The following is a 55,101-nucleotide window of genomic DNA, read 5'->3' on the forward strand; positions in this document are numbered from 1 at the left end:
GTCAGCAGCCGCGGGAAGATTCCGTCCGCAGCGCCAGCCTGGCTCTGACCTGGAAGGAGATGATTGTTACTGCCATCGACCGTTCTAAGGCCGATTGGCAGCAAGGATGCATCTTGACCGATAATATCGACAAGACTTTCACCCGCAACGTTACGCTCTGCAACCTTAATTTGCTCAAGAATCTTGTTCAGATCGGCGAGGTTGACAACAAAGCTTGAAGCCATAACAGACCCCCAATTGAAGAACGTCGGTGAATATTAGGGGCAAATTAACTCTTCCATCGTATAGGCGGTTAGAGGACAAGGTCACCGCATTTTCGGGACCAGCGCGTGCCTATCAGGTGCCTCTGGTCCGTGGTCCATTGGGGCCGAGACCACCGACCTTGGTCTGGTTGGATCGTACCGGCAGAGTTCCTGGAGGCGCTGACGTGGTCAGGCGGCCGCATCGAGCTCCGGGTTCGAGCCGCCAATGGCGCGCCAGCAGCACCCAGAGCGAGCATGGCGGCGGCGAGCGGGGTTCGCTCAGTAGACCGCCCGGCCCCCAACGCGCCCCTGACAGCAGAAACTAGCGCTTTTCTTGTMGCGTGGAGGCGGCATGATCGAGAGATGAGCAGCGATGGGAATACGACGATCGGGGTTCTCGCCGACGACCTGACCAGTGCAGCGGACGGGGCTGGCCCCTTCGTCATGCGGGGCCATGGCGCGTGGGTCGGACGGGGTCGGTTGCCCCGGCAAGAGAGCGACGTCATCGCCGTGGACAGTGGCTCGCGCTCGGCTCCCGAGGCTGAGGTCGCGGAGCGGGTCTCGCGTCTCACCGCGCAGCTCGCCTCGCGCGACATCCTCTACAAGACGGTCGACTCGACGCTGCGCGGACATGTCAGGGCCGAGCTGGACGCGGCGTTCCGGGCCAGCGGGCGTAGGCAGCTCGTCTTCGCCCCGGCCTTTCCCGCGGCCGGGCGCACCACTGTCGGCGGCGTTCAATGCGTGGACGGTATCCCCGTGTCGGAGACCGCCTATGGCCGCGATCCGGTGCATCCGGCCCGCCATTCGGTGGTCGCCGACCTGGTCCCGCCCTCCATCGGGAGTGTGGTGCTGCTCGACGCCACGACACAGGACGAGCTGGACGCGCAGGTTGCGGCCTTGCCCGAACCGGAAGCCACGCTGTGGGTGGGCTCCCCGGGGATGGCGGCGGCGCTGGCGCGGCGCCTGGCCCCGACTGCGACGGGGGCTCCTGCAGCAGCGGTCGGCGGCGGGCCTGGCGATATTCTCATCGTCATCGGCAGCGCGAACCCGCGCAGTCACGGCCAGGCCGATCGGGTCGAGGGGGTGAGCGGGGTCACCCTGCTGCGCAGCCCCGCAAAGCGCGAAGACGACCCGGCGCCGCTTCTGCGGGAGATTGCAAGGGCTGCGGCGGACAGGCTTCGGGCCGAGGCCTTCGACGCGTTGATCGCCACGGGCGGGGACACCATGGAGGCGATCCTCGACCTTCTGGACGTTCGGGAATTCGAGATCCTCCACGAGCTCGAGCCAGGTTTTCCGCTTGGCCGTGCCCGGCTCGATGACGGGCGCGCGCTGCTTCTCGCCATGAAGGCCGGGGGTTTTGGCGGGGATGACACCTTGCTTCGCGCGGTCACGCGGCTGCGCCACGGGGCGCCTCTCTCTGGCCAGGGCATCGCCGATCCCGCCGGCCTGGAGACCGCGTTCGCCGATGCAAGGCGGCTCGGTTCCGCGCAAACCGGGTCGAACAAAACGCAAAAGGTGTCCTGATGGGACTTCGCTTCATCTTCATGCTGACGCGCAACGACCGCACCGTGGACGACGCGTCGGAGCAGTTGCAAACCGCCCTGCATCTTGGGGTCCGGCATATCGGCTTCAAGGATATCGGCCTGCCGCTCGACCAGTTGAAGGCGCTCAACAGAGCCATCAGGGAGGGCGGCGCGACATCCTATCTCGAGGTCGTCTCGCTCGACCGCGACAGCGAAATCGCCTCGGCCAAGGCTGCGGTCGAAATCGGCATCGACGTCCTGCTCGGCGGGACCAGAGTCGATGACGTGCTGCCTATCATTGCCGGCACCACGATCCAGTACTGTCCGTTCCCGGGGCGGATCATGGGCCATCCAAGCGTCCTGGAAGGCAGCATCGACGAGGTCGTCGCCAGCGCGCGGACGCTGGCGGCGCGCGACGGCGTGCACGGGCTCGATCTGCTGGCCTATCGCTCGCGGGAGAACGTGCCGGCCCTGATCCAGGCCGTCTGCGCCGCGGTCTCCAAACCCGTCTATGTCGCCGGCTCCATCGACACGCCGGAACGGATCGCCGCGCTGAAGCAGGCCGGAGCCGCCGGCTTCACGATCGGCACGGCCGCGCTCGACGGGAAATACCCGGCCGAGGGCAAGGACGTGCCCCACCAGCTCGCCAGGATCATTCGCGACGTCGCAACCCTCAACCGGCACATTTCGCCATTCCACAAGGAGAACCTGAGATTTGCGTTCGGCCGGTTTTCCGACACCTGGCCGCCCCATATCGCCGCGCGCGTCAACAACATGCAGATCAAGCTCGCCAGGTTCGAAGGCGAAGCGGCCTGGCATTTCCAGAGGCATGAGGACGAGGTCTTCTTCGTCCACAGGGGTCGGCTGCTGATGCGGTTCCGTGACCGCGACGAGCTCATCGAGGAGGGTGAGTTCATCGTCGTGCCGCATGGCGTCGAACGCTGCCCCGCAGCCCCCGAGGGCGCCTGCGAGGTGGTGCTGCTCGAGCTGGGCGCGACCGCAGGCGCCGGCATCGCGGAGGACGGCCTGGGCGACGCAGGGGCCTTCCACACCTGATGCGCGCCGTCAGCCCATTCCCGGCCGGGCGCGCGTAAGCACCCGCAGCCGATACAGTCTCCGACCTGGAGCTCCCTGCGATTGGTCAGCGCACCGGCAGCAGGTACTTCAGGCCCTGCGTGAAGCCGCGCGGCGCGACGGTGAGGTGATCCTCGTCGTTCAGGACCGCTGATTTCAGCTTCAAGCTCGGATACTTTCGGCTCAGCAACGCCGTCTCCAGAGCCCGGTTGTCGGCGACCATGTCTACCGTCTGGTTGTAGCGCCGATCGCCTTTCTGCTGGGCCTCGTAGGCGCCTACATAAAGATAGACATTCGCCGCCAGGTCCTGATTCCGCGTGGCGTAGCCCGCTTCGAGCTTCAAGGCATGCCGCTTGTCGTACCAGAGAGACGGGCTGCCGAGGATATAGCCGTTGAATAGGCCGGGCTCGGTGAAAAGGATCTGTGCCCCAAGCAGAGCGCCGTAGGAGTGGCCGAGAAAGATTGCTCTGGCAGGGTCGGCCCGGTAGCGAGCGGTGATGAATGGCTTTGCCTGATCGCGCAGATATCCCTGATAGGCGCGCGCCTGACCATGGATGGCGTTGGCTGGTGCGGTGCTTGGACCGTTCGATGTCGGAGTATAGTCACGCTGGCGGCTGACCATGCCGTCCTCGCCCTTCCCATAAGACAGGCCGACAAGGATGAATTCCTCAATCTTGGGCCCCTCGACGTTCAGGCGGCGCCCTATCTGCCGGATGATCGGGAAAGCGTAGTCGGCGTCGGTAACATAAAGCACGGGGTAGCGCCGCTGCGGCTGCTTCGCGTAGGACGGCGGCAAAGCGACGAAGACTTGGTAGTCGCGGCCGGAGACCGGATCGGGCACGTCCCATACCTCGCTGCCGGCGATCTCGTATGGGCGCCCCTCGCCAGGCTGCACCTTTGGAGTCGATTGGGCCCGGGCGTGCATCGCGCCGCTGGAGACGCCGAAGCCGGCGATAAGGGCAATCAGCAGGGCATTTTGAAAACGTCGTTGCACGTGAAGTCTCCGCCGGCGACCACCGGTCTCAGCTCATGGGGTTATGAGGTTGGCCGACTGTTAGTGGCGCGCTCGCGCAACAATGAGGCTCGGATTCTCGCGATTGGATTCGCATTTAAGAAAACATGAATCGAGTTCCCGCCGCAGGACTGTTTCAGCTACGTCAGGGTCAGATGAGCAGAATCCGCAACGGGTCGACCTTGCCCCTTCGATCTCGTTTCCCAAGCTGACGGTTTATCAGGCGGTCGCCTGCAATAGCCCGTGCCTGGCAGATCAGGACCAAGCCGGACATCGCTGCGGAAGACCAATCTGAAATCGCCACCTAAACGCTTCGCTCCGCCACCTCAGATCGGCAACAAGGCGTCGGGCTTCACATCAGACACCGATGCGTAGGTATGGGTTTCCCTGACACCGGGCAGAGGCAGGATCACCCGTTCCAGAAAGTCCTGGAACAGGGACATGTCGGCAATTCGCGCTTTCACGAGATAGTCGAAGCCGCCGATGACCATGTGGCATTCCAGAACTTCGGATGCCTGCGAGATCGCCTGGGCAAACCGCTCGAAGATATGCGGAGCCGTGTGGTCGAGGCGGACCTGGATGAAGACCACGGTGCCCCGGCCGACCTTCTGCGGATCGAGGATCGCCCTGACGGCCCTGACATAGCCCTCCCGGAACAGGCGCTTGACGCGCTGGCTGGTCCCGGTCGGGGACAGGCCGACCCGGTTCGCCAGCTCGAGCGTGGTGCGGCGGCCGTCCTCCTGCAGCAGCCGCAGCAAGTTGCGGTCGATCGCGTCGAGATCGGCGATTTCATGTTTCACGCTTGATGACCACAGATAGAGTGAATCTCACGCCAAACTCATGGAATGAGCATATTCATCCGCACCTACGCCGGCAATAGGCTGTGATTGCTGCAGTCCGGTGCTGTCGGCGGCCCAGGCCCGCCGGACCGGCCGCGCCGTCACGGAGGCCCGCTTGCGCAATGCGATGTTCGGAGACGGTGCCGGCAGCAAAGGGCTGGCGATCCTGGCCGGTGCGGCCTTCGTTGCGATCACCACCCTCCAGTTCGTCGCCGCCCGCTTCAGCCTGCGCGAGCATCTGACCGCGGCCGATATCGTGGGCCTGCGCTTTCTCGGTGCAGGTCTCGTCTTCCTGCCGGTGCTATGGCGGACCGGCACCAGACGGCTGAAGGCGCTGGGCTGGCGGAAAGCCGGGCTGCTGGCGCTGTTGGCGGGGCTGCCCTACCCGCTGCTCATCAATCAGGGGCTGACCCAGGCGCCGGCCGCCCATGCCGCCGCGCTCTCTCCCGCCTCCATCGTCTTCTTCTCCTTGGTGCTTTCGCGCATCGCGCTCAGGGAGACGGTGTCCGGCGCGCGGCTGATCGGCATCGGCGCGATCATCGCCGGGCTGCTGCTCTTCGTTTTCCATGCAGGGCTCAGTGCCGGCGACACCTGGCGCGGCGATCTGCTCTTTGCCGGATCGGGGATCATGTTCTCGGCCTATGCGGTGCTGGCCCGGCGCTGGTCGGTCGATGCGGTGACGGCGACGATCGCCGTCGTCCTGCTCTCCTGCCTGCCGCTGCCCCTGCTGCACGCCCTGGCGCCGAGCGGGTTAGCGGCCGCCCCGCTTGCCGAAATCGCCACGCAACTCGTGATCCAGGGCTTCCTGGCCGGTGCGGCTGCGATCGTTCTCTACACCTATGTGGTTCGCCAGCTCGGCCCGCAACCGGCTTCGCTGTTCATGCCCTGCATTCCGGTGACGACGGTTCTGGCCGGGATGGTGGTGCTCGGGGAAACCCCGACGCCGCCCCAGCTCGCAGCAATCGCTCTCATCACATGTGGAATGGTCTTCCCGATACTGCGGAGAGCCTAGCCCGGGGTCGGCGCCGGAGCTTGCTGCCTTATGCCGGGACTTCGCCATTCCCGGTTTTCACCGAGACCCGGCGGCAGGCGCTGCGCGTGAAGCGCTCGATCTCGGCCAGCGCCGCATCGAGGCTCGGAAACGGACCATGCTTCATGGCCTTCATCGTCTCCTGCGCCTGGCCCGCGGTGACAAGCCGGAACTCGCCCGCGGGGTTTTCGGTGATTTCGCCCATCGGCCGGCCGAGCAGGTCGCTCAGCAGCCAGACGGTGTCATCGGAGCTCTGGGTGACGGTGATGTCCACGAAGCACTCGCTCTGATCGGGATGCCGACCGTCCGTTCAAGCGGAGGCAGGCCGGCGCTTCTTCGGCTTCGGCGGCTCGGCTGCGAGGAGTTCGCGGTCCAGCGCCTCCTTGGCCAACCGCTCAGCCTTCAGCCTCGCGGTCTTGGCCTCGCGGGCCTGGATGGCGCTCTCCTCCTCGGAGAGGATCCGGTTGCGCACCGATGACTGGGTCTGCGTCCTCAGGAACGCATTATCGGCATTGGCAATGAGCTTTGAACGATCGGTCATTGGTTTCCCCCTCCTAGATCTTGGTGGCGGCGCCGCCATTCGCGACGATCTCGTGATGCCCGATCACGCGCTCGCGGCCATCGGGCCCGCGCACGCGATACTGCTCCTCGGCGTTGTCGCGGGAGGGCATGACGCGCAGAACCTCGAACGGACCTGGCCGCGGCTGGTTGATCATGTCGTTGGTGAGGCTGAGGAGGTCCCCTGCCTTGTAGGCTGTCGTGGTCATGTCTTCATTGTCCTTGGGGCGGGGGCGTCAAAAGCTCTCCGCCGTCAGCCGGTGATAGCCGCCGCGATGCCGGGAATAGGCGGAGCGGGCAGCCTGGTAAATCGTGTCACGGTTCTGGTCGAAGACGGCGAGAACCGCAGCCTCGACATCGCCCGCACTCGGGCTGAGCTTGTGCAAGGCCGCGAAATCGACCTGGAAGGTGACCTCCAGCGCTGCGTCGGAACCCCAGAAGCTGACACAGGAGCGCCCTGCATCGAAGCGTCGGATCGGATTGGGAAAGTTGAGACTCATTGCCAGTGTCCTCCCGGTCGCGTCGGCGCAAAGCGGCCCGCGGCGCCATCCGCAGGGGAACTGGAATGCCCGGATACCGTGCGGCTTCGGAGGTCAGGAATGTGGCCGTTCAGCCGCCCGCGACGCGCAGGGGCGCCGCGACGGGTCTCGCTTTGCAGGGACAAGCCAGCCATTTTCTCACATGCGGCCACGCCGGAACAGATCAACCGCAAAGCGGCTCGTTCTCGGCGACCGTGTTTTGCACATGGGGAACCGCAGCACGTTTTGTAAGGTTGGCGCAAGAATAATCCGGGCCCGGAGCCGCGCATCCCCCTGCCCTCACCGAGCGGGCCGCCTGAATCGGGACGGGATTGAAGGCGGCCCAAGCAAGAGCCGCTTGCCCCGCCTTTTCGCCTCGTGGAGGCCAATACCCCCACGCCTGCTCCTTCACTCGGCGAGTGCGGCGCGCACGAGCACGGCAAGCCGCTCGTAATCGGCCTCCTCGTTATAGGCCTGGGCCGAGAGCCGCAGCCACAGCCCACCGGCGAGAGCGGAGACCGGTGCATCGCAGCCCCTGGCTTCGAAGCGCCGCCGGATCGCCAAGGCCGCTTCCGCACTCGCCTCAAAGCGCACGGGAAGGCGCACCAGCCTCATCGCCCGCGCGAGCTCCGGCCCGGAGCCGGCTTCGGTACCGAGCGCTGTTGCGAGGATCTCACCGCCACGCCCCGCGAGATCGGCATTGCGCGCCCGCAGGGCGGCACCGCCGAGATCCTGATGAAAGGCGAGCGCGGCCGTCACGGCCAGAAAGGCGCTGGGGTCGCGCGTGCCCGTCCAGTCGAACTCGGCGAGATAGCCGCCACCGAAACCATGCGAGATCGTCAGCGGATGGATCGCTGCCTGATGGTCCGGCCTGGTCCACAGGAAGGCGCAGCCTTTCGGGGCCATCAGCCATTTGTGGCAATTGCCGACATACCAGTCGGCATCGAGGCCCTGGAGATCGAGCGCGATCTGGCCGGGCGCATGGGCTCCATCGACAAGCACCGGTACGCCCGCCGCGTGACAGGCCGCAATCAGCTCCGCCATCGGCAGCAGGAGCGCGCTGGACGAGGTGATATGGTCGAGCACCGCGATGCGGGTGCGTGGCGTGATGGCGGCCGCGACAGCCGCGACGATCTGCGCGGCGCTAGGCTGCGGAAACGCAATCGGCGCTTCCACGATGCGGGCTCCGCTGCGCTCGGCGAGGTAGGCGACCGTGTTGCGAACCGCGCCATAGGCGTGGCTCAGGATCAGGATCTCGTCACCCGGCGCGAAATCCAGCGAGCGCAGGACGGCGTTGCAGCCGCTCGTGGCGTTGTCGACGAAGACGAGGTCCTCGCCCTTCGCACCGAGGAAATCCGCCAGCGCGTCCGCGGCCAGCCGCAGGGCCGGAGGCAGGACCGAGCGCATGAAGAGCGAAGGCTGGCTCTCCATCTCCCGGCGCCACGCGTCCTGGGCGGCCAGAACGGTTTTGGGCGTGGCGCCATAGGCACCGTGATTGACCGTCAGCTTGCTCCAGTCGAGCGACCATTCCCCGCGGATCGAGGATCCGAGCTGGACAGGCTTGGGCGGGACGGAGGTGGCGGTCGCTTTCATCGCTTCCTCACCGTTTCAGGCCGGAGGCCGCGATACCCTCGATGATATGGCGCTGGAACATCAGGAAGGCGGCGAAGACCGGGACGAGGCTGAGCACCGACATGGCGAAGAGCGGCCCCCAGGACGAGCGGCTCGTCGCATCGACGAAGCCGCGCAGCGCCAGCGGCACCGTGTAATTGGCGACATCGGTGAGATAGAGCAGCGGCCCGAAGAAATCGTCCCAGGTCCAGATGAAGGAGAAGATCGCGGCTGCCGCCAGGACCGGCTTCGACAAGGGCAGCATGATGCTCCAGTAGATCCGCCAGGGTCCGCAGCCGTCGATGACGGCCGCCTCGTCGAGTTCCCTTGGGATGCCGCGGAAGAACTGCACCATCAGGAAGATGAAGAAGGCGTCGACCGCCATGAATTTCGGCACGACCAGCGGCCAGAACGTGTTCAGCCAGCCGAGCTTCTGGAACAGCACATATTGCGGGATCAGGGTGACGTGATAGGGCAGCATCAGCGTGCCCAGCATCGCCGCGAACCAGAATTTCCGCAGCGGAAACTCAAGCCGCGCGAAGGCGAAAGCGGCGAGCGAACAGGCCGCCAGGTTGCCGATGACGGCCAGCCCCGAGACGATCAGCGAATTCAGGAAGAACCGGCCGAAATTGATGCCGAGACCGTACCAACCCTCGACATAGCTGGCCAAGGTGACCGCCTTCGGCCAGAGCGAGAGATCGCTGAAGATCTCGTCTTCCGGCTTGAAGGAACTGCTCAGCATCCAGAGCAAGGGATAGAGCATCGCCAGCGAGGCGAGCGAGAGCGCAATATGCTTGGGGAGCGCCCGCCACGACCGGTCGATCGCCTCCGGCGCGAGGCGGCCGTCAGCGCTGTTCGTCTTCATAATAGACCCAGAAGCGTTGCGAGAAGAAGGTGAGCGCCGTGAAGGCGGCGATCGTCAGCAACAGGACCCAGGCCAGGGCCGAGGCATAGCCCATGCGGAAATAGGCAAAACCCTGCTGATAGAGATAGAGGGTGTAGAACAGCGTCGAGTCGACCGGGCCACCGGTGCCGCCGCTGATGATGAAGGCCGGCGTGAACGCCTTGAACGCCTCGATCGTCTGCAGGACCAGGTTGAAGAAGATCACCGGCGCGAGCAGCGGCAAGGTGATGCGGGTGAGCTGCTGACGCCGCGTCGCGCCGTCGATGCTGGCTGCCTCGTAGAGATCACGCGGAATCTGGCGCAAGCCTGCGAGGAAGATGATCATCGGCGAGCCGAACTGCCAGACGCTGAGCAGGACCAGCGTATAGAGCGAGGTTGCCGGATTCGAGATCCAGCTCGGCCCGTTGATGCCGAAGGCGAACCAGAGGAATTCGTTGACGAGGCCCTCATAGCCGAAGACCTGCTTCCACAGGATCGCGACCGCGACGCTGCCCCCGAGCAGGGACGGCAGATAGAAGATCGCGCGATAGATGCTGAGGCCCCTGATGCCACGATCGAGGACCATCGCGACGGCCAGCGCGAAGGCGAGCTTCAGCGGCACCGACAGCACGACATAGGTCAATGTCACGCTGACCGACGCCCAGAATTTCGGGTCGGACGAGAACATCCGCTGATAATTCGCCGCTCCAACCCATTGCGGTGCGCGCAGCAGGTCGAAGTCGGTGAAGGACAGATAGAGCGAGACGAGAGTCGAGCCGAGCGTGAACAGCACGAAGCCCGCGAGCCACGGCGTGAGGAAGAGATAGCCGGGCAAGGCATTCCTGACGCCGTCCCAGCGACGCCGGGCGACACGGCCCGGCGTGGAGGCGGCGAGACTGGCACTGTGAGCCATGGATGATCAGGCTTTCGAGAGGATGCGCTCGGCCTCGGAGACCAGTTGCTCGGCGGCCTGTTGCGGCGTGAGCTGCTTGAAGCCGACCTTCTCGGCCGCCTGGCGGATCAGGGAGGTGACTTCGGCCGCGCCCTTCGGCGGCGCCGGAGGGAGCGGTGCCGGTCCGCGCTTGCTTAGCTGCGAGAGATGCTCGACCTGCATCTGACCGCCCTCGTCGAGCTCCGGCGCCAGCAGGGCGCGGATCTTCTCCGAGGGCGAGACGCCGCGCTCGACGCCGAGCAGCTTGGCGCCTTCGGGCTTCAGCACCATGAAGTCGATCAGGGCTGCAGCGGTCTTGGGATCGGCCGCAGTCGCCGAGACGCAGAGCATCATCGAGGGCTTGAGATACTCGCCCGGCTTCTCACCCTTGGGATGGAACGCCATCCCGACCTTGCTCTTGCTGACAGCCTGGTAGCCGACGATCTGGTTGCTGTTGGTGAAGGTGATCGCGGCGCGGCCCGTCGTCAGCAGGTCGCTGTCGATGGTGATCTTGTCGGTCGCGGCGAGATCGGCGGGAACGATGGCGCCCCTGCCCCGCATCTCGGCACAGAGCGCCAGCCATGTCTCGGCATCGTCGCGGGTGAAGCCAAGACGACCGTCCTTGTCATAGAGCGTGCGGCCGCGCGTCAGCACCCAGTATTCGAGCTCGGGCTCCATCACGCTGGGATCGGCCGAACCGAAATAGCCGCGCCGGTTCGCCTTCTTGGTGATGTTCTCGCCGAGCGTCGCGAATTCCGCCCAGCTCATCTCCGGGTTTGGCGCGGCAAGGCCGAGCTTCTCCAGCATTGTCTTGTCATAGAGCAGGACGTCGCTGTTCATGCCCATGGGGATGCCATAGAGCTTGCCGTCGATCTTGCCGGCCTCGAGCACCGAGGGGACATAGTCGCTGGGGTCGATGACCGAAGGGACGAGATCGTCGAGCGCCCGCAGCGCGCCGCGACGCGCATATTCAGGCAGGTAGCGGTAGTCCATCTGAATGATGTCGGGCGCATTGCCGCCGGCGACCTGGGTTGCCAGCTTGGTCCAATAGGCATCCCAACCCACGGTCTCAGGGGCAATCTCGAGCCCGGAACGCCCGAGCTTGAAGGCATCGATCGCGGCCTGCGTCCGGCGCGCCCGGTCGGTTCCGCCCCACCAGGCGATACGCAGGCGGCCCGGCTCCGCGGCAGCGGCCGGCGAGGACAGCGCGCCTGCGCCAGTCAGCTTCAGAATGGCCGGCGACGCGATCAGCGCCCCGAAACGCAACACATCACGCCGTGATGCCTTCATGCCCATTTCGCTCTCCCTTGCTACCCTGCTTCGGCCCTTGATTCTCGTTCGTCCACGAGAGGGCCGCACAGTTGTTGTCGCGATTTGTTGCACGGTTCCAGCATCGGTGCAACGATGCACCAACACCAAAAAGGGGAGAAACCAAGGGGTGGCGACCATTCTCGATGTGGCGCGGATAGCCGGCGTCTCGGCTTCAAGTGTCTCGAATTTCCTGAACGATCGCCATGCGAAGATGACCCCCGCCACGCTTGAGCGCATCCGCAGCGCCGTCGCGGAACTCGGATACAAGCCGAGTTCGGCCGCGCGTCAGCTGAAGACCGGGCACTCGGCCGTGATCGGGCTTCTGGTGCCCTCGGTCGCAAACCCGTTCTTCGGCGAAATCGCCACCGCCATCCAGCATGCCGCCCAGGCGCGGGGGCATCAGGTGATCCTTTGCAACACGTACCGGGACCCGCACCGGGAGACCGAGTTTGCCGAGGAACTGGCGGCTTTCGGCGTTCGCGGCATCATCACCGGTTCGTCCCTGCTGAACCCCCGGCATCTCTCCGGCCTTGCCGCCAAGGGGCTCGCCATCGTCGCTTTCGAGGGCAATGCCGCCTTGTCGGCAGCTCAGGGCATTACCGTCGTGTCGACGGACAACGCGCTGGCCACGACGCTCGCGGTGGATCATCTCGTGGGCCTGGGACATCGGCATATCGCCTATGTCACGGGACCGCTTCAAACGGCAGCGCGTGCGGCGCGTCTGAACGGCTTCAGGACGGCCGCGCAGCGACATGGCCTGGACGGGTCTGTCCATGAGATTTCGCTGCCGCCGAACGAGTATGGCGACGACATGATCGCGGAGCTCGGGATCGATGCCGGCCTCGCCATCGCAAGACTGCAGCAGCGCCCGACCGGCGTGATCGCGATGAACGACCTGCTGGCGATCGGCCTCGCGGCGGGCTTGCGCGAACAGGGCCTGGCGATTCCCGACGACATCTCGCTGGTCGGCATCGACGACCTGTTCCTGGCCCGGCTGATGAACCCGCCGATGACCAGCGTCAGGCAGCCACTCTCGGCAATGGCGCATGCGGCGATCGACTGCCTCCTCGATGCGATGGGACAAGCGCAGCCCGTCCAAAGCCGGATCTTCCCGCCGGAGCTGATCGTCAGGCAGTCGACCGCGCCAGCCATGCCGCGCAAGCCGAACGGACGCGGCTAGCCCGGGGAGCGCAGATCGAGCGCGAGGCGGCTTGTTCCCGGGCGCCGGCCCCACCATCGGATCCAGCGCGGGCATCCTGTGCGACCGTCGCGATGGAGCCCTTCGGGCTTCGCCCGCCTGCCCTGGAGCGCCGGACGATCAATTGGACGCATATCCGGCGGGGCTGAAGAGGTTTCGGCATTCTGCAGGGGTGACGAGTTCGCAGATGTCGCCGACGGCAAGGAAGAGGATTTTCAGCTTTTCGTGGCGCTACGCGACGGGGATCAGTTCGAAGGTCGCATCCGCGATGGCGTCCACTATGCCGACACGGCCGACATGATGCGGCGCCTGACGAAGGAGGAGCTGCTGCCCCTTGACGCCGTTCAATGTGAATTGCTTACTTTTGCTTCCCGTGACTGCTGGCGCACTTTTAGTGCTCAGCCAACCAGAGGCCGCGCCAATCTCCAATAGCGTCAACTGCAGCGAATTTTGCCTCCGCAAAAGGAGCCTGACATGCATTTCCACCTTGCGCTTTCCGTCGCAGTTTTGGCTGTCTTCGCATTGCCGACGCAAGCCAGGCAGAGCGGCGATAGCGCTCGCGAGGCGTGTCGCGAGGAAGCCCGCAAGGCTACCAAGCCAGGACACACGTCTCGGCTCGATCGGGAGCAATTGAAGGAAATGCGCCGCGAATACGCCCGCGATTGCCGCCGGAGATCAAAGGCGATTTGATTACTGGCCACGGCAGGGACGATCGCGCTGAACACCATCACGGGCAAAGCCAACCCTTAGCGGTACTCCCGAATGATCTCGATCTTGCCGACGATGGCGTCGTTGAAGGCGTTCATGTCCGCTGCCGGGATCCACTATTCGAGATGCGCGCGTCTACCAGCGTCCTGCACCCGATACTGGTCGAGCTAGCGGCTCGCGCCCTGGACGACGCTGGCGAACAGGACGCCGATGCAGCCGAAGAGCAGCAACAAGCCGACCGTGATGGAGGCGCCCTGCTGGTAGCGGACAAGCAGCCCGCACGCCCCGACCACGGCCAGGATGGCCAGCGCCAGCTTCTCGTCATCGACGAACAGGGCGACGAGTTCGCGAAATATCAGACGCAGCAGGTTCATCGGGTCATCTCCTGGGGTTCGATTTTCTGGGGCTCGATTGTCCGGGGACGACGGGCGACCGGGACCAGGCTGAGCCCGACCGCCAGGAACACGGCGGCAAGAGCCGGGATCGCCAGATCATGCCCGGGCCAGGCGACGCCGAGCCCCTCCCCGGTCCAGTAGACGCCGAAGGCCGACAGCATCACGCCGACGCCGAATTTGAGGGTGTTCTCGGGCACGCGCGACAGCGGCTTGTGAACGGCGAAACCGATGATCAGGACAAGGAGGCAGGCCGCGACCGCCCCCAGCGCCGCCGGCCAGAGCAGCCCGCGCCCGGCGCCGACGGCGATGACGATGAACACGACCTCGACGCCCTCCAGCACCACCGCCTTGAAGGCGGCGAGACCCGCGATCCAGTTGCGCTGCGTCGCGTCCCGGCGCGCTGCCTCGGTCAGGCTCGCCGTCTCCCTGGCGAAGGCGAGCTCCTCGTCATGCAAGGCGATGATGCCCGCGGCCCGAAGGATCGCCTTGCGCAGCCAGCGCAGGCCGAAGAGCAGCAACAGCACGCCGATGACGAGTTGAAGCCCCTGGAGCGGGATGCGGTCGATCACGGGCCCGAGCGCCAGGACGAGAAGGCCGAGAACCCCGAGCCCTGCCACTGTCCCCGTCAGGGCCGGTCGCCAGCCCTGCACCGTTGCGACCGCAAGCACGATGGTGAAGGCTTCGACCACCTCGACGAGCGAGGCGAGGAACGTCGCGGAAATGGCGGGGGCGGCTGTTGCCCATGAGATCATGGCTGTCGCTTTCGTTTCGCAGGCCGCGCAGCAGGATGAGATCTTCGTGCGCGACCGTGGTATGATAGATACGCGATATTCCGTTCAGTATGATTGTAACGACCGTAACATTCAATAGGTTCCGAGAGGTTCGATGTCTGCATTGGAATGGTTGCTGCTGACCTACAAGGTCCCCGCCGAGCCGGCGCGGAAGCGGGTCTCGATCTGGCGCAAGCTCAAGGGGATGGGCGCGGTCTATCTGCAGGGCGGCGTCTGCGTGCTGCCCAAGACCGATGACCATCTGCGGCGCCTAAAGATGCTGGAGAACGAGATCGCCGAGGCCGAGGGCGAAGCGCTGCTGCTGGCGACGGTCGGCCTCGACCAGAAGCAGCAGGACAAGATCATCGCCCGGTTCAATGCCGACCGCGACGACGAGTACAAGGAGTTCATCGAGAAGTGCATCGCCTTCGAGGAGGAGATTGCAGAAGAGACCCGCGTCAAGCACTTCACCTTCGCGGAGCTCGAGGAGAACGAGCAGGAACTGACCAAGTTCAAGACCTGGATCGCCAAGATCCAGAAGCTCGATTTCTACAAGGCCGATCGCGCCGAAGAGGCGGCAGGCCGCCTGATCAAGTCGGAAGCTATTCTCGACGCTTACGCGCATAATGTCTTTTCGGCGCAGGAGGAGAACATGTCTCCCGAGGCGTCGAAGGAGCAGAGCAATTCCAGCAAAACTGCGTAGCGGTCCGGCGTACGAAATCACGTGAAGACAAGGCGATAAGGCATTGCAGGGGATTCCATTTTCACCAACTCTCTAGCGGAGAAGCATCATGACGGCCGCCCCGCGCCATGCCGGCCCGATCCCAGCTTCAGACTGCCTCTGGAGCGGATGGTATGCGTGGCGGCCCGTCTTCCCGAGCGACGACACCGGGCCGTTCTGGCTGGAGACGCTCTGGCATCGGCGCCACCCCGTTACCGGACGCCATGAATATCGAACATTCCGCTCCGAGGCCGAAAAGCTGCGTGAGATGAGCGAGCGGCTGTTCTAAAGCATCGGCCCGAAAAGTGGATTGCGGTTTTCGGGGCAAAGCCTATGCAAACACAAAGGCTTAGATCATCGAACCGGATACGATATCCGGTCCGATGATCTGGTGGATGGTGTCCGCGGCTCGCGGCCGTTCCAGGAGCGTCGGCCCGGCCCCCGGCAGCCTATGGCGGACCCGCACGGGACAGACCAGACGCTCCCGACCACGTTCGAGCTGGATGGAAAGCCAGGCCCTGTCCTGTTACGGCATGGCTAATCTGCAGGAGCGATCCGATCCTGCCGTCGGACGCAGGCAGACAGCATGGTGGTTTCGGAGTTTCATCGCATGGCGGCGCTCGACAACGCCGCGCTGTGCACCGCCATGTGGCGCGCGCACGGCCTTGGCGTGGAGCGTGTCGACGGTTGCGCCGCGTGCTCGGGAACGCCGCCGCGCTTCTACCCCCATCTCGTCACGGTCGACCCAAAAATCGATCCTCAGGTTCAGCTGCACGCCATCGCAAAACGGACAGCGCGGGCGTCTGAGGCCTTCTTCGTCAAGGACAGTTACCGGGCGCTCGCGCTGGACGGTCTCGGCTTCGAGCCGCTGTTCGATGCTCGCTGGATTCATCGGCCCGCCGGCCTGGCCGCGGGACGAACGCGGCTCAGCTGGCGCCCGATCATGGTCGCCGAGGAGTTGGGCGCATGGGAGGCGGCCTGGAGTGGACGTGCAGGCGAGCCGCCGCTTTTCCTGCCGGCATTCCTGACGTCGCCCGGGATCAGGATGCTGGCCGGGCGGGCGGATGGCGCGATCGTGGCCGGGTGCATCGTCACGGAGACGGGCGCCGTGGCCGGTCTCAGCAACGTCTTCGGCGACACCTCGGAGGTGATCAGCGCCACGACAATGACGGTCCCCGGTCGCGACCTCGTGGGCTACGAGAGCGGCGACGCACTGGCAGCCGCACTGGAGGCCGGGTTCCGGACGGTGGGCGACCTCGCGATCTGGAAACGTCCATAGGGCTTAAAGCTTCGGCCCGAAAAGTGGATTGCGGTTTTCGGGGCAAAGCCGACGCAAACACAAAGGGTTAGATCATGGGAGCGGATATGATTTCCGGTCCGATGATCCAAGGGGGCGATCCTTGCCCTCGCGCACCGGTATCTGCGGACACTTGTCTGATCCGCAGGACCGTGGCGGCGAAACGTGACGACGGCAAGGTCGTGTCTGGCCGTCTTTAGCTTCCCGTTCAGAACACCGTGACGTCACGGGTGAAGACCTCGGCAGGGTTCCGACTTTGCCTTGACGGCCGATCGTCCAATACAGTCCCGCACGCCCCACGAGAGTAAGGTCAGCATGAAAGTCAGACCGGCCACATCCGCTGATGCGCAAGGTATGAGCAGCGCCCTGGACGAGATCTTCACTGCGGGCCTGCGCAAGAGCGCTGGTGATCCCCAATGGGTCCTGGCTCACTATATCGAGCAGGAGCAGCGCATCGAATGCTCGGTTGCGGAGGGCGAACTGGGGCGGATTCTCGGGTTCCAGTCTCTGCGCCATACCTCGGCCGACAATCCCTACGGGGTAGCCGAAGGCTGGGGGATCATCGGAACCCATGTCAGCCCCCACGCCGCTCGCCAAGGCGTCGGCTCGGCGCTGTTTCAAGCCACAGTGCAAGCCGCCAGAGCCTTTGGCCTGCAGAATATCGATGCGACCATCGGCRAGGGCAACGCGATGGGCCTGGCCTATTACGAGGCGATGGGCTTTCGGACCTACCGCACGCAAGAGGGTGTCATCTGCAAGGTCTATCGGCTCGATCCCTAGCGCACCCCCCCGCAATCAGACCGGGCGCCAGGCCGAACCGCCCCGACATCGACGAGGGCCGGCTCGCCCCGAGTTCCGACTTCGACGTGAAACGGCTAAGGAGGCCCCTGAGATCAGCAAATCCAGGGAATGCAGGGAATGACAGAGCCCGCCACGATCCTCTTGAGCCAGGTCAATGGCCACGGCGCCTCCACGAGCGGGCAGACCAGCTGCCTCGATCTGACGGACAGCAATGGACGCCGCTTCATCCTTCACATTCCGCGGCTGCTCGAGGGTGATTTCCTGTCGCGGTTCGAAGCGGCAGCCATGCACGCCGCCGAGATGCGCGGCTCCCCGTCGAATGCCGACGTCGTCAACGCCGTGCTCGCCGAACAGACCAGTTTCGTGATGGCCGATGATGGAACCTTGATCCTGAGGACGAAAACCCGCTCCGGCGTCGATATCGATATCAACTTCGACGAGACCACCGTGCGCGGGCTTCGCGCCTTGCTGGACAAGCGGCCATCGCCTCACTGAGAGGGCTGGGGAAACGCCTCGCAGCGGGTTGAAAACAGGCGCTCCCCGATAAAATCGACGAAGACCCGGACCTTCGGCGAGAGGTTGCGGTTGGAGGGCCAGATCAGGCTGAAATGGCCGGGAGCATCGATCCGGTCATCGAGCAGGGTGAGCAGCTCGCCCTTCCCGAGCGGATCGCGCACCAGGAAATCCGGCATGCAGCCGATACCGAGACCGGCGACCGTGGCGCCGCGCAGCGCCTCCATATTGTTGCAGGTCAGGACCGTGCGCGTGCGCAGTTCCGCCTCGCCGGCCACGAGCGTCAGCGGCCAGGCCTGGATCTTGCCGCTGTTGGGATAGCGGAAGCGGATGCCGAGATGCCCGTCGAGGTCGCGCGGGCATTCCGGCTTGCCGTGGCGTTCCAGATAGGACGGTGCGGCGCAGAGCAGCATCTGGAATGGGCGCAGGGTCCGCGCCATCAGGCGCGAATCCGGGAGTTCGCCGCTGCGGATCGCGACATCGACGCCCTCGTCGATCAGATCGACGAGGCGGTCGTTGAAATCGAGATCGACCTCGATCTCGGGATAGCGCGCCATGAACTCCGGCAGGACCGGCAATAGCAGGTGGTAGCTGACGATCGGCGTGCTGACGCGCAGGCGCCCGCGCGGCACGTCCATCGTGCGGGCGAGCATGGCGCGGGCATCGTCGAGATCGTCGAGGATGCGCCGGCAGCGCTCGTGGAAGGCCCGCCCCTCCTCGGTCAGCCGCAGGCTGCGGGTGGAGCGCTGGAACAGCCGGATGCCGAGCTGCTGTTCGAGCCTGGTCACGGCCTTGCCGACCGCCGACGCAGACAGTCCGAGCACGCGCCCGGCCATGACGAAGCTGCCGAGATCGGCGGTCCGGACAAAGGCCATCAGGCCGCTCAGCGAATCCATTCCTGGCTCTCCCGAGACACGAGCATTCGAGCGTTTAATTCCGCCAAGATCGGAATGTGCGGCGCCTTGGCAGGTATTCCATCGAGATTATCCTGTTTCTCGGGAAAGGCGAGCTTTCCCGGGAAAGGCGAGCCCCGGCTGGGTCGCAGCTCCGCCGCCATCGAACAGGGCATTCAATCCATGACGCAAACCACCACGCGGCCGCGCACGGCCGAGCAGGCGCTCGTGCTCCTCTCCGTCTGCCTCGCCGCGGCCGCGATGCCGCTGACCTTTACCGGGCCGGCCGTGGCGCTTCCTGCCATCGGCAAGGCTTTGGGCGGCAGCCCGATCGCGCTCAACTGGGTCACCAACGCCTTCATGCTGACCTTCGGATCGAGCCTGATGGCAGCGGGCGGACTGGCCGATGCCTATGGCCGCAAGCGCGTCTTCCTCATCGGCGTCGGCGCGTTCGCGGTGCTCTCCATGGCGCTGGCCGTTGCACCCGATATCCTGTGGTTCGATCTGGGCCGCGCGGCCCAGGGCGTCGCGGCGGCAGCCGCCTTTTCCGGCGGCATGGCGGCGCTCGCACAGGAATTCGATGGCGCGTCGCGCATCCGCGCCTTCAGCATCGTCGGCACGAGCTTCGGCGTCGGCCTTGCCTTCGGGCCGATCGCTTCGGGCCTGATGATCGACGCTTTCGGCTGGCGCAGCATTTTTGGGCTCGTGATCGTACTGGCGGTGCTCGCTTTGGCGCTGGGCGCGCGCGTCCTGCAGGAATCGCGCGATCCCGACGCCACCGGGCTCGACTGGCCCGGCGCCGCCAGCTTCACGCTGGCCCTGGCGCTCTTCACCTATGGTGTCCTGCTGGCGCCGGAGCGCGGCTGGTCCGAGCCCACCGTGATGAGCCTGCTGGCGGGCTCCGTCCTGCTCTTCATCGCCTTCGTCGTGATCGAGGGCCGTGTCGCTCGGCCGATGCTCGACCTCACCCTGTTCCGCTACCCGCGGTTCGTCGGGGTGCAGTTGCTGGCCGCCGCGCCGGCCTATGCCTTCGTCGTGCTGCTGATCCTGCTGCCCGTGCGCTTCATCGGTATCGAGGGCCTGAGCGAGATCGCCGCCGGCCGGCTGATGATCGCACTGTCTGCGCCGCTGCTGGTCCTGCCGATCGCGGCTGGCCTGCTGACGCGCTGGTTCGCGCCGGCGACGATCTGCGGCGCAGGCTTGCTGATCTGCGCGGCCGGCCTGTTCTGGCTGAGCCGCGTTCCGCTCGGCGGCGAGACGATGGGCATCGCCTTGCCGATGGCGCTGATCGGCATCGGCATCAGCCTGCCCTGGGGGCTGATGGACGGGCTTGCAGTCAGCGTCGTGCCCAAGGAGCGCGCCGGCATGGCGACCGGCATCTTCAGCACCACGCGCGTGGCCGGCGAAGGCGTGGCGCTCGCCGTGGTCAGCGCCGTATTGTCTGCCCTGACGGCCGGCCATCTTGCGGCTGGCGCGACCGCAGCGCATGCGGGTCCGGCCGCCCAACGGCTCGTCACCGGCGACATCGCGAGCGCCGTGGCCGCCTTGCCGCAGATGAGCCGGACCGCGCTCGTCCAGAGCTATGGCGACGCCTTCGCGACATTGCTCGTGATGCTCTGCGCCATCACGGTCGTCACCGCGATCGTCGTCTTCGCCTTCCTCGGGCGCGGCACGGAGCAAAGGGCCGAGCCGGCGGCGGAGGCAGAAGAGCGTCTGCGCACCTCGGAAGCCTGATCGGGCTCACCCGGTCGAGGTCAGGCATCGGCGGCGGGGCATGGGCGTCAAGGCATGTCGGGATCCAGCCGGCAGCGAGGTCGCTCATCCGGTAGCGGCGCCAGATCATCGGACCGGAAATCGTATCCGGTCCGATGATCTAACCCTATGTGTTTGCATCGGTTTTGCCCCGAAAGCCGCAATCCACTTTTCGGGCCGATGCAATAAACCGGGCAGAGCGCGTGTCCCTGCCGTTCGAGGGCACAGCGTGCGATGCCTGCCTGCATGCCACGAGATCGACAACACGGCCGCCGAACGTGAGCGGATCGCCAAGCCTACCCTCAGCGTCGGAACGGCCAACATGGTCGTGTGCACTATGACGGTGCGCCAGCTCCCGCTACGGCTTCCAAAGGACGGCGAGCCGCTTCTCTGATCGTCGATGGCAGCCTCCCTCCCATCTCAGACGTTGCTGGCGGGCCGCCGCCACTTCCGAAATCGAACCCATTGTCGACGTCCGGGACGTCCGCTTTGCGGCAGATCCGCTCAACGATAGACGGCGGGGCCCGCTGGCTCCCTTTCGTGACGCTGCCAACGGCAGTCGGAAGGCTCAGTTGGACGAACTCAAGTGCGATAGCGCAGCGCTTCGATTAGAGCTGCCATGGCAGGCGGTGTTTGTCGCCGGCTTGGATAGTAGAGGAAGAACCCTGGATAGGGCGCGCACCAATCCTTCAGGACACGCATGAGTCGGCCGGAAGCGACGTGGCCCTCGGCTTGCGTTTCAAAGGTCGTGGCCAGCCCATGTCCGTCGAGCGCTGCCTGTAGAATGAGGTCGGCATCGCTGAACACAAGCGAGCCCGCCACGCGCACGGACAGCTCCTGCCCGTCCTTCTCGAATTCCCAGGCATAAAGGCCACCGGAGCCCGTCTGGCGGTAGTTGATGCAGTTGTGCTGCGTCAGATCGTGCGGCGAGACCGGGACAGGGTGTCTTGCGAAGTAGGCTGGCGATCCAACGATCGCCGAGCGCATCTCGGGTCCAATCCGGACCGCGATCATGTCGTTCTCAAGCCGCTCTCCCAGACGCACGCCAGCATCAAAATTCCCGGCGACGATGTCCATCAAGGCCTCGTCTGCCGATATTTCGATCGCAATATCGGGATGCTCGGCCATGAAAGTGCGGAGCTTCGGCAAAAGAACCGATACGGCCGCATGCTTCACCGTGGTGATGCGCAGCGTTCCGGCGGGCTTGTCGCGCAGTTCGCTCAAGCCCGCGATCTCGGCATAAATGTCCGTCAACGCGGGCTTCAACGTCCGCATCAGGCGCCGCCCGGCTTCCGTCGGCGAGACGCTGCGCGTCGTTCGCGCCAGCAACCGGATGCCCAACCTCTCTTCCAACTGCTGGATGGCGTGGCTCAGGGCCGACTGCGACATGTCGAGCTTGGCCGCCGCTCGCGTGAAGCTTCCCGCCTCCGCCACGGCCAGGAAAGCCGCAAGGTCGTTCAGTTCATCGCGCTTCATTGATGCACATCTTCGATAGACCCAAGCGAAGTGTGCAGCCTAATCGAAAGGCGCCGCCTGGGCTACGTATGGCCATCGACACGGCGGCTGATGCCGCCCCGCAAGCCAGAGGACGACCAATGGCCGAATACACCCCTCTCAGCCGCCGCACCTTCCTCGCCGGAGCCGCTGCCGCACAGATCGCCACCTGGTCGAATGCCAGTGCTCAGACGGTCCAGCCCCCAAGGATGATCACGATGAAGACCCGCAAGCTCGCCAATTTGGAAGTCTCGGAGCTTGGCTTCGGCTGCATGAACCAGAGCGGCAATTACAACGGGCCCGTCCCCAAGGACCAAGGCATCAAGACCATCCGCACAGCGTTCGAGAATGGCGTGACATTTTTCGACACGGCTGAGGTGTACGGCCCCTACATCAATGAGGAGCTCGTCGGCGAGGCGCTCCAGCCGTTCCGGGACAAGGTCAAGATCGCGACCAAATTCGGCTTCGCAATCAATGGGACCGTTGCGCTCGATAGCCGGCCGGAGCGCATCAAGCGCGTTGTCGAGGAGTCCCTGAAGCGTCTTCGGACCGATCACATCGATCTGTACTACCAGCACCGCGTCGATCCCGCGGTGCCGATCGAGGACGTCGCCGGCGCCGTGCAGGACCTCATCAAGCAGGGCAAGGTGTTGGGCTTCGGCCTTTCGGAGCCAAGCGCGAAAACCATCCGCCGCGCGCATGCCGTGCAGCCGGTCACGGCTGTTCAGAACGAATATTCGATGTGGACCCGCAACGTAGAGCTGAACGGCATCCTCGACACCTGCAACGAGCTGGGTATCGGCCTTGTGCCGTGGTCGCCCGTGGCGATGGGCTTCCTGACCGGCAAGTACGATCCGAGCACGACGTACGACGAGAAGACGGACTTCCGTGCGGGCTTCCCACGGTTCTCGAAGGAGTTCATGCCCCTCAACATGCCGATCATCGAGTGGCTGAAGGACTACGCAGCCAAGAAGGGCGCGACGCCGTCACAAATCGCGCTCGCCTGGCTTATGGCGAAGAGCCCGAATATCGTCCCGATCCCGGGCACGCGCAGCAAAACCCATCTGCTGGAAAATCTGGGGGCGGGCCGCGTGCAGCTCAGCACCGCCGACGTTCATGCGATCGACACGTCTCTGACCAAGTTCCCGGTCTATGGCGACCGCATGGGCAAGGACCACATGCTCTCGATCGACTATTCGGTGTAGTCGTTCCTGCCTTGGGGGGCGCCGTCCAGGGGCCGCAAGGGCGAAGCCCAGCAGGCGCTTGGCAGCGTAGGGACGCCGTGAAGAAAGTCGTCGACAAGGGCTGAGCCTCCTCGACTTTATACGGAAACGGGCTGCCGGGGGCGGCCCATTTTTCGTTTGGCTTGAGGTTGTGAAAACGCGCCCTCAGCATCGAGATTGGGAGCGCATCATTGTCTGGAGCCCTATGACCGGTTTCGGACAAGGCGCCAACTTCGGCTCGCCTCCCGTCTCAGACGTTGCTGGCGGGCCGCCACCAGTTCCGGAACGCCCCACCCCCGACCCCGGGCATGTCTGCTAACCCGCTACCAAAGGCGTTTGATTGCGAAGCTGTCGAACAATGCTTCGTTCGAAATCAGCACCATGTCCTCGGATTGAGCCTGGGCAATGAGGAGGCGGTCGAACGGATCCTTGTGCGCAATGTTCATCTCGCCGGCCCGCAGCGCGTGGTGGACGGTGACCGCCAGCTCGGCAAAGCCCTGATCTGCGATGATCGCCTCGAAGTCCTGCGCGAGCAGCGCCGCGCGGGGGCACTTGCCAATGCGGAACTTGGTGGCGACCTCCATGGCCGAGGCGGCGCTGACGGCGATGCTGTTGCCCTCGTCCCCAATAGCCTCTCGGGCACGGGGGCTCAGCGCCTCGTCACCTGCCAGCCACCAGATCAGAGCATGGGTATCGAGCAGCAGCCTCACGTGAGATTCCAGCCGCCGAGTTCATTCTCGGGCAGCGGCTCGTCGAAGCGCGCATCGACGGCGATCTTTCCCTTGAGTACCCCAAAGCGCCGCTTGCCGCGTGGTCTGACCGGCACCAGGCGCACCACAGGCACGTTGCCACGGGCAATGACCACATCTGCACCCTCCAGGGCGTCAGCGATCAGTTTGGACAGGTTGGTCTTGGCCTCGTGAACCGAGAACTGGGCCATGAGCATCTCCTTAGCTAAAAATATAGCTAAGGGCCTGCACTGAGCAAGAGCGCTGCCGTTTTCCGGGCTGCTTCAGCCTCCGGTGCACGCGGCTCTCAGCGTGCACAATGTTCCGAGAGGCAAGGCTGAAAGGCCAGTCCAATGATCCCACCGTCTCGTGCCTTCGTCGCATGGCGACGCACGCGGCGTAATGCGCAAGCCTGCCTCTGGAACTTGCGGGCTCGCTGAAGCATAGTTGGCATGGCGTTGCAGGTCCGCCCGCATCGGGCGGCACCGCCCGCCATGCCTGGAAGTGGCTATGGCTCACCCGGTCAAGCTCGTTTCCGTCGCGACGGCTGTTCCGCCCCATGAGTTTCGCCAGCGCGATGTGGCGGCAGCCGCCCATCGGAGCTTTGCCGGCCGCTATCCCGATTTCGAGCAGCTTGCGCGCGTCTTCGAAAATTCGGGCATCAGCCGCCGCTATGCCGTCCGGCCGATCGAGTGGTATCTGCAGCCATTGGGATGGCCCGAGCGCAGCGCCGCCTATGTCGCCGGCGCTTGCGACCTGTTCGTGGATGCAACGACGCAGGCGCTGGGCGCCGCCAGACTACAGGCGTCCGAGATCGATACGATCGTGACGGTCTCGTCGACGGGCATAGCGACCCCCAGCCTCGATGCCCGTGTCGCCGAGAGACTTGGCTTCAGAAGCGACGTCGAACGTGTCCCGGTGTTCGGCCTGGGATGTGCCGGCGGCGTATCGGGTTTCTCGATCGCGTCCCGCCTGGCCGCGTCGCGCCCAGGTTCGACAATCCTGCTCGTGGCTGTCGAGATCTGCACGCTGGCTTTCCGACTCGATGTCTTGACGAAGGCCAACATCGTTGCGACCGCCTTGTTCGGCGATGGCGCGGCAGCCTGCATCCTGCAGGCAGGGCCGGATGGCATCGCCACGGTCGAGATGACCGGGCAGCACATGTGGCCCGACACGCTGGATATCATGGGCTGGACGGTCGATCCCCAGGGCTTTGGCGTGATCTTCGACCGGGCGATCCCGCCCTTCGCGGAGGAGCGGATCAACCCAGCCATTGCAGGGATCCTGGAGCGTGAAGGGCTGTCGCTGTCCGACATCGATCTCTTTGCCTGTCATCCCGGCGGGAAGAAGGTGATCGAGGCCCTGGAAAGCGCGTTTTCACTCGCGCAAGGCGCGCTCGACCACGAACGTGCCGTCCTGTCCGACTATGGCAACATGTCGGCTCCGACCGCCCTCTTCGTCCTCCAGCGTGCGATCGCGGCAGGCCTGCCCTCGCGCACGCTGCTGATGGCGATGGGGCCGGGCTTCACCGTGAGCTGCGCCTCGCTGCGGCAAGGGACATGACACCGGCCATCGTCTTGCTGGCCCTGGTGACGGCCGAGCGGATCGGCGAACTCTGGCTCGCGCATAGAAACACGTCTGCCTTGCTCGCCAAGGGCGCCGTGGAGAAGGCTGCCGGCCACTATCCGCTGATCGTCCTGCTGCACGCAGCCTGGCTGATCGGACTTTGGCTGCTCGGTTGGGCACAAGCGATCCATCTCGGCTGGCTCGCGGCTTTCCTCCTGTTTCAGGGGCTGCGCCTTTGGGTGCTGGTGACGCTCGGCCGGCGTTGGACGACCCGCATCATCGTCGCACCGGGCGAGAGGCTCGTGGCACGGGGCCCTTATCGGTTCGTGTCGCACCCGAACTACATCGTCGTCATTGGCGAGATCGCCGTCCTGCCGCTGTGCCTTGGCCTGCCATGGTTCGCGCTAGTCTTTTCGATCGCCAACGGCCTCGTCCTGACGATCCGCATCCGCGCCGAGAATACTGCGCTTGAAGAGGCTCGCCATGCCGCCACCGGCTGATGCGATCGGCGAAGGGCGCGTCACCGCTGCGACATGGATCGGCTTTGCCGCCATGTGCATCGGCATGTTCATGGCGATCCTCGACGTGCAGGTCGTCGTCACCTCCCTGCCGACGATCCAGAGCGCACTGGACATTTCGCCCGACCAGATGAGCTGGGTCCAGACCGCCTATCTCATCGCCGAGGTCATCGCGATTCCGCTGACGGGTTTCCTGACGCGCTTTCTCTCGATGCGCTGGCTGTTCGTCGTGGCGCTCGCCGTCTTTACCGCAGCCTCCATCGGCTGTGCGGCGAGCCAGTCGTTCCCGGCCCTGATCGCCTGGCGCGTCCTTCAGGGGTTTTCAGGCGGCACTTTGATTCCCGCGGTCTTTTCGGCTGTCTTTTTGCTCTTCCCGCCGAGCAGGCAGGCCATCGCGACGACGTTGGCCGGCGTCTTTGCCGTGCTCGCGCCAACGGTCGGGCCGATCGTCGGCGGCTGGATCACGCAGACCTATTCCTGGCACTGGCTGTTCCTGATCAACGTCATTCCCGGCGTCGTCTCGGCAGCACTAGCCGCTTTCCTCCTGCCACGTGACAAGCCGAGCCTCACCGAAGCGCGCAAGCTCGATGCCCTGTCTCTGGTGATGATGGCGATCGCGCTGGCAGCGATCGAGATCGCATTGAAGGAGGCACCTCAGCGCGGCTGGATCTCGGGCCTGATCCTGGGGCTGATCGCGCTGAGCCTGGCGAGCGGTCTCGGCTTCATCAGGCGGACTTTGCAAGCCGATGCTCCGATCGTCGATCTGAGAAGCTTTGCGGACCGGAATTTCATGATCGGCAGCATCCTCAGCTTTGTCCTCGGCATCGGGCTGTTTGGATCGGTCTATCTGATGCCGGTCTTCCTGGCCTTCGTGCGCGATCACAATGCGCTCGAGATCGGCGAGATCATGCTGGTGACCGGCGCCGCCCAACTTGCCATCGCGCCGGTCGCCGTTGCCCTGGAGCGTCGTGTCGATGTCCGCCTGTTGACCGGCATCGGCTTTACCCTCTTCGCCCTCGGCCTGGGACTGAGTGCCTTTCAGACCCCGCAGACCGACTATGACGCGATGTTCTGGCCGCAGGTGGTCCGTGGCCTGGCCATCATGTTTTGCCTTCTGCCACCGACGCGCCTCGCATTGGGACAGCTTCCCCCGATGCGCGTTCCCGACGCCAGCGGCCTGTTCAACCTGATGCGAAACCTGGGCGGTGCGATCGGTCTCGCCCTGATCGACACCGTGATCTACAGCCGCTCGCCCGTGCACGGCACGGCGATCATGGAGCGGCTGCAAAGAGGCGATGTCGAGACGGCGAAGTTCATCGGCGTGCCCCTCGAACTCATGGCGATGCGGCCGCCCGGGCCGCTCGACGCCCAGGCCCAGGCGCTGCTTCAGCCACTGGTCGAGAAGGCAGCCCTGGTCCTGTCGATCAACGAGGCCTGGGGACTGGTTGCCGTCCTCACGATCGCAGCCATGGCGTTCGTTCCCTTCGCCAGGAAGGTGCCGATCGGCGATCAGGTTCGCGTCTGAGCGGCCTGGCGCCGCACCATGCGAAAGGCATAGTGCCGCCCCCCGTCACTTCACCGGCTCGGAAGGGCTGCCAAACCGCGGGGCCGCACCACTCATGCCCTGGCCGTGAGCACGTCTCGCGCGGCGGTCGCCTGTCCTTGCGCGACCGTGATGCGATCGCTATCTTTGATCTCAATGAGATCATTGGAGGCACATCGATGGCGGGAAACCTCCATGTCCGCAATCTGGACGACGACCTGATACTAAAACTGAAAATGCGCGCCGCTCGACACGGCCGCTCGGCGGAAGCCGAGCATCGAGAAATCCTGCGTCAGGTTCTGCAAAACGAAACGGAGCCTGATTTCGACAGCTTGGCAGCCAGCCTGAGGAGGCTGACCGCGTCCCGCAAGCAGACACCCTCCGAAGAGCTCATGCGCGAGGGCCGAGACGAACGCTAATGGAGACGGTGATCGTCGATGCCAGCGTCGCGATAAAATGGGTCGTCGAAGAAGAAGGCTCCCAAGCCGCCGTCGATCTGCGCTCGCGCTTCCGTTTCGCGTCTCCGGAGCTTCTCATCCCGGAATGCGCGAACATCCTTTGGAAGAAAACAGCGCGCGGCGAACTTGAACGCGAAGAAGCCATCCTTGCGGCAAGGCTTCTTGAACGCTCCGGGGTCGCGTTTCTCTCGATGGCTGGTTTGCTGGAACGGGCAGCGAGTCTTGCAATCGAGATTTCGCATCCCGCCTACGACTGCACCTACCTGGCAGCAGCAGTCCAGACGGGTGCGGCTTTCGTGACAGCGGATGACAGGTTCCTGCGCATCATTGCCCAGCGCGCATCGCGAGAGCTCGCAAGCTCATGCCATTCGCTGGCGGATATGGCCGCCAGACCTGCCCCCGATCGGAGCAAGCGATAGGTCGGTGCAGTGTTCCGCCGGAGCCAGCCAGCGGAACTCGGCCTGCGCCCGCCCGCCCCGTGGAACGCCGCAGCCACGGCACTCCTGGCGGTGCGACAGCGGGCGAAAGCCCTCAGAGCAGGAGCCTTCAGAGCAGAAGCGTGCCGTTCACGGTGGTGACGCAGGCGCCGCCGACCTGGACCTTGCCGCCCGCATCCACCGAGATGGCGATCGTGCCGTCGCGCCCGACGCAGCGGCCCTGGGCCGCCTCGTAGCGCGTGCCCCCAGCGGGCAAGAGCCCGCGCGCCGCCCGGAAGACCGCAACGCTGCCATTGCCGCTGCCGCAGACCGGGTCCTCGTTCACCCCGCAGGAGGGCGCGAAGGACCGGACCTCGATCTCGGGGCCGCCGCCCTCGCGCCTGGCGAAGACCGTGATGCCGGTCACGCCCAGGCGGCGCTCGAAGGCAGCCGAGCGCGCGAAATCGGGTTTCAGCGCCAGCAGCGCCTCTGCGCCGTCGATCTCGGCGATGAGCCAGACCGCGCCGACATTGACGATGGCCGGGCTCGCCTCGCGCAGGATCTCATGGCCGAGGATGGCCTCCAGTTCGACGAGTTCAGCCGTCGGCAGGGTCGTGACGGTCGCCGGCGGCAGGGCAAGGGTCAGCCGGCGCGCCGCGCCCTCCCCTTCGACCGTGATCGCGACGAGACCGACCCCGCATTCCTGCACCAGCCTGCCGCCGCGCGGGGCAACGAGCCCGGCCTCGATCACCGCATGGGCGCTGCCGAGCGTCGGGTGACCTGCAAAGGGCAACTCGCTGCCGGGCGTAAAAATCCGCAGCCGGTAATCGGCGTCACTGCGTGTCGGCGGCAGCACGAAGGTGGTCTCGGACAGATTGGTCCACTGCGCGATCGCCTGCATCGCAGCGTCGCTCAGCCCCGCACCATCGAGAATGACCGCCACCGGATTGCCGAGCAGCGGCTTGGCGGAAAACGCATCGACGACCTTATAGGCCCGGGCCATGGCATGTCCTCGCATCGAGACGGCAGGATTGGGATAGCCGATCGGCAAGGGACTGGCGAGGTCCGCGACATGCGAGCGACATCCTCCACGGCGTCGAGCAGCCCCCCGTCAAGCTCAAGCGGGGATGAGCGCTCCGACCTCGCGATCCGTGGCGCGGTCGCTCGCCGCGAGACCTGCCGCGACATTGGCGCGGTCGGCCGGGCTGCGGTTCTGGCTGAGCTTGCGCTTGCCCTCCAGCCGGGTGATCGGCAGGCGCAGGCCGATGATGCCGCGCAGCTGCGCCTGCACGAAATCGGGCGGGGCCTCGGACACCGTCCAGGGCTTGGCGCGCTCGCCCTCGTGCAGGTTGGTCAGGCGGGTCACGACGTCGAGAAGGCGCGTCGCGTCGTCGAAGAACTCGATCGGGCCATAGGCATGGACCGCGACATAGTTCCAGGTCGGCACGACCTTCCCGGTCTCCTGTTTGGTCTCGTACCAGGAGGGCGTAACATAGGCGTCCGGGCCCATGAAGATCGCGAGCGCCTCGCCCAGCGCTGTGGTCCGGCCCTGCGGGTTGGCCTTGGCGAGATGGCCGTAGAGCACGCCATGCTCGCCCTCGTTCTCCTCGAGGAAGAGCGGCAAGGGCGTCGCCAGCACGCCATCGACGGTGCCGGTAACCAGAGTGGCGAGCCTGGAGGCGCGGATCGTCGCCCGCAGGCTGTCCCTGTCATCGTCACGGAAGGCTGGCGGGGTATACATTTCTGGAACTCCTTGTGCTGCGAAGAGAGATGCGCCCAACCTGGCTTTCTGGAAACGGCCAGTTTCGAAGGTTTGATGTGGTCCAGTTCACTGACGGCGTCGCGCGCCGGATCATCGCGGCAATCAAGGAGCAGATCCATGCCGGCGCCTATCAGCCTGGCGACCGCCTGCCGTCGACCCGGACCTTTGCTGCCGAATGGGGCGCGTCCCGCACGACGGTGACACTCGCCTATGGCCAGCTGATCGCCGAGGGCTACCTGCTCAGTCGGGCCGGCGCGCGGCCGATCGTGGCCAAGGGGCTTGGCGCGGCAGCGCCGGTGCCGGCGCGGCTCTCCGCACCTCGGCATCTTTCGGATTTCGCACAGCGATTGCTCGCCCTGCCCCGGCCGGCCGCGACGCAGCCGGCCTCGATCGCGGATTTCCGCTATGGCGATCTCTCCGGCGCCGATTTTCCCGTGCTCGCCTGGCGCCGCGCCCTGAACAGGGTCAGCCTGCGACGCAGCCGGCGGCTGCGCTATGGCGATCCGCAAGGAGCGCCTGCGCTTCGCGGTGCGCTGCAGGGCTATCTCTGGCGGGCCCGCGGCATCACCTGCTCGGCCGAGCAGATCATCATCGTCAACGGCTCGCAGCAGGGGCTCGATCTCTGCGCGCGACTGCTGCTCGATCCCGGCGACGCCTTCGTGATCGAGAACCCCGGCTATCTGCTCGCCCGCCACGCCTTCGCGGCCGCCGGCGGCATCGCCCGCCCGGTTCCGGTCGACCGGGATGGGCTCGTGACCGATGCCCTGCCCCCGGCTCGGCTCGCCTATGTCACGCCCTCGCACCAGTTTCCGCTCGGCAGCGTTCTCTCGGCGACGCGCAGGCGCGCGCTGCTGGCCTGGGCTGCAAACAGCGGCGCCACGATCATCGAGGATGATTATGACGGCGAGTATCGGCATGACGTCGCGCCGATCCCGCCCTTGCAGGCGCTCGAGCCCGACGCGGTGATCTATGCCGGGACATTCTCCAAGACGCTCTCGCCGGCGCTGCGCCTCGGCTATCTCGTCGTCCCGCCGTCGCTTACCCCCCCCTTTGTCGAGGCGAAGCGCCTGACCGACCGGCACACGCCTCTCCTGGAGCAGGAGGCGCTGGCCGATCTCCTGAGCGAGGGCGCCTATGAGCGCCATGTCCGGAGCATCCGCCGGAGCAATGCCGAGCGACGGGCCGTGCTGCTCCAGGCCCTGGCCGAGGAGCTTGGGCCGATCGTGACCATCGAAGGCGCCGATACCGGCCTGCATGTCGTCGCCTGGCTCACGGATGTCGCGGCCGAGCGCGAGTCCGGGATCGTCGCGGCCGCACGCGCCGCCGGCGTCGGGCTCTATCCGGTCTCGCCGCTCTATGATCCAGCCGGGCCCCGGCCCCACGAAGCCGGGTTCATTCTCGGCTATGCCGGCCTCGACCTCGACGCCGTGAAGAAGGGCATCACGCTGCTGGCGCCTCTCCTGGCCGGACAGCGCTGAGACGCGGGACCGGCGAGCGCGCCCGGCAAGGCCGCCAGGCCCGCTCCGGACCTCGCCCAGCCGGACCGGATGTCAGGTATCACGCGAATCAGGCCATCCAAGCCATTGCCAGGATGAGACTTTCCAGATCTGATCAGCCTCTGCCTCATCGCCCTTGCCGGCCAGGCGACACGATCGGCCTCAGTGGTCGTTCCAGTACTGCGTCATGCACCAATAGGTGAAGGCCGAGGTCCAGCCGATCACCACCAGCCCCGCCAGCCCCTCGACGCCGATGAAAATCCGCAAGGGGCCGAAGGGCAGCGCGTTGCTGCTGCCGAGCGAGGCGTAGGATTCAAAGGAGACATAGAGCGATTGCTGGAACGACACGGGAATGCCGATCCCGAACACCTCTTCATTCACGGCAACGGAGAGCAGCCAAAGCAACAGCGCAAAAATCAGGATCTGAATGAGATGACTGACCATGCTTCCGGCAACAACGAAGACAATTCTCTGCCTTGGCGCGACGGAAAGATGCGCCGCGCTGCCCGATATCAAACGCAGGAACTCGTAATGGACAAGTATACACCCGATGGCGCAGACGGCCGCTGCTAACGAGAACAAGTACATAGCGATGTCCTGACCTGGCACGTACGCTTGCGCATCGGGTTGTGTTGACCAAATGCGGCTCCAGCGTGACCTCCCGGCGGCGGTGTTCAAGCATCGGCAGGCGCGATGGATTGCAGCTCTTGGGAAAGCCGATGCAATCACAGCCGCTTAGATCATCGCAGCGGATACCGAATTGGGTCCGATGAGTGAAGCCTTGAGCCGTTATGTCGCTTCAACTTAGCGAGAGCAGCTGCGCGCTTGGGACTGCTCTACGTCCCGGCTCCCGAGCCGGGACTGGCGCGCCGCTGCCGGTAGAGCCGGACGCTCGCCAGCCATGCCAGGCCGGCGGCGATGGCGAAACAGGCCGGAACCCAGAAGGCCGCATTCCCGATCTCGGCTTCGGAGACGGCCGAGGCAAAGCCGCTGGCATTCGCGACCACGCCCGCCAACGCCGCGCCAAGGGCCAGCCCGGTCTGCTGCATAGTCGGGACGGCGGAGGCGGCCGCCGCCTCGTCTCCCGGCTTCGCGCCGTTCATGATCGTCGGGCCGACAAAGGGCCAAGCCTGCCCGATCCCGATGCCGAGCACGACGACGGCGAGGATCAGGGCGTAGCTCGGCGCCGGGCTCTGCAGGAGCAGGCCCAGCGCGATCAGGCCGCCGGCCATGAGAACCGGGCCCGAGAGCAGCAGGCGCCTCGGCCAGGGACCGGTCAAGCCGGAGACCAGCACGGACGCGATCGTCCAGGCCAGCGACCCGCTAGCAACCATGAACCCGGCCTCGAGCGGATCGAGGCCGCGGAGCCTTTGCAGGAAAATGGGCAGATAGATGTGCAGCGGGCTGAAGGCGATGCAGAGCAACAGGATGAGCCAGAGGCCGATGCCGGTCTCGGTCCTGAACGAGAACGCATCGCTCGGCAGCAGGCGCACCGGTGCTTCGCGGTCGAACCGCAGCATCAGGGCGAGCGCCGCGACCGCCACAAGGATGAGGCCTGCCTTGGCGCTGCCCGCCTGGACGAGCGATGCCGACGACATCGCCGTGATGGCCAGGCAGATCAGTCCGATCCGACCGGCAGGAAGGCGCGACGCGTCGGAGCGCTCTGCCGATCGGTTCCCAGGCAGCACGAGCGCGGCAGCCACCGCCAGGATGATCGAGAGGATCACCGTCACGATGAGGGCGCCGCGCCAATGTCCGGCGCGTGCGAACAGGCCGCCAATGAGCGGCCCGGCAAAGACGGAAATCGTCCAGCTCGTCGCCATCAGCGCGATGACCCGCGGCCAGAGCCTTGGCGGGAAGATCGCCCGGACCGCGGTATAGGCCGCCCCGACTTCGAGACCGCCGCCGAAACCCTGGACAAGGCGCGCGGCGATGACCCATTTCATGCTCGCCGCGAACGAACAGACCAGCGCGCCCAGGCCGAAGATCACCACCCCGACGCATAAGGTGTCCCGGACGCCGTATCGGGTCGTCAGCAGGCCAGCCCCGCTGGCCGCCACGATCGAGGCGCCGACATAGGCGGTCGCGGGCAGGCTCAGCATGCCGGCGCCGCCGAGTTCGGCGGCGATCGAAGGCAGCACCGTGGTCAGCAGCAGGGAGTTCATCGACTGCAGCAGCACGCCGCTCATCAGGATCGCGAGCGTCGGCAGCCATGCCCAGTCCAGAAGATCCCGCCATTGCGTGGCAGACGCGTCCCGATCCATGTCCGTCTGTCCCCGCCTGCGGCGCGCCACGCCTTGCATCGACTCGCAAGGTGATTTAATTTAGAAACCAATTGCTATCTAAATTGAGAGCCATGAGTCAAGACAACGACAGCCAAGGCCAGGGCGACGAGCGCAGCCGGGAGCGGATGCTGTTCCATCTGAAGACGCGCGGCGCGCAGATGGCTGCGGCGATCGCGGCGCGGCTCGACATGACCCCGGCGGGCGCAAGGCAGCATCTGCTCAAGCTCGAAGCCGACGGCCTGGTGACGAGCCATGACCGGCAGGAAGGGCGTGGCCGGCCGAAGAAATACTGGGAGCTCTCGCGGCAGGGACATGACCGGTTCCCCGACCGTCACTCCGACCTGACGCTCGACCTGCTGCAGTCCGTCCGGACTGTCTTTGGCGAGCCCGGGCTGCAGCAGCTGATCGCTCACCGCGAACAGGCCTGCCTGTCCGCCTATCGCGCGCATGTCGGTGACGGCGGCCCACTTCGGCGCAAACTGGCCGCGCTCGCCGAAATCCGCAGCCGCGAAGGCTATATGGCCGGGATTGCCGAGGAGGAGCCCGGCCGCTTCCTGTTCATCGAGAACCATTGCCCGATCTGCGCGGCGGCGACCGCCTGCCAGGGCCTGTGCCGTTCGGAGCTGGCGATCTTCCGCGCCGTTCTCGGGCCAGATGTCGAGGTCGAGCGCATCGAGCATATCCCGGCGGGTGCGCGCCGCTGCGCCTATCGGGTCCGTTCGCTCCCGGCCTGAATCCGCTGGGGCGCCCAATCGAGACAAGCCGGCACTCCTCTTGCGGCGGCCATTGCCCCAAATGACTGAGGCATCCGATTGCGTCCGGTCGAACGGCCGCGCTCACGCCCGTAGCAGCGCTGGCATTCGCCCTCTGCAGGACGAGCAAAGGCTCCCCTTCTTGCGCATGAAGTAGTCAGCGGGCACAGTACCTCTGCTTGGACCCCGCTATCTCCTTCCGCTGTTTCTGCTGCATATGAAGGGATTTTGCTATGAATCCGAAGGCTACGCCGGCTGAACTCCCGGGTAATACTGAAAAAATCGTCGATCGCCGCAGCATCCTGCTCGGGGGTACAGCGCTCGCCGCGGCGGGGCTGTCGGGCTCGGCCGCGATCGCCCAGGCGCAGCCCGCGCCCGCGGCACCGGCGGGCTCCGCAGGGCGCAAGCCCAACATCGTCGTGATCTTCGGCGACGATATCGGCATTCCCCAGATCAGCGCCTACACCATGGGCATGATGGGCTACCGCACGCCCAATATCGACCGTATCGCGCAGGAAGGCGCGATCTTCACCGACAGTTACGGCCAGCAGAGCTGCACCGCCGGCCGCGCCTCCTTCATCCTCGGCCAGGAGCCGTTCCGCACCGGTCTTCTGACCATCGGCATGCCGGGCGACCCGCACGGCATCCAGGACTGGATGCCGACCATTGCCGACGTGATGAAGACGCAGGGCTACGCGACCGGGCAATTCGGCAAGAACCATCTCGGCGACCGCGACGAGCACCTGCCGACGCGGCACGGCTTCGACGAGTTCTTCGGCAATCTTACCACCTGAATGCCGAGGAGGAGCCCGAGGGCTATTTTTATCCGAAGGACCCGGAGTTCAAGCGCAAGTTCGGCCCGCGCGGCGTGATCAAGTCATCCGCCGACGGCAAGATCGAGGATACCGGGCCGCTCAACACCAAGCGCATGGAAACCGTCGACGAGGAATTCCTGGCCGGCGCCAAGGATTTCATCGACCGGCAGGTGAAGGCGAACCGCCCCTTCTTCCTCTGGTTCAACTCGACCCGCATGCATGTCTTCACCCATCTGAAGAAGGAATCGATGGGCAAGACCGGCAAGGGCATCCATGCCGACGGCATGGTCGAGCATGACGGCATGGTCGGCGAACTCCTGAAGCAGCTCGACGATCTGCGCATCGCCGACAATACGATCGTGATCTACACGACCGATAACGGCGCCGAGCTCGCGCTCTGGCCGGACGGCGCGATGACGCCGTTCAAGAGCGAGAGGGCACGACCTGGGAAGGCGGCATGCGCATTCCCATGATGGTGCGCTGGCCCGGCGTGATCAAACCCGGCACACAGTACAACGACACGATCTCGCTGATCGACTGGTTCCCGACGCTCTGCGCCGCCGCCGGGGCGGGAGACATCAAGGAGAAGATGAAGGCCGGCTTCACCGCGGGAACCAAGACCTTCAAGGTCCATCTCGATGGCTTTGATTTCGGGCCCTATTTCAGGGGCGAGGTCAAAACCGCGCCCCGGGACGCGTTGATGTATTTCGATCAGGCCGGAAATCTCAACGCGATCCGCTGGAACGACTGGAAGCTCAGCTTTGCCCAGGCCAAGGGCAATATCGCGACCGGCACACGCGAGGTCACGGCCTGGGCGATGATCACCAACCTGCGCATGGATCCCTACGAGCGCGGCCTGGAAGAAGGCGGCGAAGCCATGAAGTTCCTGGCCCAGAACATGTGGCTGCTCGTGCCCATACAGGGGAAGATCAAGGAGTTCTTCTCCGACTTCGACCAGTATCCCTACCAGTCCGGCAGTTCGCTCAATGCCGGCGGCATCAACTACGGGCTGCTCAACCAGCAGGCCGCGATGAAGCGCCTCAAGGAGCTGGAATCGCTCCGGCCTCGCTGAGAAACCCAAGGTTCGCGCTGTCCCGGCGTCTTTTCGCCGGGGCAGCGCGAGCCGCCCATGGATGCCGGCATTCCCACAGGGCCGAGCACGAAACACGGATGTCAGTCCGCTCGGAGCGCCTGCCCCATCGGCCGAGACGATGCGTCGGCGCATCAAGCCGTGACGATCGCCATTGCCGGGCAACGGGCCTCGCGCGCGAGCCTGCGGCCAGCCCCCGCAGCCTGCCTCTCAATCGGCGACCAGGAACGCATTGCGGACGGCAAAAAATTCGCTCGTGAAATCCGCGCCGAGGCGTGAGTTCGCGCCGTCGGGCGGGCGCAGCAGCGCCCGGAAATGGACCGACGGCTCGAATGGGCGCACAGCGATGCCGCCGATCATGCGATCGGCAATGACGAAGGGGTTGACCAGGCCGATGCCGAGCCCTTGCGCGGCGAGAATGGCGATCGTCACGCCATAGGGCGTCTCGGAGTTTGCTTTAGTATCGCGCTGTTTCCACTTCGCGCAGGCAGATATCCAGCCGAGCAAGCAGCATATCGACATCTTCGGCCTCGACTGTCAGAGGCGGCCTGATCTTCAGGATGTTGTCCGCCGGTCCTTCGCGCCCGATCAGGATGCGCATGTCGCGCAACCGGTTCACGACATAATCCGCGGCCGCCGTCGCCGGGGTGCGGCTGTCGCCATCCGTGACCAGATCGACGCCCAGGAATAGGCCGAGGCCGCGGACGTCGCCGATGACCGGGTACTTCTCGCCCAGCGCCTGCAAACCGGTGAGCAGGCGCTCGCCCATTGCCTTCGCGTTGGCCGCCAGCCTTTCATCCTCGACGATGTCGAGCACTTCGGCAGCGATCAAGCAGGACAGGGTCGAGCCGCCGAAAGTCGAGAAATATTCCGGTCCCTCGGCGAAACGGTCGGCAACGGCGCGGGTCGTGATCACTGCACCGATGGGATGGCCGTTGCCCAGCGGCTTGCCCAGCACCACGATGTCGGGCCGCACGGCTTGCTGCTCGAACCCGAAATAGAAGTCGCCGAGCCGGCCCAGCCCGGTCTGCACCTCATCGGCGATGCAGATGCCACCGGCCCGACGGATGCGCTCATAGACCTGCGCGAGGTAGCCCGGCGGCGGGATGATCTGGCCGCCGACGCTCGGGAAAGTCTCCGCGATGAAGCCGGCCACCTTGCCGCCTCGCCGTTCGATCGCTGCCAGAGCCTCGTCGACCTGCGCGGCATAACGCAGCGCCCTGTCGGGATCGTCGCGTCGGAACCGCCCGCGATAATCATCCGCGACGTCGACCAGCTGCACCCATGGCTTGCGGCCGCCCATGCCCGGCTTGTTGAATTTATAGGCCGAGATGTCGATCGCACCGGTGGTGTTGCCGTGATAGCCGTGATCGGGCGTGACGATGTCGTAGCCGCCGCTGGCCGCGCGTGCGAGGCGAAGCGCGAGTTCGTTCGCCTCCGAACCCGAATTGACGAAGAAGCAGATCTCCAGCTCCTCGGGCAACTTCGCGGTAATGCGCTCGGCCAGCGCGACCTGAGCCGGGTGCAGGTAGCGTGTGTTGGAGTTCATCCGCGCCAGCTGGTCGGCGGCAACGGTCCGGATGCGTGGATGCGCATGACCGACATGGGGAACGTTGTTGTAAGCGTCGAGATAGGGCCGTCCCATCTCATCGAAGAGGTGGTGGCGCCAGCCGCGCAGGAAGGTGACGGGGCGCCGATAGCTGAGCTTGAGATTGGCGCCGAACCGGGCCTTGCGCTCGGCCAGCAACGCGGCTTCATCGATCGGCCGATAGGCGGCCCGGTCGTCCGGAAGATTGAGCAGCGCCGCCGGATTGGGGCAGATTGCCTGCCAGAGCTCCCAGTCGTCCGGGTCCGCTACGCCTGGCCAGTCATGGCCCATTCCGTCCAGCGTCAGGGCGAGCTGGAAATGCAGATGCGGTTCCCAGCCGCCGTTCCCGTCGGGTGTTCCCAGCCGCGCGAACACCTCGCCCGCAGTCACCTCGCAGCCGGGACGAAGCGTCTCGCACAGAGCCGGGTCGAGATGGCCGTAGAGCGTATGGAAGACGTCGCCCTCGGGGGTCTGGTGCTCGAGGATCGCAACGCCGCCATAGTCGAGATGGCCGGTGCGGTTCTCCACCATGGCCACCCTCCCCGCCAGCGGCGCATGGACCGGGTGCCCCGCCGGAGCGAAGATGTCGATGGCCATGTGGATGGTACGCCGGTTCGACGCCCGCCACGGTCCCTTGTGGAAGGCCCGGTCGGTGTAGACCAGCCTTGGCTCGCCATATTGCCCGAGCCAGCGGCTCCTATCCGAACCCTTGCGCGGACCGAGATGGCGGGCCTCGTCTTTACGCAGGTTGAACGGGTCCTGAGGCACCGTGCTCGTCGCTACCGAGAGCTGGCCGACGGATAGGTCGTCCAGTGCCTCGCCGATCACCGCGGCAAAGGTTCCCCTCTGCCGGTCGAGCCAGGCGGCCACGCGGTCTGCCGAGTCGGTTGCCGGCAGTCTGCATGCGACGCGCAAGCGCGCCCGCATGAGCGCGCCGTCGAGCGCTGCGTTCTCCAGCAACCGCCAGGCGGGTGCCTGCGAGATGGTCACATAGGCGTCGCCGGGGCGTCCGGCCGCTTCGATCGTCGAGTTCACGACGCTGACGGCAAGGCGCGTGCGCAGCAGCGGCCAGATCAGGTCGGTCTCGGCTGCGGTCAGCGGCGAGGCGCTGTGATAGCCGGCGACCAATGCCGCAAGGGCCGCCTCGGGCGTCTCATGGTCGAGGATCGCATAAGCGCCGGCGATCGCCAGTTCGCAGACCCTCGGGCCGACCGCCATATCGCCGAAATCGATCAGCCCGCTGATGCGCGTCGGCTCCGCGAGGCCCGGCACGACAAGGATGTTGAAGTCATTGAGATCGTTATGGATCACCTGCGATGGCAAGCCCCTCAGCGACGGGAGTGCGGCCTCGTAATCGGCCAGGATGTCCTCGATCAGCCGGCGACGCGCGCCGTTTCCGAGTACATCGAGATGCGCGCCGATCCACCCCGCCTTCGTCAGGTCCCATTTTGCCGCATCCGCCGTGGCCGCCCCCTCGAACCGGGCAAGCGCAAGATCGAGCCGCGCCGCCAGTGCGCCAAACGACGACAGGACCGCTAGCTGCTGCGGCCCTGCCTCGCCCATCGGGATGCCTTCAAGCGCGCGCTGGACCCACACCATCCGCGGCTGCCCGCGGTCGTCCGCGACATGCTGCCAGGCACGACCGTCCCGTGCCGGTAACACCTGCGGCAGCGGCAGCGTGGGATCGGCCGAGAGGGCGTGAGCGATGGCCACGCATTGCTGCTCGACCAGAGCGGCATCGCCATGAGCGCGCATCGCCTTGATGATAATATCGCCTTGCGGGGCTGTAGCGCGGAAGTTCAGGTCATGCTCGCCGCCAAGCTGCCGCAGCCCCCCCGTGCTCCCGAACTGTTCCGCGATGGCGCGCAACCAATCGTGGTTCATATCAAATCTCCTGAACTCATGGCGCGCTTCGACGACGCTTGCCGTGAGGGCTGGAGCCCCAAGGCAATGAGCGCGCCCGGCGCGGGGGGCTCAACCGACCCGGATACCGTCTCGCCGGCGCATCTCGTTCAAGGGCCAGACAGACGGGTCGATCAGGAAGAAGGGTTGAGCTGCGCGAGCGCCAGCCCGTGCAGCGTGCGGTCACCGGCGGCGGCGATCTGTCCCTTCCACGAAAGGTCGATGGCTTTGCCGGACCAGTCCGACACGACGCCCCCGGCTCCCTCGATGATGGCGATCGGGGCGAAGACGTCGAAGGCGTCCAGGCCGCCGTCAACTGCGATGTCGGTATTGCCGCGCGCCAGACAGCCATAGGCATAGCAGCTGCCGCCGTATTGGGTGAAGGCGACCGTCCGATCCAGCCGGTCGACCGCACTCCGCTCGGTCTCAGTCAGGAAGCGGGGGTTGGAACTCGTCAGGAAGGCCTGCTCCAGCGAGTTGCGAGGCCTGCAGCGAATAGGTCGGCCGTTATGCTCCGCGCCGGCGCCGGAAATGCCGGAGAGGCGCTCGCCGGTCGCCGGCAGGTCCATCAGCCCCAGCCAGGGGCGACCTGCGCGCGCGACCCCGATCAGGATGCCGTAGACCGGGATTCCGGCAATGAAAGCGGCGGTGCCGTCGATCGGGTCGATGACCCAGACGAATTCGCGATCCAGCCCGTGCGAGCCGAATTCCTCGCCCAATATGCCGTGGTCGGGATAGGCGACCTCGATGCGCTCGCGCAGGCGCTTTTCGATGGCGCGGTCGGTGGCGGTGACGAAGCTCTGGTCGGCCTTGATGTCGATCTTGTGGGCCGTGCGCAAGGCCTCGGAGACGATGGCGCGGCCCTCGTCGGCGAGTTGCTGGGCGAATGACAGGAGTTCGGAAGCGATGGGGTCGGTCATGTCTGTGCTCAATGTGAAAGGATCTGGCCAAGGAATTGCCGCGCGCGTTCGCTCTTCGGCTTCGAAAAGAAGTCCTCGGGCGCGGCGGCCTCGACGATCTCGCCGGCGTCCATGAAAATGATCTTGTCCGCCACGGACCGGGCAAAGCCCATCTCATGGGTGACGCACACCATCGTCATGCCGTCGCGGGCGAGGTCGCTCATCACGTCCAGCACCTCCGAGATCATCTCCGGATCAAGGGCCGATGTCGGTTCGTCGAACAGCATGACCTGCGGGTTCATACAGAGCGCACGGGCGATCGCCACGCGCTGCTGCTGGCCGCCGGAAAGCTGGCTGGGATACTTGTCGGCCTGGTCGGCGATGCGCACGCGCGTGAGATAGGTCATCGCCGTATCGCGCGCGGCCGCCTTATCCTTCTTGCGCACGAGGCGTTGGGCCAGCATCAGGTTCTTCAGCACCGTCAGATGCGGGAACAGGTTGAAGCTCTGGAACACCATGCCGACCTCGCGGCGCACGGCGATGGAGCTGCGCTCGCCTTCGAGAACGACGTCGTTGACCGTGATGCGGCCACTGTCATGCGTCTCCAATCCGTTGATGCAGCGGATCATCGTCGATTTGCCCGAGCCGGACGGCCCGCATACGACCAACTTCTGCCCCTTGGCGACGGTGAGGCTGACATTCTTCAGCGCCTGGAACGACCCGAATTGCTTGCATACATTGTCCAGAACGATCTGCTCCGGCGGTGTCATGCGGATGCCCCTCTCTTCATGTATTTGCCGAGGTAATCTTCAAGCTTGCCAAAGCCGACCTGGAAGACCCATGCCATGGCCAGGTAGATCAGTGCCGCCGCGATGAAGATCTCGAACGGGGCGAAGGTGTTGGACACGATCGTGCGGGCAACGCCGGTGATATCGAGAAGTGTGACCGTGCTCGCCAGGGCCGTTGCCTTCATCATTGAGATGAACTCATTGCTATAAGCCGGCAAAGCGAGGCGCACGGCGATCGGCGTCACGACATAGATGAAGCGTTGCGGGGCACTCAGGCCAAGCGCTCTCGCCGCCTCGTTGACGCCCTTGTCGACCCCCAGAACGCCGCCCCGCAGGATTTCGGATATGTAGGCGGAGCTGTTGAGCGAGAGCGCGACGACGCAGCAGCCGAAAGGCTCGCGCAGCACCGGCCACAGCACGCTTTCCCGGACGAAGTCGAGTTGCGGCAACCCGTGATAGATGATGAAGATCTGCACCAGGATCGGCGTACCACGCAGGAAGTAGATATAGCCCATGGCCGGCCAGGCGAGGTACCAGCGGCCGCTGATGCGCATCAGCAGGATCAGAACGGCAAGCACCAGGCCAATCGCCGTCGAATAGGCCATCAGCTTGAGCGTAATGCCGAGCCCCGCGGCGATCTGCGGCAAGCTCGACAGGATGAGGTTGAAGTCGAAGTTCATCGMGCCCTCTCCAAATGGCTGTTCGCATACCGCTCCAGCCACCATGTCAGGATGGTGATGACCGTCGTGATGGCGAGGTAGATCAGCGCCACGGTCATGAACATCAGGAAGGGCTTATGGGTGACGGCGGTCGCCATCTGGCCGACGAAGACGATTTCCTCCAGCCCGACGATCGAGATCAGGGCGGTGTCCTTCATGATCGACAGCATGTGATTGCCAAAGTTCGGCAGCGCGAGCCGCCACATTTGCGGCATGCGCACATAGAAGAAGGTCTGGCCTTTGGTTAGCCCCAGCGCGTGGGCCGCCTCGACCTGGCCGTGCGCCACACCCATGAAGGCGCCCCGGAACGTCTCGGTCATATAGGCTCCGACGATCAGCCCGATCGCGATCGCGCCAGCCCAGAAGGGCGGGACGTCGACGAACTTGATCTGCGGATCGTAGATCTGGGCAATCCGGGTCAGCACCACGGCCGTGCCGAAATAGAACAGCAGCAGAACCACTAGCTCGGGCGTGCCGCGAAAGACGACCGTATAGGCCTTGGCGAGAACCTGCGCCGCCCGATTGCGGGAGAGCTTGGCGCTCGCGCCAAGCAATCCGAAGATGACAGCGAGGACCAGCGAGGCTGTGAAGACCTTCAGGACCATCACGGTCCCGAAGAAGAAATCGTCCCACCAGCCGGAAAGTGCGGCCATGTATCATTCCCCCCGATCATGGCGGACCGGCACGGCCGGACCGCCATCGGCCATGTTCAGTTGATGCCGACGCCCTTCCAGTTCTCGGGACTGATCGAGAAGGGGAAGTATTTGTGGCCGTATTTCTCGAGCGAGCCGTTTTCGATCAGTGTCTTGAGCGCGCCGTTGACGCGCTTGACGAGATCCTCTTGGCCCTTGCGGATCCCGATGCCCACGCCCGTGCCGAAATACTCCTTTTCGTCGATGGCGGGTGAGACGAACTCGAACTTCGCTCCCTGATCAGTACTGAGGAATTCGAGATAGGCTTTCATCGGATTGGTGATGGCGACATCGACACGGCCGTTGCGCAGGTCGAGCAGCATGGCCTGGGCGCCGTCGTAGAGCCGGATATTGGCGCCGGGCAGCTTTGCTTCGATCCACTTCGCGTAGGTGGACGCCCGCTCGACGCCGACCGCGAGGTTCTTGAAGCTGCTCTGTATCGGCTTACCCTTGTCGTCAAAAAGCTTGAGATCCTTCCCCTTCGGACCGAGGAACCGCCCGATCGAGACGCGATAGGGGACCGAAAAGTCCATCTTCTGGAGCCGCTCGTCGGTGATGGACATCGATGCGACGATGAGGTCGAACTTGTTGGTCAGCAGCGCAGGGATCATGCCATCCCATTGCTGACAGACATATTGGAGGTCGGCGCCGATGAGTTCCGCGACGCCCTTTGCGACGTCCACGTCATAGCCGGTCATCTCGCCGCCGGGCGCGCGGAAGTTGAACGGCGCATAGGTGCATTCCATGCCGACCCGCAGCGTCTCCGCCTGGGCAGTCGCTGTCGCGATCGCGCTGACCGCCGCGAACGCTGCCGAAAGAACCAATTTCCTCATCGTCATAGCGGCTCCCCTTCTTTGATTATCGCCGATATTCGAAGTCGTGCCGAAGAGCGTCGCCCCCCGCACACAGCTAGCCGGCATACTATTCCAGCGTTTCCGGCGCGGGTGTTATCCCCCTGAGGGAGGATGGTGCGGGGGTGAGGAGGCTGCGTAGTTTCCCGGCATCGTGCTCGTTTGCCTGGGAGGCCGGTCTTGAAATTCGTGCGCATGCCGATCGAAATTGAAGCGCCAGAGCAGCTCGGATACGATACGATCCGTCGGAATCTGTCAGAAAGTTCGGTCGCCGACCGCAGGTTGGGCGAACTCAACGTCAAGCTGGACGACGTCCTGCTCTGCTATGGCGATCATAAGGGCAGCATCGACCTGAGGGATTCGGTGGCGAGCCTCGGTACCGGTCTCGACGCAGAAGACGTCCTCATCACGGCCGGCGCCTCGGCCGCCCTCTTCATGGTCGCCACCTCGCTTCTGGATAGGGACCAGCATCTCGTCGTGGTGCGCCCGAACTACGCGACGAACATCGAGACGCCGCGCGCGATCGGCTGCGACATCACCTTCATTGATCTCGATTTCGAGTCGGGCTTCCGCCTGGATATCGATCGGATCGAGGCGGCGATCCGGCCCAACACCAGATATGTTTCGGTGACCTATCCGCATAATCCCAGCGGCGTGATGATCTCGGAGGCCGAGCTGCACGCCATCGTCGCCCTCGTCGAAAGGAAGGGCTGCTTCCTCCTGTTCGACGAGACCTATCGTGAGATGACATTCGGCCAGATGCTACCGGTGGCCGCGACGCTCAGCCCCCGCGTGATCAGCGTCTCCTCGCTGTCGAAGACCTATGGCATTCCGGGTATCCGCATCGGCTGGCTGATCTGCCGCGATCCAAAGCTGATGCAGCTCTTTCTTGCCGCCAAGGAGCAGATCGGAATCTCGGGCAGCATGATCGACGAGTATGTCGGCTACATCGCGCTGAGCCAGCGCAGGGACTGGCTCGAGCCCAACAACCTATTGATCCGCAAGGGCTTCGAGCTGGTGAAGGCATGGATCGAACGCGACGAGTTCGTCGAATGGGTCGAGCCCCAAGGCGGCTGTGTTTGCCTGCCGCGGATCAGGCCTGATGTGAAGCTCGATCTGCCGACCTTCTATCATCGTCTTTACAGTGTCCATGGCACCTATGTCGGTGCCGGACGCTGGTTCGAGATGCCGGACAACTATTTCCGCGTCGGTTTTGGCTGGCCGACGCTGACGCAATTGTCTGAGGGCCTGGATGGCATTTCCGCGGCGATCCGCGACGCCAGGGGCTGAGGAAGGCCGGTTCTGCCGCCCGCCGCTGGATCATGCCTGCGGCCGGCGGTCTCGTTCAGCGTGCGGGGACCATACCTGCCGCTCCGCCGGAGCGGCTCGACACATCATCCTGCCTCTGGAGCGACATCAGGAACAGAGAGAACAGCTCCTGTTGCGTGGAAAGGCCGAGCTTGGCGTAGAGGTTCTGGCGGTGGGTCTTCACCGTCGTCACCGAAATGCCGAGATTGCGGCTGATCGACTCGCCCGAATGGCCCTTCAGGATCAGGTGGGCTACATCGCATTCGCGCGGGCTGAGTTTCCCTTTGCCGAAATCGCCCAGCAAGAGGTCGAAGGAGGCCCAATGCGTGTCACGCTTGCTGTCCTGGCGGCAATGCTGCCAGATTCGGCGGTAGATTGCCCCTATCAGGGGCTCGATGGTCCGCAGTGCCTCGCAGTCGGCATCGGAGAACCCGCCTAGGCTGGCCAGCCGATAAAAACTGATCTCCGCCATCTCGTCTTGGGGGAGTTCGACGGCGACGACCACCTCCTCCATCCCCGCCGGCCAGCCATAGGTGCGGTAGCCGAGTTCCTCGTCCACCTGTTGTTGGACCTTGAAGTGCCGGTAGTGGTCGGAGGTGAAATAGGCGTCCGGTGCGAGCTCCCGCAAGCGATAGATGCCCGCCTTCAGCCCGTTGAGATAGGCATTGTAGACCGGGTTGAGGATGTAGGTGCCGGCGATGTAAAGCTCGAGCGCTCGCTTTCCGGAGCGGTTGGCGAAGGTGTCGGCCACATAGACGGGGGCGGCCTCGCGCCGATAGACCACCGACATCGCTAGCTTGAAGGGGACGATGCGGTTGATCGCGTCCAGAAGCAAATAGGGGCTGTCGGAACGGTCAAACCGATCGATTGCGCGAGCGGCATCCAAGCTGAATGCCGCGATCATGCCCGCGTGTATCTCCCGATTCAACGCACTCAGTCCTCGTCCAGCTGCGTGACCCGCCTGTACTGCCGCCGGACTCAGGCTAACATGGCCGCATCCTGCCCAACAATCTTGGCGATCGCGGCAAGGGTCCGGTCGATCTCTTCGATCGTGTTGTAATGGGCGACACCCAGCCGAACGACGCCTTCGTCTTCGTCGAGCCCGAGCAGGCGCGCAGGCTCGAGCGCATAATTGTGCCCCGACCAGGCGCAGATGTCCTGCTCCGCCAGAGCTTTCGCGATGACATGGGTCGAGACATGCGAATGCGTGAAGGAAATTGTTGGTACCCGGTGAGCGAGGGAGGCCGCATCGGTGATGCCGCGGACGGTGACATGGGGCAGCCGCAGGAGCCCCCCGATCAGGCGGCGCGACAGCACGTTCTCATAGGCCTCGAAGCTGCGGTAAGCGCCCAAAAGCTTCTCGCGACGCGTTCCGTGGTGGCCGGTGGCCTCACCCAGCCACTCGAGATAGTCGACCGTCGCGGCAAGTCCGGCCAGAAGCTCCGTCTGCGGGGTGCCCGTTTCGAAGCGCTCCGGCAGGGCGTCGCTGGCGCAGCGACACTTGTACGGCTCCAGTTCGGCCAGCAGGCTCTCGCGCCCCCATACCATGCCGAGGTGCGGGCCGAAGAACTTGTAGGACGAGCAGGCCAGGAAATCGCAGCCCAATGCGTGGACTTCGGGAAGCCGGTGCGGCACCAGTTGAACCGCGTCGACATAGACCAATGCGCCGGCTTGCTTCGCGATGGCCGTGAGTGCGGCGACGTCGTTGATGGAACCCGTCATGTTGCTGGCGTAGTTGAGGGCGAGCAGGCGCGTACGGTTGCTGAGGAGTGGCCTGAGGTCCTCCGGCTCGATGCGCCAGCTGTCACGGTTGAAGGGCAGCCATTTGACCTCCAGCCCCAGGTCCCGCGCCATTAGCAGCCAGGGCGAGACGTTGCCCTCATGTTCCATGCGGGTGAGGATGATCTCGTCGCCCGGCCGGAACCGCCTGCCGATCGAGCGTGAGAGATGCAGCGTCAGCGTGGTCATGTTCTGGCCGATGACGATCTCGCGCTCGGATGCCGCCCCAAGCAGGTCGGCCACGGCCTGGTGCGCCTTGAGCCAGATGGCGTCAGCCCGCCTGGAACCGGCAAAGAACCCACCCAGATTGCTGCTGGCACCGGCCATGGCCGCGCCGACGGCGTCGATCACCTGCTGCGGGACCAGTGTTCCGGCGKGATTGTCGAGATAAATCGGCGGATTGGCGACCCTGGAAAGCGCCGGAAACCGGCTGCGTACACTCTCGACGGGGAACGTCTTGGACGGGGCTTGATCGTTCATTGCATGGCCTCGGATAGGATGTGGAGTGAACCCGCACCGCCTGTCATCGTGTGGATCCCAGCTACCCCATTCGATCTCGTGCGCACCATCATCCCTAAGGGGGAGGTCGCTGAGCCGGCGCCATTTGATCGGCGGGCTGTCTCAGATGATCGCGGGGAGCATCATCTTGCGAACCGGCTCGTCAACGCGGCCGCAGTCGGCTTCATCCTTTTCACTCCCTCAGGAAACGGATTACCTTGCAAATCGGGAATTCTCCTCCATAATTGCAAGGATGATACCGCGTCGCATTGCTTCTGAACTAACCCATCTGATCGACAGCTATCCGGCGGTCGCATTGCTGGGGCCACGGCAGGTCGGAAAAACGACCCTGGCCCACGAAATAGGTGAGACGCGCCCCTCGATCTATCTTGACCTGGAATCGGATGCCGATCGCGCCAAGCTGACCGAGCCCGAGCTCTATCTTGCAGGCCACGAAGACAAGCTGGTGATCCTTGACGAGGTGCATCGCCTGCCCGGCCTCTTTCAGAACCTGCGAGGATTGATCGACCGTGGTCGACGTGCCGGCCACCGGACAGGGCGCTTCCTGCTGCTGGGCTCGGCCTCGATCGAGCTTCTGAAGCAATCAGGCGAGAGCCTTGCGGGCCGGATTTCGTATCTTGAACTCGGGCCGATCAACGGTCTTGAGGTCCCTCGGGAGGATCTGAACAGGTTATGGCTGCGAGGTGGCTTTCCAGACAGCTTCCTGGCCGCCAGCGCTCGCGTGAGCCAGCGCTGGAGACAGGATTTCGTTCGTACCTATCTTGAGCGTGACATTCCGCAGTTGGGTCCTCGGATCCCGGCTGAGACTTTGCGGCGTTTCTGGACGATGCTCGCGCATCATCAGTCGGGCCTGCTGAATGGAGCGGAGCTGGCACGTTCCCTTGGCGTCGACGGCAAGACGGTCGCGTCCTATCTCGATCTCCTGGTCGATCTGCTTCTCGTCCGTCGCCTTGAGCCTTGGCACGCCAACGCCGGAAAGCGCTTGGTCAAATCACCCCGTGTATACGTCCGGGACAGTGGGATCACGCATACGCTCCTCGGCCTGGAAACGCTGGAGGACGTCCTCGGACATCCCATCGCCGGCGCCAGTTGGGAAGGTTTTGCGATCGAGACTCTTATCGCCGCCGTGCCACCTGGCACTCAGGCAAACTTCTATCGCACAGCTGCGGGCGCAGAAATCGATCTCGTGCTGACCCTGCCTGGACGGCGGCCCTGGGCGATCGAGATCAAGCGCAGCCTCACGCCGAAGGTGGAGCGAGGATTTCATCACGCTTGCGAGGATATCGCCCCCGAGCGACGCATCGTGATCTATCCGGGCGTCGAGCCATACCCACTCCGGGACGGAATCGACGTGATGCCGCTCGACCATGCCGCCCGAGCGTTGAGCGGGGGCTGAGCCGCATATCGATGCCCCGGCGAGGCGAACGCGACATTGAAACTGGCCAGACGAGTCGGGCGCATTGCAGAACCTAAGCTAAAATAATATATGGATGCTTATGAACAGCATGCCTAAAGCCCTGACCAAAGAGCAGCCCTCGCGCACTGTCGGTTTCCTCCTGCACGATGTCGCGCGACTGCTGCGCAAGCGCTTCGAGCAGAATGCCCGCGGGTTCGGGTTGGAGCTGACCCGGTCGCAATGGCAGGTGCTGGCCTATCTCGACAAGAATGAAGGCATCCGGCAGGGCGGCCTTGCCGAGTTGCTCGAGGTCGAGCCGATCACGCTCGGCCGCATCCTCGACAAGCTCGAAAGCTGCGGACTGATCGAACGCCGGCACGACGCCACGGACCGGCGCGTCTGGCGGCTCTCCCTCACAGAAAAGGCCGGGCCGACCCTCGCGACCATGCGCGAGCTCGGCGAGATCACCCGCGCCGAGGCCTTCGCCGACACCTCCGAAGCCGAGCGCGAGGCGCTCCTCGCCCTGCTCACGACGATGCGTGGGAACCTCTCGGCGGCCTGTGCGATGCCGCCAGCCGTAGGACCGAAGACCGATGGATGACACAGCGAGACAACCCGACCCCGTCCGGAACGACGGCTCGGATCCTTCTGCGGCCAGCAACGTGACCGAAATCCGCCGCCCCGAGCCGAGGCTGCCTTCGGCTCAGCCCGCCCCTGTCACTAAAGCTCCCGAGACCACGGCGCAGGCGCCTGCCCCGGCCAGCACCGCTCCCGCCGCCAAGCCGCGCAATCTGAAGCGCTCCATCCTCTTCGCATTGCTGCCCGTCGCGCTTGCCGCGGGCGGCTACTGGTACGTCGTCGGCGGGCAGGTCATGTCGACCGACAACGCCTATGTGCAAGCCGACATCGTCGGCATCTCGACCGACGTCGCCGGCATCGTTGGCGAAATCGACGTGCGCGACAACCAGCAGGTCAAGGCCGGGGACGTTCTGTTCAAGCTCGACGACGCGCAGTTCCGCTTCGCCCTCGACCGGGCGAACGCGCAGATTGGGGTGGTCCGCAACGATCTTGAAGCGCAGAAGGCGAACTACAAGGCGATGCAGAGCAAGATCGCCCAGGCCAGGACCGATATCGATTACTACACCACCGCCTTCAAGCGGCAGCAGGACCTCGCGACCAAGGCGGTGGCCTCGCAGGTGACCTATGATTCAGCCAAGCACGATCTCGATGGCGCCGTGCAGAAGCTCGCGCAGCTCCAGAGCCAGCTCATCGGTATCGCCGCCAGCCTGAACGGCAATCCCGATGCGCCGATCGAGGACCACCCTCGCTACAAGGACAGCGTCGCAGCCCGGGCCGAGGCTGCCCGCCAGCTCGATCACACCGTGGTCAAGGCGCCGATGGACGGCATCGTCACCAATGTGCCCTCGCTGCAGAAGGGGCAGTACCTTGCCGACGCGACCGTCGGCTTCAGCCTGGTCTCGGCCGACCATGTCTGGATCCAGGCGAACCCCAAGGAGACCGAGTTGACCTGGGTCCGCCCGGGACAGAAGGCGCGGGTCTATGTCGACACCTATCCCGGCGCCGAATGGACCGGCACGGTCGACAGCATCAGCCCGGCCTCGGCCGCAAGCTTTTCGCTGCTGCCGGCCCAGAACACCAGCGGCAACTGGGTCAAGGTCGTCCAGCGCATCGCCATGCGCGTCAAGATCGACACGCCCGCCGGCAAGCCGCTGTTGCGGGCTGGCATGAGCGTCGTGCTTGATGTCGATACCGGCCGCGCCCGCGGCCTGCCCAGCTTCGTCTCGGACCTCTTCGGCAAGACCGAGACTCACAATGGCTGATGGTGTCGCCACGGCGGCGACCCCCGTGGTCGCCAATCGCGGCGCCATCACCGTCTGCGTGATCCTCGCCGTGATCATGCAGGCTCTCGACACGACGATCGCGAATGTCGCGCTGCCCTATATCCAGGGCAGCGTCTCGGCCAGCGCCGATCAGATCAACTGGGTCCTGACCTCCTATATCGTCGCGGCCGCGATCATGACGCCGCCATCGGGCTTCCTTGCCGCCCGCTTCGGCAGGAAGCGCGTGCTCTCGGTCGCGATCATCGGCTTCGTCGTCGCCTCGATGCTCTGCGGCGCCGCGCAGTCGCTGACTCAGATCGTCGGCTTCCGCCTGCTCCAGGGCTTCTTCGGCGCCGCCCTGGTGCCGGTGTCCCAGAGCATCCTGCTCGACATCTACACGCCGGAGGAGCGCGGCTCGGCGATGGCGCTGTTCGGCGTCTCGGTCATGGTCGGCCCGGTGCTCGGCCCCGTCATCGGCGGCTGGCTGACCGAGAACATCTCCTGGCGCTGGGTCTTCTATATCAACCTGCCGCTCGGCGCATTGGCCCTGGCGGGCGTCGGGATCTTCGTCACCGAGACGAAATCGAACGCCTTGGCCAGGCTCGACTGGATCGGCTTCGGCGCGCTCAGCCTCGCCATCGCCTCGCTCCAGCTCTTCCTCGACCGCGGCGCCCAGCTCGACTGGTTTTCGTCGCTCGAGATCATCGTCGAGGCGACGGTCTGCGTCGCGGCGATCTACATCCTGGTGGTCCACACCCTCACGGCAGAGAACTCCTTCATCAAGCCGCGCCTGTTCCTCGATCGCAACTTCAGCGTCGGCATGATCTTCATCTTCATCGTCGGCATCACCTATCTCGCTTCGCTGGCGTTGATGACGCCCTATTTGCAGACGCTGATGGGCTACCCCGTCGTCACCGCCGGCATCGTCATGGGCCCGCGCGGCATGGGCACGATGCTCTGCATGTTCCTGGTCGGACGGCTGATCGGCAAGGTCGACATCCGCATCCTGCTCGGCGCCGGCCTGGCCGTCAGCGCCTGGGCGATGTACGACATGGCCGGCTGGACCCCGGACGTCTCGCAGCAGACGATCATCGTCACCGGCTTCATCCAGGGAGCGGGTCTGGGCCTGCTCTTCGTGCCGCTGACCACTGTGACCTTCTCCACGCTGCAGCCGCAGGATCGCGGCGACGCCACCGGCCTTTACAACCTGTCGCGCAATATCGGCTCCAGTGTCGGCATCTCGATCGTCAGCTATCTGCTCACCCGCAACGTCCAGGTGAACCACGCCGAGATCGCGACTTACGTCACGCCCTTCAACCGCATCTTCGAGATGCCGGCGATCAAGGAGGCCTGGGATCCGCTGACGCTGGCCGGGCGCGCCGCGCTCGACGAGGTCATCACGCGCCAGGCGATGATCATCGCCTATATCGACGATTTCAAGCTGCTGATGATCCTGTGCCTCGCGGCCATGCCGTTCCTCGCCCTGCTGGTCACCTCGAAGCAGAAGAAGGCGCCGTCGGATGACCATCCGATGGTCATGGAGTAGCGCGCCGCTGGCCCCGCCCGAGGGAGTATCGCGCGATCGCCTCCACCAGCGCATCGGGCAGCTCGATCTCCTGGCGAGCCGGCCTTTGTCCGGGAATATGGACGCCCTTGCCCGCCAGGCGTTCGAGATGCGCAGCCAGCCGGGCTGAAAAATCCGGAGCGAAGAGCTCCGGCTTCAGCGCGACGACCAGGAGCCCTACGCCGGGGGATTGGCTGCCGCCAGCGAAGGACGGCGCATCGAGCGACCAGTTCGCGCCGGTCATGCCGGCTGCCAGGGTTTCCACGATCAGCGCGATATTGGCGCCGCGCTCGCCCCCAAAAGCGAGAAGCGCTCCGGTGAGCGCCGCGCGTGGGTCGGTGGTGGGCTGGCCGCTCGCATCCACGGCCCAGCCCGGCGGTATCGCCTCGCCGGTCGCGGCGGCCTGCCTGATATTGACGAAGGCCGTCGCGCTCGTGGCCTGGTCAATGACCAAAGGCTGGCCGCCCGCGACGGGCGCGGCGAAGGAGAGCGGATTGGTGCCGTAGACGGCCTCCTGGCTCTTGCCCGCCGCCACCAGCGCCGGCCCATTGGCAAGGGCAAGCCCGATCAATCCTGCTTCGGCGAGACGGCGGGTGTAGTAGCCGAGTTCGCCGACCGTGTAGCTGTTCGCCTGGATCAGCAGCGCGAGGCCGTAGAGCCCGGCGCGCGCCTGCAATTCAGCAAAGGCGAGATCGAAACCGAGCTGGGCGATGCCTCCCCCGGCCTCGATCCGGATCGAGGCCGAGGTCGGAAAGCTGACCTCCGGGGTGACGGAGCCCGCGATCCGCCCGGCCGCGAGGCTATCGAGATAGTCCAGGAGATGCGCGAACCCGACAGAGGGACGACCCGACACTTCCGCAGCGATCGTCGCATCCGCGAGCGCTGCCGCGACAGCATCGCTGCCTCCAGCGGCCAGCACGGCGTGGCGCGCCATCTCGTGCGCGCCGTCTATCGTCATTCGCATCGCTGCCCCCGCCCCCCGCAAAAGCTGTGGCCCCATACCGGGGAAGAGCGGGGTTAAATCCAGCCTTGCGTTACGTCAACGACCGGAGCGGACGATCTGCGGACTGAAATGGCCGTAGTAAGGATAGGTGGCAGCTTGCGCACTCGCAGGCTGGCGCCATCCAAAACGGGATGACGATAGCTAGCGGGATGCGAGATGCGTGAAACGGATCAAAGACAGGTCCGGATCCCGTTCTTGACGATTTCTGGCCATTCCGGGCCGAGGGCTTCCCGCGCGTCGAGGGCGTTCTGATAGCCCGGCTCACCGTTCTTGAACATCATCACCGCGAGCTGCCTGTCATGGGTGCCGCTCACGATGGTCGGGCCAGGAACATAGGTGCTCCTGGCCTGATAGGTGTTGCCGGAGAACGAGCCACTGGTCTGGAAACTCCCCGGCATCTGGCTGACCGAGACATTGTTCTGAGACGCTGCGCCGCCAATGATGTAGCGGTCGTAGCCTGCCCTGATCGTCTCGATCGCGGCGCTCTTGGCTGCGACCTTTGCCGCCCCTTGAGGGCCGCAGGCCGGCGCAGCGCCGGCGTCGATCATCATGGTGTTCGCGAGGTTCGTGTCGCCGATGCACCGGCACAGCCGCCAACCAAAGCCGCGCAACCCAACACAGCAACCAAGAGCTTCATCGTCAGTCCCCCAACCCCGGCGATTCGTTCTCTTCAGACGCCGTTCCTGCCGTTCGGTAGCGACACGGTTCATGGCAGGCAATGGCCAATCGGGCCTACAGGGGCGCAATCGTCTCGGGTGCCGGGAAAGTCCGCTGCAGCGGCCGCCGATTGACCCCGGGGGATTGGACCGCGCTGCGACGTTGACAGGAATCGTGCCGTTCCCGATAAATCCGGGATGGTCGAGACGGATACGCATATCGTTGCCCGCGCTGCCGGCATCCCAACAGGCGGGATGCGGGACAGCCGATCGCTGCGTTAACACACGCGTATCGCGCCCCTGCAGCCTCGCCGGAAACGGACGGGGCCAATTTCACGCCTGTGCCTCGTCCATCTGAATGTGATGGAGTGAAATACGTGGCACAGAACATCTATGACGATCCAAAATTCTTCGCCGGCTACAGCCAGCTTCCCCGACAGGTTCATGGTCTGGCCGGCGCGCCGGAATGGCCGGCGATCCGCGCCATGCTGCCCGGCCTGACGGGCAAGCGCGTCGTCGATCTCGGCTGCGGCTTCGGCTGGTTTGCCCGGTGGGCGCGCGAGCACGGGGCCGGGTCCGTGCTCGGACTGGACGTCTCCGAGAAAATGATCGCCCGGGCGATCGCGGATACCTCCGACGCGGGCGTCGCGTACGCAATCGCCGATCTCGAGCTGCTCGACCTGCCCCAGGCTGCGTTCGACTTCGCCTTCAGCGCGCTGACCTTCCACTATATCGCGGATTTCGGGCGCCTGCTGCGCATGGTGCATCGCTCCCTCACGCCAGGCTCCCAGTTCGTGTTCACGATCGAACACCCGATCTACATGGCGGCTACGCATCCGCGCTGGTGGACCGACGAGGACGGCCGTAAGA

The 55,101-nt window shown here is 65.0% G+C and carries 57 protein-coding genes and 1 pseudogene (1 of these 58 only partly in view); 26 read left to right on the top strand and 32 right to left on the bottom strand.

Features of this window, described 5'->3' with window-relative positions; translation table 11 throughout:
• The 3 genes from AC1DGP_RS27740 to AC1DGP_RS27750 all read left to right on the top strand — a co-directional run.
• A partial coding sequence (locus AC1DGP_RS27740) for a hypothetical protein (protein ID WP_476832739.1) occupies nucleotides 1-218 on the top strand: 218 nt, incomplete at its 5' end.
• Between the two features lie 387 nt (nucleotides 219-605).
• Nucleotides 606-1,766 (top strand): four-carbon acid sugar kinase family protein, encoded by a 1,161-nt coding sequence (locus tag AC1DGP_RS27745; protein ID WP_476832740.1) that lies wholly within the window; start codon nucleotides 606-608, stop codon nucleotides 1,764-1,766.
• Complete coding sequence (locus AC1DGP_RS27750) at nucleotides 1,766-2,821, top strand: cupin domain-containing protein (protein ID WP_441507542.1); 1,056 nt, start codon at nucleotides 1,766-1,768, stop codon at nucleotides 2,819-2,821. Before AC1DGP_RS27745 ends, AC1DGP_RS27750 begins: the two co-directional genes overlap by 1 nt.
• Nucleotides 2,822-2,906: 85 nt before the next feature.
• On the opposite strand, the gene AC1DGP_RS27755 is transcribed toward AC1DGP_RS27750, so the two are convergent.
• Together AC1DGP_RS27755 and AC1DGP_RS27760 are read right to left on the bottom strand one after the other, a co-directional pair.
• The gene (locus AC1DGP_RS27755) at nucleotides 2,907-3,833 is read right to left on the bottom strand and encodes an alpha/beta hydrolase (protein ID WP_441507543.1); all 927 of its coding nucleotides are present in this window, start codon (nucleotides 3,831-3,833) and stop codon (nucleotides 2,907-2,909) included.
• Between the two features lie 344 nt (nucleotides 3,834-4,177).
• Nucleotides 4,178-4,639, bottom strand: a complete 462-nt coding sequence (locus AC1DGP_RS27760; RefSeq protein ID WP_441493416.1) for an Lrp/AsnC ligand binding domain-containing protein — start codon at nucleotides 4,637-4,639, stop codon at nucleotides 4,178-4,180.
• Nucleotides 4,640-4,805: 166 nt separating this feature from the next.
• Between AC1DGP_RS27760 and AC1DGP_RS27765 the strand changes: the two genes are divergently transcribed.
• Complete coding sequence (locus AC1DGP_RS27765; RefSeq protein WP_476832741.1) at nucleotides 4,806-5,702, top strand: DMT family transporter; 897 nt, start codon at nucleotides 4,806-4,808, stop codon at nucleotides 5,700-5,702.
• A 28-nt stretch (nucleotides 5,703-5,730) separates the two neighbouring features.
• Here the strand turns inward: AC1DGP_RS27765 and AC1DGP_RS27770 are convergent, their stop codons facing one another.
• From AC1DGP_RS27770 to AC1DGP_RS27805, 8 genes are all read right to left on the bottom strand, one after another.
• Nucleotides 5,731-5,994 carry a hypothetical protein gene (locus AC1DGP_RS27770; RefSeq protein ID WP_476825115.1) on the bottom strand — a complete coding sequence of 88 codons (264 nt, stop codon included), beginning with the start codon at nucleotides 5,992-5,994 and terminating at the stop codon, nucleotides 5,731-5,733.
• A 36-nt stretch (nucleotides 5,995-6,030) separates the two neighbouring features.
• A complete protein-coding gene (locus AC1DGP_RS27775) occupies nucleotides 6,031-6,261 on the bottom strand; it encodes a hypothetical protein (RefSeq protein ID WP_476825116.1) in 231 nt (76 codons plus the stop codon).
• A gap of 13 nt (nucleotides 6,262-6,274) precedes the next feature.
• Nucleotides 6,275-6,487, bottom strand: a complete 213-nt coding sequence (locus AC1DGP_RS27780) for a hypothetical protein (RefSeq protein ID WP_476832742.1) — start codon at nucleotides 6,485-6,487, stop codon at nucleotides 6,275-6,277.
• Between the two features lie 27 nt (nucleotides 6,488-6,514).
• Entirely contained in the window at nucleotides 6,515-6,778 is a 264-nt protein-coding gene (locus AC1DGP_RS27785; protein ID WP_441493406.1) for a DUF1488 family protein, read from the bottom strand.
• A 426-nt stretch (nucleotides 6,779-7,204) separates the two neighbouring features.
• On the bottom strand, nucleotides 7,205-8,389 hold the full coding sequence (locus tag AC1DGP_RS27790) for an aminotransferase class V-fold PLP-dependent enzyme (protein ID WP_476832743.1): 1,185 nt from the start codon (nucleotides 8,387-8,389) through the stop codon (nucleotides 7,205-7,207).
• 7 nt (nucleotides 8,390-8,396) lie between these two features.
• Complete coding sequence (locus AC1DGP_RS27795) at nucleotides 8,397-9,170, bottom strand: carbohydrate ABC transporter permease (protein WP_441493415.1); 774 nt, start codon at nucleotides 9,168-9,170, stop codon at nucleotides 8,397-8,399.
• An 82-nt stretch (nucleotides 9,171-9,252) separates the two neighbouring features.
• Nucleotides 9,253-10,203, bottom strand: a complete 951-nt coding sequence (locus tag AC1DGP_RS27800; protein WP_476832744.1) for a carbohydrate ABC transporter permease — start codon at nucleotides 10,201-10,203, stop codon at nucleotides 9,253-9,255.
• Nucleotides 10,204-10,209: 6 nt separating this feature from the next.
• Nucleotides 10,210-11,511 carry an ABC transporter substrate-binding protein gene (locus tag AC1DGP_RS27805; protein WP_441507547.1) on the bottom strand — a complete coding sequence of 434 codons (1,302 nt, stop codon included), beginning with the start codon at nucleotides 11,509-11,511 and terminating at the stop codon, nucleotides 10,210-10,212.
• A 148-nt stretch (nucleotides 11,512-11,659) separates the two neighbouring features.
• Between AC1DGP_RS27805 and AC1DGP_RS27810 the strand changes: the two genes are divergently transcribed.
• Entirely contained in the window at nucleotides 11,660-12,712 is a 1,053-nt protein-coding gene (locus AC1DGP_RS27810; RefSeq protein WP_476832745.1) for a LacI family DNA-binding transcriptional regulator, read from the top strand.
• A 249-nt stretch (nucleotides 12,713-12,961) separates the two neighbouring features.
• Here the strand turns inward: AC1DGP_RS27810 and AC1DGP_RS27815 are convergent, their stop codons facing one another.
• The 3 genes from AC1DGP_RS27815 to AC1DGP_RS27825 all read right to left on the bottom strand — a co-directional run bounded on the left by AC1DGP_RS27815 (nucleotide 12,962) and on the right by AC1DGP_RS27825 (nucleotide 14,585).
• Nucleotides 12,962-13,336: a hypothetical protein gene (locus AC1DGP_RS27815; protein WP_476832746.1), complete on the bottom strand. Its 375-nt coding sequence runs from the start codon at nucleotides 13,334-13,336 to the stop codon at nucleotides 12,962-12,964.
• Between the two features lie 269 nt (nucleotides 13,337-13,605).
• A complete protein-coding gene (locus tag AC1DGP_RS27820; RefSeq protein WP_476832747.1) occupies nucleotides 13,606-13,812 on the bottom strand; it encodes a hypothetical protein in 207 nt (68 codons plus the stop codon).
• Entirely contained in the window at nucleotides 13,809-14,585 is a 777-nt protein-coding gene (locus AC1DGP_RS27825; protein ID WP_476776727.1) for a COG4280 domain-containing protein, read from the bottom strand. Before AC1DGP_RS27825 ends, AC1DGP_RS27820 begins: the two co-directional genes overlap by 4 nt.
• Before the next feature lie 133 nt (nucleotides 14,586-14,718).
• On the opposite strand from AC1DGP_RS27825, the gene AC1DGP_RS27830 reads away from it, so the two are divergent.
• From AC1DGP_RS27830 to AC1DGP_RS27850, 5 genes are all read left to right on the top strand, one after another.
• Nucleotides 14,719-15,306, top strand: coding sequence for a Chromate resistance protein ChrB (locus tag AC1DGP_RS27830; RefSeq protein WP_441493397.1), 588 nt, complete (start codon nucleotides 14,719-14,721; stop codon nucleotides 15,304-15,306).
• Nucleotides 15,307-15,394: 88 nt separating this feature from the next.
• Nucleotides 15,395-15,613 (top strand): hypothetical protein, encoded by a 219-nt coding sequence (locus AC1DGP_RS27835; protein WP_441493396.1) that lies wholly within the window; start codon nucleotides 15,395-15,397, stop codon nucleotides 15,611-15,613.
• Between the two features lie 321 nt (nucleotides 15,614-15,934).
• Nucleotides 15,935-16,603 carry a hypothetical protein gene (locus AC1DGP_RS27840; RefSeq protein ID WP_476770763.1) on the top strand — a complete coding sequence of 223 codons (669 nt, stop codon included), beginning with the start codon at nucleotides 15,935-15,937 and terminating at the stop codon, nucleotides 16,601-16,603.
• 372 nt (nucleotides 16,604-16,975) lie between these two features.
• Complete coding sequence (locus tag AC1DGP_RS27845; protein ID WP_476832748.1) at nucleotides 16,976-17,401, top strand: N-acetyltransferase family protein; 426 nt, start codon at nucleotides 16,976-16,978, stop codon at nucleotides 17,399-17,401.
• Between the two features lie 138 nt (nucleotides 17,402-17,539).
• A complete protein-coding gene (locus AC1DGP_RS27850; RefSeq protein WP_441507553.1) occupies nucleotides 17,540-17,917 on the top strand; it encodes a hypothetical protein in 378 nt (125 codons plus the stop codon).
• Here AC1DGP_RS27850 and AC1DGP_RS27855 read toward each other — a convergent pair.
• The gene (locus AC1DGP_RS27855) at nucleotides 17,911-18,831 is read right to left on the bottom strand and encodes a LysR family transcriptional regulator (RefSeq protein ID WP_476770760.1); all 921 of its coding nucleotides are present in this window, start codon (nucleotides 18,829-18,831) and stop codon (nucleotides 17,911-17,913) included. The genes AC1DGP_RS27850 and AC1DGP_RS27855 overlap by 7 nt on opposite strands.
• Nucleotides 18,832-19,011: 180 nt before the next feature.
• On the opposite strand from AC1DGP_RS27855, the gene AC1DGP_RS27860 reads away from it, so the two are divergent.
• Nucleotides 19,012-20,562, top strand: a complete 1,551-nt coding sequence (locus tag AC1DGP_RS27860; protein WP_476832749.1) for an MFS transporter — start codon at nucleotides 19,012-19,014, stop codon at nucleotides 20,560-20,562.
• Nucleotides 20,563-21,162: 600 nt separating this feature from the next.
• Here AC1DGP_RS27860 and AC1DGP_RS27865 read toward each other — a convergent pair.
• Nucleotides 21,163-22,056 carry a LysR family transcriptional regulator gene (locus tag AC1DGP_RS27865; RefSeq protein ID WP_441507556.1) on the bottom strand — a complete coding sequence of 298 codons (894 nt, stop codon included), beginning with the start codon at nucleotides 22,054-22,056 and terminating at the stop codon, nucleotides 21,163-21,165.
• Nucleotides 22,057-22,292: 236 nt separating this feature from the next.
• On the opposite strand from AC1DGP_RS27865, the gene AC1DGP_RS27870 reads away from it, so the two are divergent.
• Nucleotides 22,293-23,279 (top strand): aldo/keto reductase, encoded by a 987-nt coding sequence (locus AC1DGP_RS27870; RefSeq protein WP_476832760.1) that lies wholly within the window; start codon nucleotides 22,293-22,295, stop codon nucleotides 23,277-23,279.
• A gap of 341 nt (nucleotides 23,280-23,620) precedes the next feature.
• On the opposite strand, the gene AC1DGP_RS27875 is transcribed toward AC1DGP_RS27870, so the two are convergent.
• Together AC1DGP_RS27875 and AC1DGP_RS27880 are read right to left on the bottom strand one after the other, a co-directional pair.
• Complete coding sequence (locus tag AC1DGP_RS27875) at nucleotides 23,621-24,007, bottom strand: type II toxin-antitoxin system VapC family toxin (RefSeq protein ID WP_441507557.1); 387 nt, start codon at nucleotides 24,005-24,007, stop codon at nucleotides 23,621-23,623.
• Nucleotides 24,004-24,237: a type II toxin-antitoxin system Phd/YefM family antitoxin gene (locus AC1DGP_RS27880; RefSeq protein ID WP_476769268.1), complete on the bottom strand. Its 234-nt coding sequence runs from the start codon at nucleotides 24,235-24,237 to the stop codon at nucleotides 24,004-24,006. The genes AC1DGP_RS27875 and AC1DGP_RS27880 overlap by 4 nt, the downstream gene beginning before the upstream one ends.
• Nucleotides 24,238-24,535: 298 nt before the next feature.
• Here AC1DGP_RS27880 and AC1DGP_RS27885 point away from each other — a divergent pair, with 298 nt between their 5' ends.
• The 5 genes from AC1DGP_RS27885 (at nucleotide 24,536) to AC1DGP_RS27905 (ending at nucleotide 28,529) form a co-directional block, all read left to right on the top strand.
• The gene (locus tag AC1DGP_RS27885; protein ID WP_441493384.1) at nucleotides 24,536-25,588 is read left to right on the top strand and encodes a type III polyketide synthase; all 1,053 of its coding nucleotides are present in this window, start codon (nucleotides 24,536-24,538) and stop codon (nucleotides 25,586-25,588) included.
• Complete coding sequence (locus AC1DGP_RS27890; protein ID WP_441507559.1) at nucleotides 25,585-26,091, top strand: isoprenylcysteine carboxyl methyltransferase family protein; 507 nt, start codon at nucleotides 25,585-25,587, stop codon at nucleotides 26,089-26,091. Before AC1DGP_RS27885 ends, AC1DGP_RS27890 begins: the two co-directional genes overlap by 4 nt.
• Nucleotides 26,075-27,634, top strand: coding sequence for a DHA2 family efflux MFS transporter permease subunit (locus AC1DGP_RS27895; RefSeq protein ID WP_441507560.1), 1,560 nt, complete (start codon nucleotides 26,075-26,077; stop codon nucleotides 27,632-27,634). The genes AC1DGP_RS27890 and AC1DGP_RS27895 overlap by 17 nt, the downstream gene beginning before the upstream one ends.
• 137 nt (nucleotides 27,635-27,771) lie before the next feature.
• Nucleotides 27,772-28,071 (top strand): FitA-like ribbon-helix-helix domain-containing protein, encoded by a 300-nt coding sequence (locus AC1DGP_RS27900; RefSeq protein WP_441507561.1) that lies wholly within the window; start codon nucleotides 27,772-27,774, stop codon nucleotides 28,069-28,071.
• Nucleotides 28,071-28,529, top strand: a complete 459-nt coding sequence (locus AC1DGP_RS27905; protein WP_441507562.1) for a type II toxin-antitoxin system VapC family toxin — start codon at nucleotides 28,071-28,073, stop codon at nucleotides 28,527-28,529. Before AC1DGP_RS27900 ends, AC1DGP_RS27905 begins: the two co-directional genes overlap by 1 nt.
• A gap of 127 nt (nucleotides 28,530-28,656) precedes the next feature.
• Here the strand turns inward: AC1DGP_RS27905 and AC1DGP_RS27910 are convergent, their stop codons facing one another.
• Nucleotides 28,657-29,529: a PhzF family phenazine biosynthesis protein gene (locus AC1DGP_RS27910; RefSeq protein WP_476769266.1), complete on the bottom strand. Its 873-nt coding sequence runs from the start codon at nucleotides 29,527-29,529 to the stop codon at nucleotides 28,657-28,659.
• Nucleotides 29,530-29,643: 114 nt separating this feature from the next.
• Nucleotides 29,644-30,267 (bottom strand): FMN-binding negative transcriptional regulator, encoded by a 624-nt coding sequence (locus AC1DGP_RS27915; RefSeq protein ID WP_441507564.1) that lies wholly within the window; start codon nucleotides 30,265-30,267, stop codon nucleotides 29,644-29,646.
• A gap of 77 nt (nucleotides 30,268-30,344) precedes the next feature.
• Between AC1DGP_RS27915 and pdxR the strand changes: the two genes are divergently transcribed.
• On the top strand, nucleotides 30,345-31,766 hold the full coding sequence (pdxR, locus tag AC1DGP_RS27920; protein WP_441507565.1) for a MocR-like pyridoxine biosynthesis transcription factor PdxR: 1,422 nt from the start codon (nucleotides 30,345-30,347) through the stop codon (nucleotides 31,764-31,766).
• Between the two features lie 180 nt (nucleotides 31,767-31,946).
• Here pdxR and AC1DGP_RS27925 read toward each other — a convergent pair whose 3' ends face one another.
• Both AC1DGP_RS27925 and AC1DGP_RS27930 read right to left on the bottom strand, forming a co-directional pair.
• The gene (locus AC1DGP_RS27925) at nucleotides 31,947-32,462 is read right to left on the bottom strand and encodes a two pore domain potassium channel family protein (protein ID WP_476832750.1); all 516 of its coding nucleotides are present in this window, start codon (nucleotides 32,460-32,462) and stop codon (nucleotides 31,947-31,949) included.
• Between the two features lie 158 nt (nucleotides 32,463-32,620).
• Entirely contained in the window at nucleotides 32,621-34,048 is a 1,428-nt protein-coding gene (locus AC1DGP_RS27930; RefSeq protein WP_441507567.1) for an MFS transporter, read from the bottom strand.
• A 92-nt stretch (nucleotides 34,049-34,140) separates the two neighbouring features.
• Here AC1DGP_RS27930 and AC1DGP_RS27935 point away from each other — a divergent pair, with 92 nt between their 5' ends.
• Together AC1DGP_RS27935 and AC1DGP_RS27940 are read left to right on the top strand one after the other, a co-directional pair.
• Nucleotides 34,141-34,803 carry a helix-turn-helix transcriptional regulator gene (locus tag AC1DGP_RS27935; RefSeq protein ID WP_441507568.1) on the top strand — a complete coding sequence of 221 codons (663 nt, stop codon included), beginning with the start codon at nucleotides 34,141-34,143 and terminating at the stop codon, nucleotides 34,801-34,803.
• 251 nt (nucleotides 34,804-35,054) lie between these two features.
• Nucleotides 35,055-36,708: pseudogene (locus AC1DGP_RS27940) on the top strand (arylsulfatase).
• Between the two features lie 228 nt (nucleotides 36,709-36,936).
• On the opposite strand, the gene AC1DGP_RS27945 reads toward AC1DGP_RS27940, so the two are convergent.
• The 7 genes from AC1DGP_RS27945 to AC1DGP_RS27975 form a co-directional block, all read right to left on the bottom strand.
• Nucleotides 36,937-37,158, bottom strand: a complete 222-nt coding sequence (locus AC1DGP_RS27945) for a type 2 periplasmic-binding domain-containing protein (protein WP_441507569.1) — start codon at nucleotides 37,156-37,158, stop codon at nucleotides 36,937-36,939.
• 25 nt (nucleotides 37,159-37,183) lie between these two features.
• Entirely contained in the window at nucleotides 37,184-40,198 is a 3,015-nt protein-coding gene (locus AC1DGP_RS27950) for an aminotransferase class III-fold pyridoxal phosphate-dependent enzyme (protein WP_441507570.1), read from the bottom strand.
• Between the two features lie 152 nt (nucleotides 40,199-40,350).
• Entirely contained in the window at nucleotides 40,351-41,136 is a 786-nt protein-coding gene (locus AC1DGP_RS27955) for an inositol monophosphatase family protein (RefSeq protein WP_441507571.1), read from the bottom strand.
• Between the two features lie 8 nt (nucleotides 41,137-41,144).
• The gene (locus AC1DGP_RS27960; protein WP_441507572.1) at nucleotides 41,145-41,885 is read right to left on the bottom strand and encodes an amino acid ABC transporter ATP-binding protein; all 741 of its coding nucleotides are present in this window, start codon (nucleotides 41,883-41,885) and stop codon (nucleotides 41,145-41,147) included.
• Nucleotides 41,882-42,583, bottom strand: a complete 702-nt coding sequence (locus tag AC1DGP_RS27965) for an ABC transporter permease (protein ID WP_441507573.1) — start codon at nucleotides 42,581-42,583, stop codon at nucleotides 41,882-41,884. Before AC1DGP_RS27965 ends, AC1DGP_RS27960 begins: the two co-directional genes overlap by 4 nt.
• On the bottom strand, nucleotides 42,580-43,275 hold the full coding sequence (locus AC1DGP_RS27970) for an ABC transporter permease (RefSeq protein ID WP_441507574.1): 696 nt from the start codon (nucleotides 43,273-43,275) through the stop codon (nucleotides 42,580-42,582). The genes AC1DGP_RS27965 and AC1DGP_RS27970 overlap by 4 nt, the downstream gene beginning before the upstream one ends.
• A gap of 56 nt (nucleotides 43,276-43,331) precedes the next feature.
• Nucleotides 43,332-44,147 (bottom strand): transporter substrate-binding domain-containing protein, encoded by an 816-nt coding sequence (locus tag AC1DGP_RS27975; protein WP_441507575.1) that lies wholly within the window; start codon nucleotides 44,145-44,147, stop codon nucleotides 43,332-43,334.
• Between the two features lie 207 nt (nucleotides 44,148-44,354).
• Between AC1DGP_RS27975 and AC1DGP_RS27980 the strand changes: the two genes are divergently transcribed.
• Nucleotides 44,355-45,455: a pyridoxal phosphate-dependent aminotransferase gene (locus AC1DGP_RS27980; RefSeq protein ID WP_441507620.1), complete on the top strand. Its 1,101-nt coding sequence runs from the start codon at nucleotides 44,355-44,357 to the stop codon at nucleotides 45,453-45,455.
• A 55-nt stretch (nucleotides 45,456-45,510) separates the two neighbouring features.
• Here AC1DGP_RS27980 and AC1DGP_RS27985 read toward each other — a convergent pair whose 3' ends face one another.
• Nucleotides 45,511-46,377, bottom strand: a complete 867-nt coding sequence (locus tag AC1DGP_RS27985) for a helix-turn-helix domain-containing protein (protein WP_441507576.1) — start codon at nucleotides 46,375-46,377, stop codon at nucleotides 45,511-45,513.
• 74 nt (nucleotides 46,378-46,451) lie between these two features.
• The gene (locus AC1DGP_RS27990; protein ID WP_476832751.1) at nucleotides 46,452-47,732 is read right to left on the bottom strand and encodes a cysteine desulfurase-like protein; all 1,281 of its coding nucleotides are present in this window, start codon (nucleotides 47,730-47,732) and stop codon (nucleotides 46,452-46,454) included.
• Nucleotides 47,733-48,003: 271 nt separating this feature from the next.
• Here AC1DGP_RS27990 and AC1DGP_RS27995 point away from each other — a divergent pair, with 271 nt between their 5' ends.
• The 4 genes from AC1DGP_RS27995 (at nucleotide 48,004) to AC1DGP_RS28010 (ending at nucleotide 52,554) form a co-directional block, all read left to right on the top strand.
• On the top strand, nucleotides 48,004-49,167 hold the full coding sequence (locus AC1DGP_RS27995) for an ATP-binding protein (RefSeq protein ID WP_441507621.1): 1,164 nt from the start codon (nucleotides 48,004-48,006) through the stop codon (nucleotides 49,165-49,167).
• Between the two features lie 109 nt (nucleotides 49,168-49,276).
• Nucleotides 49,277-49,768, top strand: coding sequence for a MarR family winged helix-turn-helix transcriptional regulator (locus AC1DGP_RS28000; RefSeq protein ID WP_441493369.1), 492 nt, complete (start codon nucleotides 49,277-49,279; stop codon nucleotides 49,766-49,768).
• Nucleotides 49,769-49,829: 61 nt separating this feature from the next.
• Nucleotides 49,830-51,008, top strand: coding sequence for an HlyD family secretion protein (locus AC1DGP_RS28005; RefSeq protein WP_441507578.1), 1,179 nt, complete (start codon nucleotides 49,830-49,832; stop codon nucleotides 51,006-51,008).
• The gene (locus tag AC1DGP_RS28010; protein ID WP_441507579.1) at nucleotides 51,001-52,554 is read left to right on the top strand and encodes a DHA2 family efflux MFS transporter permease subunit; all 1,554 of its coding nucleotides are present in this window, start codon (nucleotides 51,001-51,003) and stop codon (nucleotides 52,552-52,554) included. The genes AC1DGP_RS28005 and AC1DGP_RS28010 overlap by 8 nt, the downstream gene beginning before the upstream one ends.
• Here AC1DGP_RS28010 and AC1DGP_RS28015 read toward each other — a convergent pair.
• Both AC1DGP_RS28015 and AC1DGP_RS28020 read right to left on the bottom strand, forming a co-directional pair.
• On the bottom strand, nucleotides 52,544-53,530 hold the full coding sequence (locus AC1DGP_RS28015; RefSeq protein WP_476832752.1) for an Ldh family oxidoreductase: 987 nt from the start codon (nucleotides 53,528-53,530) through the stop codon (nucleotides 52,544-52,546). The genes AC1DGP_RS28010 and AC1DGP_RS28015 overlap by 11 nt on opposite strands.
• Before the next feature lie 215 nt (nucleotides 53,531-53,745).
• Nucleotides 53,746-54,126 (bottom strand): hypothetical protein, encoded by a 381-nt coding sequence (locus AC1DGP_RS28020; protein WP_441507581.1) that lies wholly within the window; start codon nucleotides 54,124-54,126, stop codon nucleotides 53,746-53,748.
• Nucleotides 54,127-54,608: 482 nt separating this feature from the next.
• Between AC1DGP_RS28020 and AC1DGP_RS28025 the strand changes: the two genes are divergently transcribed.
• On the top strand, nucleotides 54,609-55,101 hold the 5' portion of the coding sequence (locus AC1DGP_RS28025) for a class I SAM-dependent methyltransferase (protein ID WP_441507582.1). The gene runs 248 nt beyond the window's last position; only the first 493 of its 741 coding nucleotides appear in the window; the start codon lies at nucleotides 54,609-54,611; the stop codon falls past the right edge of the window.

The organism is Allobosea sp. 05T433, assembly GCF_056396065.1.

Bases quoted from the DNA above. Each gene is read 5' to 3' on its own strand.
- AC1DGP_RS27745 (WP_476832740.1), top strand. From the start codon at position 606: ATGAGCAGCGATGGGAATACGACGATCGGGGTTCTCGCCGACGACCTG.
- AC1DGP_RS27750 (WP_441507542.1), top strand. From the start codon at position 1,766: ATGGGACTTCGCTTCATCTTCATGCTGACGCGCAACGACCGCACCGTG.
- AC1DGP_RS27775 (WP_476825116.1), bottom strand. From the start codon at position 6,261: ATGACCGATCGTTCAAAGCTCATTGCCAATGCCGATAATGCGTTCCTG.
- AC1DGP_RS27780 (WP_476832742.1), bottom strand. From the start codon at position 6,487: ATGACCACGACAGCCTACAAGGCAGGGGACCTCCTCAGCCTCACCAAC.
- AC1DGP_RS27785 (WP_441493406.1), bottom strand. From the start codon at position 6,778: ATGAGTCTCAACTTTCCCAATCCGATCCGACGCTTCGATGCAGGGCGC.
- AC1DGP_RS27790 (WP_476832743.1), bottom strand. From the start codon at position 8,389: ATGAAAGCGACCGCCACCTCCGTCCCGCCCAAGCCTGTCCAGCTCGGA.
- AC1DGP_RS27795 (WP_441493415.1), bottom strand. From the start codon at position 9,170: ATGCTCTATCCCTTGCTCTGGATGCTGAGCAGTTCCTTCAAGCCGGAA.
- AC1DGP_RS27800 (WP_476832744.1), bottom strand. From the start codon at position 10,203: ATGGCTCACAGTGCCAGTCTCGCCGCCTCCACGCCGGGCCGTGTCGCC.
- AC1DGP_RS27805 (WP_441507547.1), bottom strand. From the start codon at position 11,511: ATGAAGGCATCACGGCGTGATGTGTTGCGTTTCGGGGCGCTGATCGCG.
- AC1DGP_RS27820 (WP_476832747.1), bottom strand. From the start codon at position 13,812: ATGAACCTGCTGCGTCTGATATTTCGCGAACTCGTCGCCCTGTTCGTC.
- AC1DGP_RS27825 (WP_476776727.1), bottom strand. From the start codon at position 14,585: ATGATCTCATGGGCAACAGCCGCCCCCGCCATTTCCGCGACGTTCCTC.
- AC1DGP_RS27830 (WP_441493397.1), top strand. From the start codon at position 14,719: ATGTCTGCATTGGAATGGTTGCTGCTGACCTACAAGGTCCCCGCCGAG.
- AC1DGP_RS27835 (WP_441493396.1), top strand. From the start codon at position 15,395: ATGACGGCCGCCCCGCGCCATGCCGGCCCGATCCCAGCTTCAGACTGC.
- AC1DGP_RS27840 (WP_476770763.1), top strand. From the start codon at position 15,935: ATGGCGGCGCTCGACAACGCCGCGCTGTGCACCGCCATGTGGCGCGCG.
- AC1DGP_RS27850 (WP_441507553.1), top strand. From the start codon at position 17,540: ATGACAGAGCCCGCCACGATCCTCTTGAGCCAGGTCAATGGCCACGGC.
- AC1DGP_RS27855 (WP_476770760.1), bottom strand. From the start codon at position 18,831: ATGGATTCGCTGAGCGGCCTGATGGCCTTTGTCCGGACCGCCGATCTC.
- AC1DGP_RS27860 (WP_476832749.1), top strand. From the start codon at position 19,012: ATGACGCAAACCACCACGCGGCCGCGCACGGCCGAGCAGGCGCTCGTG.
- AC1DGP_RS27865 (WP_441507556.1), bottom strand. From the start codon at position 22,056: ATGAAGCGCGATGAACTGAACGACCTTGCGGCTTTCCTGGCCGTGGCG.
- AC1DGP_RS27870 (WP_476832760.1), top strand. From the start codon at position 22,293: ATGAAGACCCGCAAGCTCGCCAATTTGGAAGTCTCGGAGCTTGGCTTC.
- AC1DGP_RS27880 (WP_476769268.1), bottom strand. From the start codon at position 24,237: ATGGCCCAGTTCTCGGTTCACGAGGCCAAGACCAACCTGTCCAAACTG.
- AC1DGP_RS27885 (WP_441493384.1), top strand. From the start codon at position 24,536: ATGGCTCACCCGGTCAAGCTCGTTTCCGTCGCGACGGCTGTTCCGCCC.
- AC1DGP_RS27890 (WP_441507559.1), top strand. From the start codon at position 25,585: ATGACACCGGCCATCGTCTTGCTGGCCCTGGTGACGGCCGAGCGGATC.
- AC1DGP_RS27895 (WP_441507560.1), top strand. From the start codon at position 26,075: ATGCCGCCACCGGCTGATGCGATCGGCGAAGGGCGCGTCACCGCTGCG.
- AC1DGP_RS27905 (WP_441507562.1), top strand. From the start codon at position 28,071: ATGGAGACGGTGATCGTCGATGCCAGCGTCGCGATAAAATGGGTCGTC.
- AC1DGP_RS27910 (WP_476769266.1), bottom strand. From the start codon at position 29,529: ATGGCCCGGGCCTATAAGGTCGTCGATGCGTTTTCCGCCAAGCCGCTG.
- AC1DGP_RS27915 (WP_441507564.1), bottom strand. From the start codon at position 30,267: ATGTATACCCCGCCAGCCTTCCGTGACGATGACAGGGACAGCCTGCGG.
- AC1DGP_RS27930 (WP_441507567.1), bottom strand. From the start codon at position 34,048: ATGGATCGGGACGCGTCTGCCACGCAATGGCGGGATCTTCTGGACTGG.
- AC1DGP_RS27935 (WP_441507568.1), top strand. From the start codon at position 34,141: ATGAGTCAAGACAACGACAGCCAAGGCCAGGGCGACGAGCGCAGCCGG.
- AC1DGP_RS27950 (WP_441507570.1), bottom strand. From the start codon at position 40,198: ATGAACCACGATTGGTTGCGCGCCATCGCGGAACAGTTCGGGAGCACG.
- AC1DGP_RS27955 (WP_441507571.1), bottom strand. From the start codon at position 41,136: ATGACCGACCCCATCGCTTCCGAACTCCTGTCATTCGCCCAGCAACTC.
- AC1DGP_RS27960 (WP_441507572.1), bottom strand. From the start codon at position 41,885: ATGACACCGCCGGAGCAGATCGTTCTGGACAATGTATGCAAGCAATTC.
- AC1DGP_RS27965 (WP_441507573.1), bottom strand. From the start codon at position 42,583: ATGAACTTCGACTTCAACCTCATCCTGTCGAGCTTGCCGCAGATCGCC.
- AC1DGP_RS27975 (WP_441507575.1), bottom strand. From the start codon at position 44,147: ATGAGGAAATTGGTTCTTTCGGCAGCGTTCGCGGCGGTCAGCGCGATC.
- AC1DGP_RS27985 (WP_441507576.1), bottom strand. From the start codon at position 46,377: ATGATCGCGGCATTCAGCTTGGATGCCGCTCGCGCAATCGATCGGTTT.
- AC1DGP_RS27995 (WP_441507621.1), top strand. From the start codon at position 48,004: ATGATACCGCGTCGCATTGCTTCTGAACTAACCCATCTGATCGACAGC.
- AC1DGP_RS28000 (WP_441493369.1), top strand. From the start codon at position 49,277: ATGCCTAAAGCCCTGACCAAAGAGCAGCCCTCGCGCACTGTCGGTTTC.
- AC1DGP_RS28010 (WP_441507579.1), top strand. From the start codon at position 51,001: ATGGCTGATGGTGTCGCCACGGCGGCGACCCCCGTGGTCGCCAATCGC.
- AC1DGP_RS28015 (WP_476832752.1), bottom strand. From the start codon at position 53,530: ATGACGATAGACGGCGCGCACGAGATGGCGCGCCACGCCGTGCTGGCC.
- AC1DGP_RS28020 (WP_441507581.1), bottom strand. From the start codon at position 54,126: ATGATGATCGACGCCGGCGCTGCGCCGGCCTGCGGCCCTCAAGGGGCG.